Raw genomic sequence first — 50,751 nt, forward strand, 5'->3', positions numbered from 1 at the left:
GTGGAGCGGGTCATCGTCGGCGTCTCGACCTCGACGAAGTCCTGCGCGTCGAGCACCTCGCGCGCCGCCCGGCTCACCTTGCTGCGCAGCCGCATCGCGGCCGCCGGCCCGCTGCGCCGCAGGTCCAGGTAGCGGTACTTCAGGCGCACCTCTTCGCCGACGTCCACCCGGTCGTCGATCGGGAACGGCAGCGGCGCGGCCTCGGACAGGACTTCGAGCTCGGTCGCGAGGACCTCGATCTCGCCCGTGGGGATCTCGGCGTTCGCGTTGCCCTCGGGCCGCTTCGACACCTCGCCGACGATCTTCACGCAGAACTCCGACCGCAGCGCGTGCGCGCGCTCGGCCATCTCGCCCTCGCGGAACACCACCTGGGCGACCCCGCTGGCATCGCGGAGGTCGATGAAGATGACTCCGCCGTGATCGCGCCGCCGCGCCACCCAGCCGGTGAGGGTGACGGTCTGGCCGGCCTGCCCGGCACGCAGGGTGCCGGCTTGATGAGTGCGGAGCACTGCGACTGCTCTCCTTAGCCCACGGGTTCACGGGTTCGTCGGCGGGTTTTCGCCGAACACAGAGGCTAACGAATGGCAGGGAAGAGGCGGCGACCAGGCTTGAGTCGGTGTTGTCCCTACCGCGTGAGGCACGCGGAGGTGTCGGTCCTCGGCGTCGGCGCGATCAGGGCCGGCCTTTGCTGCCGGAGACGTCTTGCTGCCCCCAAGGGTTCAGAGCGCTCCACGTGCCACCGGCCACTTCGAAGACCAAGCTCGAGCCTTCGAAGACCTCCTCGGCGTTCTCCGGGTGCAGGTTTCCGAAGCGTTCGGCGCACAAGTCGACCTGCAACAGCCCATCGAAGCGGGTGAACTGCGGGGGATCGTAGAGGACCCACGTGGTGGTGACGCTCTCGTCGATGCGGAACCGTCGCACGCCGAGCAGGTCCAGGGATACGGGTTCCCAGCGGAGATCTTCGCTCATCACCATGGCGTCGATCACGAGCCTCGCGGCGCGTGGAGGTGTCGCATACCGCCCGAATTCCTGATCAAGGACCACACGGCGGAGGACGGAGTCGTGAAACGCGTAACGGTCCAGCAACGCCGCGACCCCATCCTCGGTCAACGGGCGCGGTCCAAGCCTTCGCCCCGGCACCGACGCCGGCGGTATGTAGTCCACTGTGCTCCTTCGTCACCCGACGAACCGCCGTGCCGAGGGCATACGCCGGTATTGCGGCATCGACGGCGCAACCGCTGTGTGCCGTCACGACGAAACCCGACGCAATCACACCATTCGACGGGCAGCGGCGACCGCGCAGGGACACTGTCTCGCCGAGGAGGGGTAGCCCGGCCGTTCGGGGCGTGCCGGCCGGGCCGCCGTTTCGGCCACACCTGGTCGGGGCAGGCCGGCTGGTGAGCCGGACGAGGTGTGTCAGAGCAGGCGGAGCTGTTCGGCGGGTGGTGGGTTTCCACAACTCGCGGCGGGTGCGGGCACCTCGGCTCGAGTCGGTCGTACGCGGAGCGTTGACGAGGCCGCAGGAGCAGCGACGGGTGCGGGCGCGAGTGAGGGCGGCGGGCAGGAGTTCGACCGCAGGCACGAGTGCGGGTCCGAGCGCAGGCACGAGTGGGGCAGCGAGCCTCGGCACGAGCGCGAGCACTGGGCGGGCACAAGCGCGAGGAGGCGGGCACAAGCGCGAGCCTGGGCACGAACGCGAGCACGGGAGCGGGCACAAGCGCGAGGGGGCGGCCACGAGTTCGACGCGGCGGGCACGAGTGCGGGTGCAGGCCTGGGCTCGGGCGCGATGACGGGACAAGACTGCGAGCGCGAGGGCCGAGGCGCGACTTCAACCGCAAGCCCCACCACCGAACGGAAGGGACGGTGACCCGGCCGTTCGGGGGGCCTGGCGGCCGGGTCACCGCTGCTGAGCGCGCCGGTCGGGGAAGGCCGGGTGGCGCGGTCAGAGCAGGCGGAGCTGTTCGGCGGGTGGTGGGGTTTCCGCGCGGGGCTCCGGGACTTCGGGTTCGGCGGCGGTGCGGGGGTTGTAGCCCGTTTTGGGGGCCAGGCCGTGGCGGCGGAGCAGGGGGCCGACGCGTTCGCCGAGTTGTTGGCGGTAGGCGCGGTCGACGTAGCTGCCGCGGGAGTAGAGGCGTTTGTAGCGCGGCACCAGCGTGGGGTGGTGGCGGCCGAGCCACGAGGCGAACCACTCGCGGGCGCCGGGGCGGAGGTGGAGGGGGATGACGGTGACGCTGTCGGCGCCGGCGTCGGCGAGTTCGGTGAAGAGGGCGTCGAGGGCTTCGACGGAGTCCGTCAGGTACGGCAGCACCGGGGCGACGAGCACGGAACACGGCAGGCCGGCCGTGCGGGCCTTGCGGACGAGGTCGAGGCGGGCCTGCGGGCTGGGGGTGCCGGGTTCGAGGCGGCGTTGCAGCTCGCGGTCGAGCAGGGCGATCGAGACGGCGAGGCTCACCGGCACGTCTTTGGCGACCGATTCCAGCAGCGGGAGGTCGCGGGTGAGGACCGTGCCCTTCGACAGGATCGACAGTGGCGTGCCCGAGTCGGCCAGGGCGCGGATGATGCCGGGCATCAGGCGATAGCGGCCCTCGGCGCGTTGGTACGGGTCGGTGTTGGTGCCCATGGCCACGTGCTCGCGCTGCCAGCTGGGCCGTTTCAGTTGCGCGGCAAGGACTTCCGGGGCGTTGACCTTCACCACGACCTGGGTGTCGAAGTCGTGGCCCGCGTCGAAGTCGAGGTAGGTGTGGGTGTTGCGGGCGAAACAGTTGTGGGACACCATGCCGTCGGCCACGAAGTCGCCGGTGCCGGTGGTGATGTCGAACAGCGGCAGCTCCAGGCCGAGCGACTCGACGGACGTGACGACCCGCCGCACGGACCCGATCGTCGTGCCGTCGAGAGAGCGCTTCCACGCGACCGCCGGATCGGTCACGTGCAGGAACCGCAACACTTCCCCGGCGCCGCCGGTCAGCCGCGCCTGGCGCCGGCCGGCGTACTCGCGGTGGCCGACGGTCTCGTACTCGAACGAAAACCGGTCCAGCGCCGCGAACATCGCCTCGACCACATCGGTCTCGTCGTGCGCGATCGACAGCACCCCGCGCCGATACGCGCCCGCCAGGTCGAACAGTCCGGCGAGGAACCCGCGCGCCCAGTGCGCGTCGGGCTTCGGTGGCAGGCTCATGAACCCCACGGACGCACCGAAATCGGGCAGGTACCGCAACGCCCGCGCCGCCGCGTCCTTCTCCGCCGCGAAGCCGCCGGAACGCAACATGCCGCACAGGTAGCCCGCGCGGTAGCCGAGCGTGTCGTCGGGTGTGCGCACGAACTTGCCGCCGCCGACGAGTTCCGTGCCCTCGACCAGGTGCGGCCGCTGTGCCGCGCCGAGCTTGCTGCCGGTGACGTACTTCCAGCCACGCGCGCTGAGGAACCGGTGGTCGGGCCCGGTGACGAGGGCGGTGCCGTCGTCGAGTGTCACGCGGTACGCCTCGCGCACCGTCGTCCAGTGCGCCAGCACCTCCGTGGGCACCAGCCGCCGCGCGACGCCGTGGCCGCGGGTGCCGAGGATCCGCTCCCCCACCTGCAGGTCGGCGATCGGCTTCACGCGCCCGTCGGCCATCAGCACGGGTGTGCCGCCTTCGAGGCAATACGTGCACACCTACTGGCGTTGACTACCACCATTCAGAGCGATGCCCCGGCACGACTGGGGTGTGCCGGGGCATCCTGTGTTTCGGGTCAGTCGCGCGTGAAGTTCGTGATCAACGCCCGCCACGCTGGTCCGGGAACAGACAGCTGTCCGCCCTCCCGGTCCTTGGTGTCGCGCACACCGACGACGGTCGGGTCCAACGCGACCTCCACGCAGTTGTTGCCGTTCTGGCTCCGACGCGGCTTTCGCCATTTGTCGGGGCCACTAGGTACCCTCATCCTGTCCTCATTCCCTTGATGACATCGGCGATGAGCTCGGCCGAAGCCTCCGGGCTCATCGCCACCTCCAGCACGACGCCGACCGCTTCGCGGTACGCCGTCACGTCGGCCTCCTGGTGCAGGATCAGCCCGCTTCGCCGGTTCTCCAGAAACACGATGGGGAAACCGTCGTCTCGCGGGTCGATCAGCGTGAACGGTCCCTCGAGCGCCGGGTGCCAGCCGCTGGTGAACGGCATCACGCGGAGATCGACGTGATCCCACGCGGCGACCCGCAGCAGGTACTCGAGCTGCTCGACCATCACCTCCGCGCTGCCGATCTCCTGCCTGAGCGCAGCCTCACCGATCAGTGCGACGAGGTTCGCCGGGTCCGGCCTGTCGGCGCTCACCACATCACGGCGACCGAGCCGCGTGGCGACTCGGGTGTTGATCTCGTCGGCCGGGACGGTGCCGCCGGACATGATCGCGCGGGCGTAGCCGCGGGTCTGCACCAACCCGGGGATCAGTAGCGGCGCGACCTCGGTGATGGTGTTCGCGGTCGCCTCGAAGTCCAGCAGCGCCGAGTTCTGCTGCCGCTGCTCGGGTAGCGAGATCGCGAGCCACTGTGTCGCGTCGACGCCGTCGAGCATCCCCATGATCTCGTCGTAGCGGCTGTTGTCGATGCCGAGATGGCCGAGGATCCGGGCGATATCGGCCGGCGGCGGCACCCGTTTCCCGGCCTCCCATCGGGACAGCGTGCGCGGGTCGATGCCGAGGTCCTTGGCCACGGAGCGCAGAGACACACCGCGCTCTTCTCGCGCTTTACGAAGAGCGGCGCCGAGCGCTCTGCCCTTCGTGGTCGCCGTGTTGTCAGCCATGCAACACAGCATAGGGCACGCGGGGCCGCAAATTGACATCACCCAAATAGGCCATTGCGCGTCCGCGTTGCCAGCGTTGACACTATTGCTCACGTCACGGCAACACCTGGCAACACCCTGGCAACGCAAGATCACCCTAACGCTCGGGGGCAAGCAGATGACACGAGGATGGCGCAACGAACGCACCGTCCGGACGGTGGACACCACCGGCCGCGCGATCGACGTCACCACCGGAATCACCACCGACGAGCGCGGCGTCGAAGTCGTCGCCCTCAGCGTCGACGACGGGCCCAGCGCAGTCATCGCCGACCCCGATTCCTTCGAGACTGCCGCGGCCGTGACCGTGAACCTGCAGCAAGCCCAGCTCGACCTCATCCGCCGCGCGCAGCGAGGAGAGCAGGCATGACCACCATGGCCCAGCCCCGCCATGCCGTCGTCTGGCCGGACGAATTCGCGATCCACTTCTGGGCCGGCGACACCCGCAACCACCGGTACCTGCGGTCGCACATCGACGACCTCGCGCGGCACACGCTCAGCCCGAACTGCACGCTGAGCAGCTTCGTCATCCCCAACCGGTGGGCGTTCCGCTCCGAGCTGTCCCAGGAGCTCGGCCCCGACCGCGACACGTCGCGCGACTGCCGCACCTGCTTCCGGGAAGCGCGCCGATGAGCGTGTGGATCCGCCACGACGGCACCGAGGTCAGCGAGACCGCAGACGGTGTCACGGTCGACACCGCCGTGGAACCCGACGAGACCGACGACACCCCCTGATTTCCCGGGCCGCGCGCCGTGCCCCGACACCGGCGCGCGGCCCGGGTTCCAGCAGGGACCGGCGGAACCCCCAATCCGCGCCGCCGGCCCCTCATACCCGGCCGGTGCGGTTGGTTCCCCCGTCACCGCGCCGGCCGGGTTCCCAAAGCTGTACCCGTGAAGCACTGGGGCGGGTACAGGGCCCACGCCCCGATGATCGTTGTCGGGGCGTGGTGTCCCCAACCGTGAAATCACAGATAGGATTCCCATCGTGACTCAGCGCCTGCGCAACCTGGTCCGCCGTGTGCTCGGCTTCGACCACCCCTGCCAGCACGCCAAGAGGGCGCAGTTCTGCGTCATCTGCGGAGAATGCCACTGCGGGCAGTAGTGGCGACCACCCACCGAAGCACGAAGGAGACGCCCGAGGAACGTCGGGCACACCTCTACGCGCCCACCGAGAAAACCGGCTGGTTCACGCCCACGTGCACTCACGGCACCACGGCGTGGGAAGGCGAGATGCCGCACTGCGGCGAGCGCCCGTGCCTCTGGCGCTGGTGGCTGCGCTGGGGCATCCCGTCACTGGGGCTGCTCGTGGGGTTCATCATCTACTGCTGCATCCACTACCACGTGCCGGACTGCCCGCCTGGCTGGCGATCACTCGGCCTCCAGACCTGCGTACGCGACTGAGCGCAGCCTCCTGCCGACGCCCCGACTCCCCGATGTCGGGGCGTGGTGCTTGTAACGGGTTGCTTGATCAACGCGAGTCACCAAGGCAGAGCCCAACTCACCCAGGAGATTCGATGTCCGAGACGATCAACCGCAGCCGGCAGTCGGCCCCGATGTTCGTCATCGTGCTCCGCCTGGTGATCACCCTGGCCGCCGCGCTCACGTACTGGGCGTTCCACGCCAGCTGGTACCGCGACGGGCAGGGCGACGGCGCCGGCACCATCTTGTGGGTCGTGTTCGACATGGTGGCCACCACCGCCGCGGCCGCGTTCGTCGTTGTCACGCTCATCGCCCTCTACCGCCGGATCGTGGGATAGCCCTCAGAGTTCCCCTCAGGCACGAAAAGAGGCCCCCGCGCCGTAGCGCGGGGGCCCTCGTTGTGCAGGTGGGGCGTTCGTCAGCCGAGGTCGGCGTAGAACCTGACGATCTCGTAGGACGCGGGCGGGAATGTCTGGGGCCGAGCGCCGGGCCACATGGCCTCGGCCTCGATCCGCATCTCGCCGAGCGCGGACGTCTCCCCCGTCTCCCACGCCCGGGTGAGCGTGACGCGCGACGGGTTGGTCGGGTCGACCACGGCGGAGTCCGGTGGCCCGTCGACGACGAGCTCGCCGGCGAGCTTGCCGAGGATTCGCCAGGACACCACCTGCGACAGGTCCGCCTCCCCCGCCGCGTCCTCGGCGATCAGCACGAGCGCGGGCTCGAGGTCGTGCTGTTTCATCTGCATGCTGGTCATTCGGTTCCCCCCTGGTCGATGGTCAGCGTCGCCGTGCTTCCTCGGATCGCGAGGGTGGCGAGGTTCGGCTGCACAGTCAGGCGCGGCTCGGCGGCGACGTGGATGGTGCCGCCGCCGCTGCCGTGCGCGACCGCGGCCGGTGCGACCGCGGCGCCGTGCCCGATGATGACGACGGCGCCGAGCCCCGCGGCGCGCGCGGCGGGCGCGACCGCGGTGCCGTCGCCGGTGATGGGCTCGACGAGACCGCCGGTGCCGGCTGCTACCGCAGCGGGTGCGACCGCCGTGCCCGCGCCGCTGACGAGCACGGCGCCGAGCCCGACCGCGGTGGACGGTAGCGCGGTCGCCGCCCCAGACGCGCCAACGAGAGCCGAGCCGGCGCCCGCGGCGGTGGCCCGTGGAGCGGCCGCGGTTCCAGTTACCGAGACGAGCGCGGCGCCGTTTCCGCTCGCGGTTGCCGAGGCGGCGGCCGCGGCACCGTTGGCGGACACGACAACCGCCCCGGCGCCCACGGCGCGCGCGGATGGTGCGACCGCCGCGCCGTTGCCGGTGATGGCGCCCGACAGCGGCGGGTCGGTGTCCGCAGCGAGGGCGGTGCTGCCCGCGGTGAGCGGGCGGCTGTTGCCGGAGGCGTCGGCGAGGGAGGCCGCGGCGAGTGGCCAGTTCGCCCACAGCCCGGACGTGCGCACCGGGGTTGTCGACGCCGACTCGGCAGCGAGCTCAGCGTCGGAGAGCACGGCGGTCCACATCCGGACGTAGGCCATCGAGCCTTCGAGCCATTCCGACCCGTCGCTGGGCGAGCGGCTGAACAGGGTGATGGTGTCCGGTGTGCCCGCGGTGTTCACGGTCCCGGTCGTCTTCGTCAGGGACCCCGGCGTGGTGCCGGCGAACACCTGCGCGGGGCCGCTGTTCATGGTGAATGCGAGGAACACCCACGTGGACAGCGCCTGCTCGGCGGTCGAGATGCCCGTGGTGCTCGACGACGAGTACAACGTAGGGGTGCGTCCGTTGGTACCGCGGAAGGAGTAGATCGCGGCGGTGCCGCCACCGGCTTCGACCCTGATCATCGGGTGGAACAGGTTGCCCGCGTGCACGGCGTTGACGCGGGCCCAGCAGCAGAAGGTAACGCTGGCCAGCGACGGCGCCGTGGTGCGGCTGACGCGGTCGGTGGCGGCGTCGCTGGTGGCCGCCATCGGATCAGGTCCCGGGCTGCGTGTACGTCAGCGAGTTGATGTTGACGGTCTGGCCGACGGCGATGCTGGTGTTGTCGAGCACGAGCTCGCCGCTGCCGACCGCGCCGTCGTAGACCGTCGCCCCACCGCCGGACACAACGCGGTACCAGCCCGCCGTGCCCGCCGCGACGCCTGTGCCGCTGCGCGGGGTCGACGCCAGGCTCGCCGTGCCCGCGCTGCTGGCCGACCCGAACGCGGTGGCGGCGAGCGCGATGCTGACGAGCAGCGTGCCCGACGGCGCGGTGTCGGCGTCGGCGGGCTGGGTGCCGCTGTAGATCTTCAACGAGCCGGCGCCGCCGGCGTCGGTGCGGTCGACGACGGCGTCGGCCGCCGCCTGCTGGGAGAGGTCGGGGAGACGGGTGGCCATGGCCTACTCCTTCGGGGGGACCGGGGTGATCGGGGTGCGGTTGACGTCTTCGGCGATCAGCGGGTCGACCGCGGGCGCCGGGCGGGTGTTGTCGTTGGGCTTCGCGGCGGCGACGGCGCCGGTGCCGAGCACCGCCGAGCCGATGCCGATCACGAGCAGCGCGGTGTCGGCGTCCATGTCCCAGCCCGCGAGGTGGGCGATCAGCACCACCACGGGCACGGTGAGGTAGCCCCACAGGCCCGCGAGCGCCTTGCGGTAGCGACCGGGCGCCGTACGCGCCCACGCGGCGAGCTTCCGCCAGCGGTTGGCCGGGGGTTCGGGGGCGGTCATCAGAACACCAGCTGCACGGACGCGCCGTGGTCCGGACCGACGAGCTCCCACCACAGGGAGCACGAGAGCGCCCCCGCGGGAACAGGGACCACCCACGGGTAGTGGTCGGTGACCACGCCGTTCGAGGGAGCCACTTCCTTCAGCAGGTTGTTGTCCCCTGCCTTGCCGTACGCGCCGAAAAAGACGCACTGGTGGATCTTCAGCGAGTCGTACGCGACGCTGATCACCAGTTCCTTGGCGCCCTTGCACGAGATTGACGTGGACTTGTTTCCGGGTTCGAGCTGCACGGGGTTGTCCTCCTGGTCTGCCGGCGCGGGGGTCCCACCGCCGGTGCTTCCTCCGGCCGCGCCGAACAGCGCGGCCAGCTCGGCGTCGGTGCCGTTGAACGCGAGGCAGTCGAGATTCACGTTCGGGTAGGCCGCGTCCCGGCCGCTGCTGGTGAACTGGAGTACGGCCACCGTGTTTCCGCCGTAGCCCTCCCACGCCGAGCTCGTGCGGGCGGCGTAGGCGGCGGCCACCGAGCGCGTCACGTAGTCGGGGTACCGGCTGCTGCACAGCGGCGGCAGGCCGGCCAGCGAGCCGCCCCCGCCGTCCCCGGTGAGGTACCACTTGGGCGCGTAGGTCAGGAACACGTGGTAGCCAGCCGCCTGGAACGCGTCCACGCACGCGCGCAGGAACGCGACGTTCCCCGAGCCCTTCTCCCAGTCGAGCATCACGGGGATGGTGCGGTCCGGCTCCACGCTGGCGTGCAGCGCCGCGTTGGCCGCCGGCGTGATGCCGTTGCCGAGGTAGACGTAGGCGCCGAACAGCTTGCCGCCCTTGCGCGCGTTCGCTTTGTGCGTCGCGTACGTGCTGGCCTTGCTCGTGCCGTACTCACTCCCGGCGCCCTGGCAGGACTTCGCGATGATGAAGCGAGCCGCCAGCCGGGACACGTCGATGCCCTTCTGGTAGTCGCTCACGTCGTGGCCGAAAATGGGCATTGGTCAGCCTCCGGTCGTGGGTTCGGGCTGGCTCGGCGGCACCGACGAGTTCGGGTCCACACAGGCCTTGCCCTGGTAGGTGGTCATGTCTGGTGCCGTGATCACCGCGTCGCGCAGCTCGTAGCCGTCCGGGCATGCCGGGCCCGGCTCGCCAGTCGCGCCCGCGGGTCCGGTGTCGCCGGTGTCGCCCTTCGCGCCGGCCTGCCCGCGGCACGGGTCGTTGTCCTGCCCGCAGTACGCGGCGACCGCGCCAGCCACGTCCGGGGTGGGTGCGTCCTTTCCGGGTGCCCCGTCCTTGGGGATGGGGATCCGGGCGAGCACTGCGTTGGTGAGCGCGTCGAAGTCGGGCGTCATGCCGTCCGGCCCGCGGCACTGGTCGCGCGTCGAGCAGTAGTCGTCGACGGCCGAGCGCGCGGCGGCGCGCAGCTGATCCGGGTCGACCGCAGCGGCCGCTGGCGAGGGTGCCTGCACGACGGGGGTGGCGCCGAGGCTCTTCACCTGTTGCGCGAGCTTCCCCACGTCGACCGCGCGGCTGTCGCTGGTCTGCTGCAGCTGGGTGATCTGCCCGTGCTGCGCGAAGAACGACACCGCCAGGAACGCCATCGGGGCGAGTAGCAGCGCGAGGCCGAGCCACAGCTGCCAGTGCGCCCGGCTGTCGCGGCCGGCGTCGGCGGCCGGCTGGACGATGGTGCGGTCGATCTCACCCGTCATGAGTCACCTTCTCGACGCTTGAGCAGTTCCTCGAGAAGCTCGGCGACCGCCGCGCTTCGGTCGTCGTCTTCGTCGTCCTCGTCGTCGCCGAGCACCCGGTCGATGACCTTCTCTGCGGTGCGCCGACGTTCCCGCTTCGATCCGCGCCTGATGGCGTAGGCGCCGAGCCAGACGCCGCCGATCGCGCTGATGATGGATGCGATGCCGGGGAGCAGCGACGCCAGATCACTCACGCCCACCCCTTTCGTTCACAGTGGACGGTCACAGTCCGTTGTCGATGTTGTACTGGGCCATCGAGATTCCGTAGCCCCGCTGGTGGCCGTAGAAGAACCCTTGCGCGCCGCCGGTGTTGGTGACGAGCAGGCTCATGGTGATCTGGTGGGCCATGGCGCTGGCCGGGAGCAGCAGCGACGCCGAGCAGAACTGCCCGCTCGTCACGCCGATCACCGGGTCGGAGAAGACGGTGCCTCCTCCGAAGTAGTCGATCTTCCACCTGTAGTTCCAGGTGGTTGTTGTTGTCGGACGCACCAGCGCGGTCACCCGGACCGCGGGGTTGTAGGCGAAGTTGACGCCCTGTCCGATCGTCGTCTCGACACCGTTGGCGAGCAGGTCGTTGCCGAACCCCGAGAATGCGGGCCCGGTCGCCAGGGTCATCGACGGGTGCGACAGGCCGTACCCGGCGAGCTCGTCGTGCGCCCACATCTGCACGCCCTGCAGGTCGACCATCCGCGCGGCCTTGCCGCCGTAGACCGTCGAGTAGAAGGTCTCGAGAACCACTCCGCCGGCGCCGTTGCCGATCACGACCCTCGCGTTGTCATCTGGGTCGTTCGGGTCCGGGACGACGGCGAAGTCCTGCTCGCCGTCGTGGCCGATGACGAACGGGTACTTCGACTGCCGGCTCAGCGCGTCGATCTGCCGCTGCAGGTCGTTGATCCGGTTGATCAGCGGGTCGGGCGTTTGGGGGCGTTCGACCGGCTGCTGAGCGACCATCGGCCACCTCCGTTCCTAGGCTGCGCGGATGGCCTGCAGCTGGTGGTCGACGCGATCGCGCGGCGTGCTCGAGGACTTGGACATGCCGACCATCCGCCACCGGTACTCGCCGTCGGGAAGCCAGTGGTGCCCGCGCACGGAGTAAGTCGCGAAGTGGCCTGGGCTGTACGTGCCGAAGGGCGGGTCGGCGTCGGCGAGCACGGTGGCCTGCCACTGCTCGGGGAGCTTGCTGTAGAGGTCGACGTCGGCCTGTGCCCAGCTGTCCAGGGTGGACTGCGCGGTGGCGTCGGTGTGGTTGGTGTCGACGTAGTCGACCAGCGGCCAGCCGGCGGCGATGAGGTCGTCCGCAGTGGCGGTGCCGTACAGCTGGCCGGCCTCGTTGCCGGATCCCTTCACAAACGTGCGGCTCGCGCTCGCCGTGGTCCCGCCGGCAACGGACATCTTCGTGAGGGTTCGGTTGTAGAAGAACCGCATGTCCACGCCGGGTTGGGTGAGGTAGGGGTCGCCGATCAGCAACCGGTGACGGATGAACCGCTCGCCGTCGACGACGGTGAGGTACGGCTGGAACAGCACGTCCGGGCCGCTGTCGACTTGCGTGAGCTCCCGCAGCCGCTGCCCGAACGGCGCCATGTCGTAGCCGTGGTAGTTCCGTACGTTGTCGCCGCCGGCCGGGTCGAGCGCGGGAAGGTCGATCGGGAGGTTCGACCCGGAGATGAACTGCATGTTGATCGCGTGGTTCACCAGCTCGCGCGCGAGGTTCGGCAGCGAGTTCGTGAGGTTGATGTCCGAGGACGGGTCGGTGAGCCGCTGTCCGGCGGCGGGGTTCCACGCGGCGTTGTGCAGCACACGCCGGTCGAGGATGTCCCAGATCCCCTTGAACGCCACCGACAGCACCGGGTTCTCGTCGTCGGGCTGGTACGGAGTGATCGGCCCGGCCTGCGCCACCTCGACGCCGCGCAGCACGGCAATAGAGAACTTGTCCGGCACGGCCCACTCACGCGCCCGTACGGTGCGCGGTCCGCCGTCGAGCGGGACGCTGATCTTCCCGTCGCCGGTGTCGTTGATCTGGGCCGACCATTCCGGCTCGGCGACGAGGTCGAGGTCGTAGAGCACGCGCCCAGTGACGGTGTCGTAGGCGAGGGCCGTGTATTCGCGTTCGGTCGTCACGAGCTGGCCTGGCTCCATGCCCAGTTCGCTTCGGGCGGGATCGCTTGGTAGTTCGTGGCGAAGTCGGCGGCGGTCACCACGAACCCGGTGGCAACCCAGTCTCCGACGGGCACGGTGTAGGACCCGACGACGCCGCCGTCCATAGTGAGCGTCCCGTCCTCGGCGACCTGGTGGTTGCTGAACGCGGAGTTCGGCATGGTCTGGATCTCGTGCAGGTTGGACCCTGTCCACTGCACGTAGTTCTCGCCGCGCGGGCGGCTGATGAACAGCGGCATGATGGCTCCCTTCTAGATCCCGATGTCTTCGACGATCAGCTTCGGCAGATGCCCGGTCGCGTTGTACGCCTGGGTGACGTTGCCCGCCGCGGAGGTCGCGGCGCAGATCGTCGCCGAGACCGTGTACTGCCCGCTGCTGGGCGCGACAAAGTCGCCGAAGAGGTCGGCCGGCACGTTGTAGCCGTTGGACAACCCCGACAGGTCCCGCGCCTCGAAAAGGGTGCCGTCGACGGCGGTCGAGCTGGTGCCTGCCTTGTACCGCAGCCTGATCAACGCGGGGTTGACGTTGGTGAGGTTGTTGGTGTTCGAGTTGGACGAGGACAGGTCACCGTTCCACGTGGCCTTGTATCGACGCCCCGACACCAACGTGGCGGTCACGAAGCACGCGACTTTCTCGGTGGTGCCTGATGAGCTCACCGCCGCGGTAGGCCGGTGCACACCGAGCACACCGAGCGGGGTCGTGGTCCGCCACACGGGGTTCCACTTCGTGCCGTCCCAGATGTCGAGCCCGTTAAACCAGCGCATGTCGCTGGGCATGAACGACGGATCCGACAGGCTGTCGCCGGGCAGCAGCACCCGCACGCCGCCGAGTAAACCCGTGGAGCGACGCAGGTCGGTGATGGTCACCGTGCCCGACGTCGACACCTGCGCACGGGCCAGCGGGATCCCCACGCCGCCGCCGGCGCCCGGGAACGACGTGATCAGGCCAAGGCTGTCCCAGGAGACCGGATCAACCGGGACCGCGCCGGGCGTGCCGGTGATGATCTCGTGCCGCAGCGGGATCACGCCGCCGCCCTGGATAACATCCGACAGCGTGGTGTCGTAGGCCCGCGCAACCACGATGTCGTTACGCGGGTTGGTCGCTGGCGGGGTGTCGCAGGTGACCGTCTTCGCCGGCGGCAGCGTCCACGCGAGGTAGCCGCCCTGCCCCGAGCGGCCGATCACCGCAGCGACCGGGTTCACGTTCAAGGTCCGGCCAGACTGGACCGTGACGCGCCCGTCGTAAGCGAACGTCCCGTCCGACACGGTCGGGATCACCCCCGACCGCACCGCGGCCAGCGGGGTCGTGGTTGTGCCGCCAAGGAACAGGCTCTGGACCAGAGCACGGCCCTGGCGAGCGTTGTTGACCCGCGACCCGTTCGGCATCGCGGACCAGAAACCGTCACCGTCAGCATTGACGACCGCCATCGGAGCCCCTCTCTGTCAGTTGTAGGCGTCGTGCCAGGTCGCGACGACGGTGGCGTCCCCCACGCCGCTGAACTGCACGGACCTGGTGGCGCCCGGTGGGATTTCGATGAAGTCGGCCGAGGTGAGTGCCCCGGTCCGGTCGATGCCGTCCAGCGCGGCCGGCGAAGTGGTGAACGGGGAGCAGTCGATGCGCAGCGTCTGCCCGGCCACGATCGACCCCGTGTAGCCCAGGACACGACCGGTGGCCAGGTCGGTGAACGCGAGATCCGACGCGGCTGATGCCGTGGTGATCGTGAGCACCGGCCACTCCGGCGCGGTGCCGGTGTTGGTCATCGACAGCACGTTGTTCACGGCGCTCGCGCCCCAGTCCAGACCGCCGTTGGCCCAATCCAGACCGCCGTTGCCCCAGTCGAGACCGTCGGCCGCCGCGTTCGACAGCGACGCCTGCGCCGTGCGCTCCACGAGGGACAGGAACCGCGGGTCCTCGGCGTAGAAGTCGAGTCCCCAGTCGGCGCCGGCGTTGGCGTCCCACACCTCCCACTTCGGCGCGCCCTCGTCGCGGCCGATCGTGAGCTGCCGGGGCGAAACCCCGTCGTCGACGACCAGCAATCCGGACCCACCATCGGCAAGCACGCTCACCAGCCGATCCCGCGCGGCCACGAGCAGCGGCCACGAGGGATCGGCCATCGGCATGCACCAGCCCTGCAGGGTGAACGAGCGCCCCGCCGCGTAGGAGCGGGACCGGTAGCCGCCGATCCCGAACGGCCGCTCGTTGGCGTGTGTCTTCTGGGCCGTGCCGTAGAACAACGTGTTGGTCAGCACCGACCAGCGGCACCCGAACTCGTCGGTGCCGCCGGCCGCCCACCCACCGATCGTGAACGTCACCTGCATCGGATCGGTCAGCACCACGAGATGTCTCCCCTCACCGAAGCTGCCACGCGAGCGCGCTCACCATCGCCGCGGCGAGCCGGTTGGGATCGGTCTGCGCGGTGTTGATCGTGACGTTCGCTCCCTCGGGACGCCCGCTTTTTGCGACGGCTGGCGGGGCCTGGATGACGATGCGTGGGGTGATCTGCTGCACGGATGCGGCACCGCCGAGGATCTGCTGCTGCACGCCGCCGCCGAGCCACGCGCCGTTCGGCGAGAGCAGTCCTTCGTGGATCGCGCCCTGCGTGAGCAGGCCCGCGGTCCGGGCCGACCCGTTGAGCGGCGCGAAGATCTCGTCGACCTTCGCGTCGCCCGCCCACTTCAGCGTTCCGGGCCGCGCGACCTCCCCCCTGTTGCTGAGTCGGTTCGCCGAGGTTGGCACGAGCCCACCGTCGGCCATGCCGATGTTCGCCCGGTACAGCGCGCCGTCGGCGTTCATCCGCGACGTGCGGATCTGCACGCCGCCGATCGCCGACGGCCCCGAGGCACGGTAGGTGATCTGCACCGTCCGCGGCGTGGTGAGCTGGTTGAGGATGGCGAATGCCGGGCCGGCGTTCGCGTTCACGTTCACCGTCGCCCACGTGCCGTCGGTGTTGCGCTTCCACCGCTGCACTTCGCCCGTCGCCGGGTTGGTCGTGGAGAACGTGGTGGTGACCGCGCCGGTCTTGTCCGTCGTGGACTCCCACTGGCGCACCTGCCCGGTGGCTGGGCTGATGTCCGTCGTCACCGTCGTCTTGCCGATGGTGCGAGTCGTCTCCGTCTTCCAGTTCGCGACCGCCCCGGTGGCTGGGTCGGCGTCGCCGTAGACGGTGACCGTGCCCTTGGTCTGGTTGATGTTCGTGCGCAGCACGTCCGCCGCGTGCTGGCCCGCGGTTGTGTCGGCGAAGACCTGGAACTTGCCGTTCGGGAGCGCGACCACCTGATATCCGAGGGTGGTGAGCGCGCTCTCGGCTTCCTTCGTCAACGCGGTGACTTCGACGCCCTTGTTGTCCGGCACGGACCCGAGGTCCTTGATGATTCCCGAGATCTTCTCGTGCGTCTCGGTGTCACCTTCGAGGCCGAGCTGGGTGACGATGTCCTTTGGGATCAGGCCGTAGTGCTGCATGATCTGCTGGACCTGCTTGTCGTTCAGCCCGAGATCGGTCAGCTGCTTCGCGAACGCGTTGCGCATCGGGCCGAGCTTCGCGGTGATCTCGTCGGCTGACGCGCCACCGTCCTTCAGGGACTGCGCGTAGGTGGCGAGGTCGGTCGCGCCCTGCTCGACGGTGTCCTGCAGCTTCGATCCCGCTTCAGACGTGGTGTTGATCGCCCCGGCGGCGTCGACAAGGTCCTTGCTGTGGCCCTTGAGGTTGAGTTTCTTGAACGCGTCCCCGATGCCGCGCAGGTCGTCGTTCCAGTGCTGCAGTGCTTCCTCGATTGACGGCGTCTGCCCCGCGAGGGTGCGCATCGCGTCGATGATCGCCTGTCCCGCTGAGGCCACGTCGACGCCGGTCTTGTCCAGGGTCGTCCACGCGGCAGCGAGACTGCCCGCCGCGACTTCGGCGGCGTACATCGCCGGCGTGGTCCCGCGCGCGATCGCCGACTCGACCTGCTTCTGGGCGTCGGCCAGGGCTTGCGCCTTCTTCGCCGCGTCGTCGTTGGCGCGAGCTTCCGCGTTGGTGGCGGTGATCCCGTCCAGCGTGCGGACCAGCTGTTCCTTCTGGGCGTCCGTCAGGTTCAGGCTGTGCAGCCGCACCGCGGAGAGGTTGTTCACCAGATCCGCGGCGTTGCCGCCCTGCTTGGCGAACGCGTCAGCGGCCTGCAGGATCTCGGGCGTCATCTGCCGGTTGGCACGGCTACCTGACAGAAGCTGAACGATGTAGTTCTTCGCCTTATCGTTGTACGCGTCGAGCGCGGCGCCGCCGCCGAGCGCGGCCGCAGACGTCTGCTGCAGGGATGACCCGAACAGCAGGCTGTTGGTGAACGCGTTCTTGTCCGACAGCGCCTTCTGCGTGGCAGCGCGCACGTTCGCGCCGATCGCGTTGTTGTCCTCGAGGTAAGCCTGGGTGAGGTCGGCCACGGACTGGCGCTGCTCGGCAGCGCGCGTGGCTGCGTCCTGCGCGCTCTTGCCCCACGCGTCGAGCAGCGCGCCGCCGGCGATCAGCGCGATCCCCAGCGGGTTGAAGCCGCCCGAAGCGAGGGAGGAGATGCCAGCCTTGAACTTGCTGGTTCCGGCCGAGTCTGCCGCGGACATGGCCTGCTTGAACGCCGTGGTTCGGTTGCCGTTCTCGTCGAGCAGCGGCGTCAACGCCTTCAGCCCGAACCCCGTCTCGGACAGTGAGGTGCCGAACAGTTTCGCGATCGAGTTGGTGGCCAGCATCGACCCGCCGGCCTGTGCGAGCGGCGCAGCCCAGGACCCGAGCAGTCCGACGAAGGTCTGCACGACCGCCAGGCCACCCGACACGGTGCCGAGGAACCCGCCGGTGGCGCCCTGCAGCGCCGGCATCCCGGTTGAGCTGACCGTGAGCAGCATCGCTTCGAGCTGGTTGAGGGTGCCGCGGAACTGCGTCAGCGGCCCGTTGCCGCCCTGCGCGAGGTTCGCCAGGAACGTTCCCAGGAACCCCTCGAGGTCGCGGACGATGTGGCCCAGGGTCTCGAGGTCCTGCCCCGCCGCCTGCGAGCCGTCCGACAGCCCGATGAGGAAGTCCGACAGGCCGGCGCCCGTGTCGCCGAGCAGCGAGCGCAGGCCGATGAGGACTGGCTGGGACCGTGTCACGGACGCCACGACACCCGGCATCGCATTCTCGGCGAAGTCGGTCGCAGCCCCAGTGAGCTGTTCGACCGCCGGGACGCTGCCGGCGAACACGTCCTCGATCTCCGGGCGGATCTTCTCGTAGGAGGCGCGCAGCCGGTCGGCCGAGTCGACGAGCGGGCCGTCGAGGACGGCGGCCATGCGCGAAGCGTCGTTCTGCACGTCGTCGGCGAGGTTCCCGAACGAGTTGGTGACCTGGTCGTTGAAGATGAGGAACTTCGCGCTGAGCCCGACGATTAGCGCGGGGATCAGGCCAAGTGCCGCGGTGACTCCCGCAGCGCCGAGCGCGGCCGCGGCGGGAAGGCCCACCGACAGGCCAGCGAACAGCTTGGCATCGAAGGCGGCGTTCGCGCGGGCGGCGACACGGCTGACGGTCTGCTCCATCTGTCGGCCGGAGTTGTCGACGTCGGTCGCGGCCTTCTTCTGCGCTGCCGCGTACTGCTGGGTGGCCTCTTTGGTCCGCAGCACGGCGGCCTCGGACTTGCGCAGGTTCGAGGCGTGTTCCGCCTCGGCGGCGGCCAGTTGCGCCACCGTCGATTTGGAGTTCTTGCGGACCTCGTCCAGCTTCGCCTCGGACACCTTCACCCGGTCGGCGGCGTCGGCCTCGTCGTCGAGGGCTTTCCGGAGGTCTCGGCCAGCGGACTCGAGGTCGCGCGTCAGCTTGCCGGCGTCGCGCATCTTCGCGGCGTAGTCGGCGATATCCGCGCGCAGCTTCACCGAGACGGTCCGGTCAGCCATTCCGCCTCCTCAGGTTCGCGACCCACACGACGAGCGCGCGCGGGAACGGCACGGTCTCGTCGTCTTCGTATTCCTTGCGCTGCCGCTCGATCGCGTCGCAGCGGTGGCAGCGGCCGGGCGGCTCGGCCACGTACCGACCCTCGTTCTCGACATCGGTGGTCTCGGGCAGGTAGCCGCCGCACCCGACGCAGCTGAGCTGTTCGAAGTCGAGGTAGGCGAGGACCATCGACCGGTCTGTCTCTGTCCACTCCGGAGTGCGGGTGGTGACCGACCGGATCAGCCGGCCTTCGTCGTCGTAGTGGTGCTCGGTCAGCTCTTGGGGCTCTTCGCCTTCGAAGCGCGACGGGGAGATCCCGAGCCGGGCTGCTGCCGCGAGGTGTCGCCGGAGTCGGGAATCAACTGCGACGCGGCCTGGCTGAAAACCGGGCGGTTCCGGTCTCCACGGCCGAGGGAGTACGCCGCGTTCGCGAGGTCATCCCACTGCGCCTGGGTGATGACGTCGACCAGCTTGTCGAACTGCGCTTCCGACAGTTCCGGCTCGACGATCTGCGCGCGCACCAGCGCGGGGATGAACGTGTCGACGTTGAACCCCGACTGCTGATCGCCGGGCTTGTCCATCCTCGGCGGGTGCTCAGCCACGAGCTTCGCCCACGGCTCATGCCTCAGGCCGCGCATCAGCACCGTCATCGTGTTTTCGGCGATCTCGGCCTCGAGAGCCTTGATCTTCTGCGCGAGCTCTTTCTCACCCGTCGTCGGTGCCATGGTGTTGCGGCCCGTTCGCGTGGTCATGAGCTGGTTGTTCAGGTCTTGCCACCGGTCCCGCAGGTCCGGCCGCAGGCACAGCGGAACGATTTCCTCCGGCAGTTTCGCGCCCGCGAGCATCGTGTCGATGTCCACAGTGGTCTCCTCGGCTCCTCTCGGCTCCACGCGAGGAAGGTCCGGGCCGCCCGACGGAGCCGAGTTGTCGGGCGGCCCGGAGATCAGGCGGCGACGACCCCGTCGAGCTCGGACGCCGCGGTGTTGTACAGCTGCGACATGAACTTCTCCACGCCGTTCGCTTCGGGCTTGATCGGGCGCCGCACGCCGGCCTTGACCGGGTAGACCTCGACCGGGTCGGCCGCGGCGAACGCGGTTTCGATGGAGGTGCCGCGGCGGACGACGAGGTAGCCGGTGAGGCCGCGCTGCAGCAGCGTCCAGGCGACGTCTTCGGCCGGGGTGTCCTTGCGGACACAGGTGAGCTGGATCGTGGTCTTCGACCGGCCTGGCTGCTCGGCGTCGATCGTCTCGCAGAGTTTCGGCGCGGACGTCACGGATTCGTCGGTGCTGATGTCCAGACCGTCGGACATGATCAGGCACTCCAGCGACGTGCCCGCGGTCACCTCGGCGACAGTGGGGGCGCCGATGTTCACGATCGTCGGCACGAAGCTGACCTTGATGTTGCCGTCGGAAAGCATGTCGGCCATGGGAGCTACTCCTTGTCGGTGTCGGCCGACGAGCTGTCGGCGTCTTCGGTCTCCGGCTTGTCACCGGAGGTTCGGGGGAACGCGGCCGTCTTCGGCCGTGACGGCACAGGCCCGGGGGCCTCGACCCAGCCGGGGCACATTCCGAGCGCCAGCGCGGCCTTCGGCAGCGCGGCAACGTGGCCGGTCTCTTCGCAGCGGGCACGCACGAGGTTCGACGCCATGACTCAGACCCGGACCGCGGAGTAGGTGACCGAGGTGGTCGAGGAGACCGTGAACGCGACCAGGCCGTCGGTGCCGGCCAGCGCGGCCGGGAACGGGCCGAGGACACCGATCTTCGCCGCCCCGATCGACACCGACGTCACGTCCGGTTCCGGCTGCCCGTAGGCGGTGTTGCCCGGCACCACGACGGTCGCGGTGATCGCCGACGCGCCGGCGTTGTTGATGACCAGCAGCACCCGGTCGCCCGGCTTCACCTTGTCGGGACCCGCCGTCGCGGCGGTCGTGGTGAGCACGACGCCGCCGAGCTTGGCCTGCTGGATCGGGACAGTTGCCATGGTGATCAGCCCTTCCGGGACTCGAAGACGTAGGTGTCTTTGCCGAACATGGGGTGGCGCCCGGTCGCGGTGTCCGTGACGTCCCGGTCTTCCTGGACGGGACCACCGTCGTTTTCCTTGCGGATCCGCACCACGGCCCTTCCGTCGACAGAGGGGCGGACGCCGAGCACGCGCGCTTTGGTCTCGTCGGCGACGATGAACACGGAGTCGGCGGTGAGCCCGACCGAGGTGACCAGGAAACGGAACGTGGTCTCGTCCGGGTCGCCGCACAGTTTCGTGCCACGGTCGATGCCGGTGCCTATGTTCAGCAGCGCATAAGGGAACGACGGCGGGTTCGGGACCTGCCCGTCGTAGACGGTGAACGGCGGCGATCCGGCCCGCAGCATGGCGAGGATCGCGGTGTGGTGCTTGGAGATGGTGCGGTCGGGCGCGGTCACAGGATGTCCTCGGCGACGTCGGCGAGCGCGTCGGCGAACCGCGGCGTTTCTTCGTTCAGCGGCCGGTTGATGTCGAGCACACCGGCGGTGCGCGAGGTCCCGAAGTACAGGAGGTTGCCCAGCGCGCCCTGCACGAGGTTCTTGTCCGGGCCGATCTCGGCGCCCATCCCGCCGTCGGTGACGTCGTAGGAGATGGAGCCGGGAAAGTACCGGAACGTCGGGTGCCCGGTGGCGTCCTGACGCATCCCGTTCTTGATGTTCACGGCGCCCTTTTCGACGACCTTCTTCACCTTCGGCGCCGCCTTCTCCGCGATCGCCTCGAGGTCGTCGGCGAGGCGGTCGACTTGGGACATGTCCACTTCAGACACAGGAACACCTCCCTTTAGTCAGCCGGTGATCTCCTCGACGAGGAACCGCAGCGCGGTCTGAAAGGTCTTGCTGTCCCCGGTCTCGACCCGGAACAGGCGGCCGATGTTGTCGGGGTTGATGGATGCGGTGATCTCGACGACGTGGCCCGTCTTCACCTGCCCGCTGCCCACGACTGGCAGGTGCAGCCACATTGGCGAACGCGTCCACTGGTGCTCGCCGGCGTCCGGGGTGGACGGGAACGGCCGCTGGTTCTGCAGCTTGCACTTGCCGGTGTAGACCGGATCCCCGTACGCAGGCGTCACATTGCCGGTGACCGGGTCCGTGACCACGTTGGCCTGGTCGACGGGCCGGATCCTGCAGGCGTCGACCATCATCGCTTCGGCGCGGCGGCGACCGGCCACGACCAGCCGGGCCGGGTTCACCCGATCCTCACCAGACGACCGCGGGCACCGTAGGCGCGGCGCAGAGACCGGCGCAGGTTGTCCGGGATGAGCCCGGCGAGGTCCGAGGTGGACGACTGGCCGTACTGCTGGCTGTAGTCGTCGATGGTGAACCCGGTCGCGCCGGTGGGGTTATCGTTCATCTTCGCCGCGACCGCGAGCACGGCGCTGCGGGCGAGGGCGAGTTTCGCGTCCCAGTCGGGGAAGCCGTGCGTGTACACGACCTCCACGACAGCGGGCTCGTCGGCGCAGCGGGCCCAGCCGTGGCGGCGCCACAGCCGGTCCCCGAACCGCTTGTAGTCGGTGACCGGTTCGTCCTCGAGCGAGATCGAGGTGACCGTGGTGACCGGTCGCTGCGGGAGGTCGAGCCACCGGTCGGTGGTGCCCATCAGCGTGATGGTGTCGTCGACGACTTCGACGAGCAGTTGCCCGGCCGCGGCCTGCACGACACCGGTCGCGAGTTCGAGCAGGCGGGTCGCGTCGTCGTCGCTGAGGGAACCGGCGTCCTCTTTGAGGAGGCCGCGGAGGCCCTCGACGTCAGCGAGCAGAGACATGAGGGCCTCCCCGTTCCGCTCAGGCGTTGCGGTGGTCGCGGATCGCGTCGGCGAGCTTGTCGGCGCCGAGCCGCTTGTCGACGGTCACGCCTTCCGCCTCGGCGACCGCGAGGAGCTGGTCCTTGTCGAGGCCGGACAGGTCGTCGCCCTCGTCGTAGTCCTCGACCTCGGGCGCGGGGGCGGGGGCGTCGATCTCCTTGAGGTGTTCGTCGCCGCCGGCTGCGATCGCGGCACGCAGCCGCGACACCGTGTCCTCGTCGTCGGTCTCGAGGACACCGACCTTGATGGTGTGCTCTCCGAACTCGCGCGCCTCCGGGGTGAAGACTGCGTACGGGCGCACGTCGTCGCTGCCCTGCAGGCTCAGCGCCGGGTAACGGTGGTGCTCGAACTTCGCCATGGTGGAGCTCCTTCACGAGAGGGGGCCCGGCCGGTGGCGCACCGGCCGGGCCCGACGATCAGCTGAGGTCCGCGATCACCGCGTGGTAGGTCTCCGGCCCGTACTCCAGGCCGACCTCGCCGTACAGCTGCCACTTCTCCGAGGAGCCCGTCTTGCCCAGCGGCTCGACGAACAGCAGGCCCTTGCCGGGGATCGACAGGAACCGCGGCCGGCACACCGACAGGTCGAAGATGCCGATCTTCCCGGCCGGCACCCAGCGGTTGACCATGACGCCGAAGACGCCGAAGTCGGTGACGAGCGTGTCGATGGCGACGCCACCGACGTTGCGGGTCATGGTCGGCTGGTTCAGCGGCGACGCCGAGTACAGGTTCGACAGCACGACCTTCTGCGCCGGGTTGCACATGAACACCGTCGAGCCCTGCGGCAGCTTCGCGCCGTTGTTGTAGGCGGTGATCAGGGTCGCGTCGACGATCGCCTTGGACAGCGCCCGCGGGGTGCCGCCGTTGGCGTTCACGTTCGTGGTGACGGCGGTGAAGATGCCGCGCGTGGTGCGCGCCGACGCGTTCGTGCCCGGGTTCGCGAAGGCGCCCGTGAGGAACGACTTCTCGATGTCCACGGCCATCGACTCGAGCTCGGCGTTGATCTGGAACGACAGCTCGTCGAGGACGGGGTTGTCGTCCGGGCCGATGTTCGCGCCGGAGTAGTCCGACGTGGTGCCCAGCTTGGTGTAGGAGATGTCGATCGCCGAGTGGTGGATCTCGACGACGTTCGTCACCGCGGAGCGGGACTGCTCACCCGCGGTCGGCGCGGCCGCGCCCTCCAGCTTCGTGTTGCCGGCCGAGGAGGTGCGGCGGTCGACGGTCTGCCATTCGAACAGCTTCGACTTCACCGGCACGGCGCCGGCCAGGCCGCCGATCGCGGACAGGAACGGCGTCTCGGTCGGGGTGACGTTGAACAGTTCGCCGTGGTAGTTGGGCAGGTTGAACGTGGTTCCCTGCCCCGAAACGGTAGCCATGGTGGCGTTCCCTCCAGGGGGTCAGGGGCAGGGGATTCCTGCCCTACTTCTTCAGCAGCTGCTGCGACTTCAGAGCCAGAGAGGCCTTGACGTCGCCGTTCTTCTCGGCCTCGGCGATCCGCGCGTCCATCCCGACCGGGCCGCGGGCACCCTGGCTCGGGTCCGGCTTCGGCACCGACGGGCCGGCGGGGGTCTGGCGGGCGGAGAACCGCTGCGCCTGGCGGCGCATCGTTTCTTCGTCCTGGCCGGTGAGGAACAGGTCGGCGTCGCTGACGCCTTCGTCGTCGGGCGCGGTCGAGATCCCGAACTCGGCGGCCACGCGGAACCGGAGCGCTTCCGCCTTCGCGGCGTCGCGTTCGGCCTCGGCGCTCTTCCACGCCTCGGTGGCCTTGTCCAGTTCGGACTTGTCGCGGTCCTCGAACTCCTTGAGCCGGGCCGCGAGGTCGCTCTTTTCCTTCTCGGCGGCCTTGCGGGCCTTGCGTTCCTCGGCCAGCGCACGCTTCCCCGCGTCTCCGAGGTCGGTCGACGGCTCGCCCGTCGTGGCTTCTGGCTTCGGGTCCTCGGTCGGCTGCGGTTCCGGGTTCTCCGGTGCCGTGGTCGGTTCGGTCATGTGGTGGTTCCTCCATCGCAGAGGGGTTGCCCGGGCCGCATCGCGCGGTCGGGAGTCAGATGATGTAGCCGTGCGCGCGCAGCAGCTGCACGGCTTCGTCGCGCGAGGTGGCCTCGCGGTAGATCTGCTCCGGCATCAGCCGGACCTGCCCGCGGAGACGCGCGCCCGCGAAACCCTGGCGCGTGATGCCCTCACGGGTCCGCTTCTGCCCGCCGGCGGTGTACACGCCGCGGTGCGCGTTCACGACCTGGCCGATGTCGGCGCCGTCGCGGATGGCCTTCTCGTCTGCCTTGGACAGTCCCCGGACGCGTCCTTCGCGGAACGCGAGCTGCGGGTCGGTGGCGAGGTCCCCGGCGACGTCCTCGACGGTTGGGATGCTCGTACAGTCGCAATTCGGGTGGCGTTCGAATCCAGCGTTGTACCGGTAGAACCGGCCGGCCAGGATCGCGCAGCGAGGGCACGAGTCCCCGACGAGCATCCGCACGTACCCGGTGCGGGGCCGCGCGGCGACCGCGACCCCGTCGGCGACGCGCCCGGCGTCGGCGATCTGGGTGCGCAGGGTCATCTCCAGCGTGGTCTGCCCGGTAGCGAGCGCCGAGTCCAGCCTGATCCGTCCTTCGGTCGCCAGCTGCTGGCTGATCATCTTTTTCGTTGCGATGACCGGGTTCAGCAGCAGCGACGCCAGTTCCCGCCCGTCGGAGGCGATCCCCGCCAGCGACTGGGCCACCACCTCGCCGGCGGGTTCCGACTCGAGTCCCTGCGCGGCCAGCGTGCCGGCCACGTAGTCGTTCGCCGCGCGGGCCGCCGCCAGCTGGGCGCCGGTCACGACCACCAGCAGCCGGGCCAGCAGCGGTATCCACGACCTGCTCAGGTCTGCGGGGTCGACCTGATTCCACAGCCGCCGTCCCGCAGCCGCGGTGGAGCGCACGAGCCGCTGCCGCGCGGTGTAGTGCCGGAGCGCGAGCTCACGCGCCGACGGCACCGGCGGGCTCCGGCGGCTGAGGCGGTGTGAGCGCGTCGGCGACCACGCTGATCGGGTCGAGCGCGGCCGCGCGCTGGTCTTCTTCCGCCTGCTCGGCTTCCATGCGGCGGATCGACGCGTCGGTCTCCCCGAGACGTTCCCGCACACGGCGCAGCGTGAGAATCGGCTTCTGCCCGGGCGGCGCCACGTACAGCTTCTGCGCGGCGTCGGCCATCTGCGAGACCGTCGGCGTCGACGGATCCCGCCAGATCGTCTCCAGCTGCTTCAGCCGCGGGTCCCACTCGCCGGTCTGGAAGCGGCGCACGATGCGGCACATCCGCTCGTACGCCCCGCCCCACGGGCGCTGCTTGCGCTCGCAGCGCTTCACCAGCCGCGACTCCGCCGAGCGGATCGCATCCGCCGAGGCGGGGTTGTCCGTGGTGAAGCCGAGGTAGTGCGGCGGCAGGCCGGCCAGCGACGCGACGATCTGCGCCAACTGGTTGATCGACTCGTGGAAGCCACCCAGGTTAACGCCTGGGAAGGAGAATTCCTTCGCGCCCTCGTCGTAGCCGGTGGGGATCGTGAGGAACCGCTTCAGCAGCGCCTGCATCGCGGTGAGCTTGTTGCCCTGCTGGTCCTCGAGGTCCTCCGGGCCGATGCCGAAGAACCCGTGCACCGGAAGGGCCAGGAACTCGGCGGCGAGCATCATGTCCGTCGCGATCTTGTTCGCCGCGTCGGAGATCGGGATCACCGGTGCCAGCTCCGAGGAACCCAGCTGCCGGAGCTGGAAGGTGCGACGGTCCGCGCGGTTCGTGCTGAGCCGCGCGCGGTTCACGATCGCCGCGACCGGCAGCTCGCCGAGGTTGTGGTTGTCGCGTTCCTTCTCTTTCCAGCCGTTGGCCCAGTCGTACCAGATGGTCGTGTTCGGCAGGTACAGCGTCGCCGACCGGTCGCCGATCTTCGCGAACGTGTCCTCGACGGCCACACGACGAAGCGCCGCGCGCAGCGTGCGCGTGCGCGGGTCGACGTCGGCGTACATCTCCAGCGGCGACTCGGCTGCCAGGATCGGCGTGGTCTGGTCCTTCTCGTTGGTGCCGACCGTGACGTAGGAACGCTTCATCACCAGCGCGTCGACGTGCGCGAGCTGCGACTGCTCGTCCATGTCGTTGGCCTGCCAGATCCGCCACAGGTCCTCGTCGTCGGCGTCCTCGGTCGGAACCCGGAACCCTTCGACGTCAAGGCGTTCCTCGACCGCGTCCACAACCAGCTGAGGCCAGCCGATCACGACCGGACGGATCCGGTCCTCGATCTCCCGCTCGACCTCCGGGTGCATGTACGAGAGCTTCTGCGTGCCCTCGTAGTACCCGTTGAGCCGCTCGAGCTCTTCCATTTCCTGGTCGTGACGAACTGCCAGGTAGGTCACCCAGTCTTCGTCGGAGGTCGGCTGCGTCACCCCGCACCTCCTTCACATCGCGACGATCTTGCGTCGCTTCTTCCGGGCCAGACCGGCGGCGATCACGTCGCCGGCGGCCTCGTGCGCGAGCACCGAGGTCACACAGGCGTCGATCTTCTGGTTGGCGCTGGCCTTCACCAGCACGTAGCGATTGCTCGGCCGCGCCGCGGCGCGGGTGTTGCGGACGTGGTCCTCGGTGATCAGGCACCCGTCGTGCGTGAACTTCACCTCGGCCTCGGCGTCGGCCTTGACGATGTCGCCCTTCAGGCGTTCGCACGCGTCGTGCATCTGCACCGGGCGCCGCGTGTACCAGCGGATGACCCGCTTCTCCCCGAACGCCTCGGCCCACTCGTCGACCTCGGTGTCCCAGTACGGCGGATCCGCGTACAGGCGCACCACGTCGAACCGGGCGAACAGCTCCGCCATCGCGGCCTTCACCTCGAGCCGCGGCACCTGCCCGCCGTGGTCGGCGGGGTTCCAGATCGTCGGCGACCGGTTCGGCCCGTACGTCGGCGTGAACTGGTAGCCCCACTCCGGCACCTCGGCCCGCACCGCAGTCCAGTCGTCCACATCGGACCCATCGAAGCCGAGCACGATCCGCGTACCGTCCGGCACCTCGCGAAGCGCGGCGCGGCCGGCCCACTTCGCCGGCTCCAGCCACGCATCCGACCCGGACACCATGCGGTTGCCGAAAAACCTCTCCGCCTGTGACGGATCCTTCTCCATCAACTCGGCGGCCTCGGCCTCGATCGCGTCAAGGTCGACGTGATCCGAACCGGCGTAGACGATGCGATGGATGCGGCGCCGCTCGGCCTTGTTCTTGTACGACAGCGTCGCCGGCGCCTGCGGGAAGTGCTTGAAGATGTCCGGGCGCTGGCTGTCCATCGTGCGCTTCGCCGTCGAGTCCTCCGACGGGTCCGGCGGGTTCGTGGTCTCCATCGACCGGCCACCCATGCCGGCCAAACCGCGGCGCTGCGTCTCCGCAACGCGGATCATCTTGTTGGTAGCGGTGTACAGGCCCGTCTCGTCCTGCAGCGCGAACGTGATCGGGTTACCCAGCCGGGACTGTGCGCTCGACGTCACGACGTCGACGCGGCCGCGCGCCCCGACCCGGATGAACGACTCGCCGACCCGCATCAGGTCGCCGAGCGGGCCCAGGCGGATCATCGCCTGCAGCGGCCGATACACGTTGTCGACCTGGTCTTCCGAGGTGGCGAGCAGCTGAATCAGCGGCGTCGGCCACGGCATCCCCATCGGCTCGCCCGGCTCGTACGGGTACTCCCACCCGCAGCTGCAGCCGTGATCCATGCAGGCGTAGCCGTCGTCTTTCCCCGCCCACCCCGCGAACACCGCAGGCCCGGCCGCCTCGTTCGACACGACCGTCGCCGACCACGGGCCCTTGCCGGTCTTCTGCGGGGCCACCACCTGCGACCGCCGGTTGTAGAACGCGGTCGACTTCTGCCCCACCTCGGCGTCCGGCCGGATCCGGTAGTGGTTGACCGTGCACCACAGCTGCCAGCGGTAGAGCTCCATCGGAGCGCCCTGGTGGAACCCATCCGGGATCGGGCAATGTGCCTCGATCCAATCCGGGACCACCCACAGGGTCGGGAAGTCGACGACGAACTGCTGCTCAGGCCCCTTCACCGTCGACGACCGTCAGCCGCGACCGCGACGAGCGGCGCGCCGGCGCCTTCGCGGCCCGCTTCTCCGCCGGGGCATCAGCTGCGGGGGCGATCTTCCACCGGTTCCGCAACATCCCCTGCACGGACAGACCCAAGCTGTCGAGGTACTGCCGCACAACCTTCTGCAGCTCGACGCTCGCCTTCGGCAACTCGGCCTCGCCGAGCTTCCGCACGAACATCGCCACCTCGATGCCCTGATCGAGACGCTCCCACATCACCGCCTGCGGACGGGCCCACAACTCCTCCCAGAGCTGCATCTCCCGATCCGTCGGCATCACCAACGGCCACTCCGGCGGCTCGCCCTCGCGCCGCGCCGGCAACGTCGTCCACCCCGCCGCATCCGAAGCCCGATCACGCCGCAACGCGTTCGGGTCCGGCGGCGGCCCGGAAACAGTCCGAGCACCACCACTTGGCATGTTGATCACTCCTCAGCCGCATCGCGCGGCATCGAGAGACGGCCGACCGCATCGCGCGGTGAGCCCTTTTGAACCTGGCGGACCTGGCAGACGCCTCCCCAGCGGTCCTGGTGTGGATCATCCGGGGGGTCACCCCCCACCCCATGATCAAGTCAAGGGTTTGAGCAAGATTCTTTGAAGATTTTTCTTGCTCTGCTTGGGTTCGCGGTCAGCGGTTCGCCCAGCCTCCAGGCTGAGCCTCAGCTGTCTCCTTGCTGTGACAGCTGTGACACAAGCCGCGTCCGTGCTTCGGGTCGTTCGGATCCTCACCGCGCAGCACGAGCGTTCGCCTGTCCACTGGGTGATGGTCTGCGTGCTTGGACCAGTCCTTGCCGCACAGCTGGCAGATCGGATGCTTGGCCAGTACCCCGGGGCGGAACCGGGTGGCGTGTGCCCGGTCGTACCCGCGGTCGCGTGCGCTGCCTCGTGCGTGATCAGCCTCGCGTGCGCAGTCGTCGCACCGGCCCGTGCCGGTGGGTACCAGCTCGGGGCATCCAGGCGTGCTGCACACCTTCATGGCCCGTGGCATGGCGTTCTGCCTGTGCCTGGGCTAGGTGGTGACGGTGATGGCGCCGAAGGAGACCAGCGCGGCGAGGATGGCTGCTGTGATGGCGAGGGCCGAGCACAGGCCGGGTACCCACGTGGGTAGGTCGGGGTGGAAGCCACCCACGGCCAGGCACGCCACTGCTAGGGCCAGTAGTCCGAGGGCCATGGGGTGCCGCCTTTCAGTTGCCGCCGGTCTCGCTGCCGCCGCCCATGCGCTGTGCCCCTTGATCGTTCTTACCCGCTGGTGTTGCGAGTAGATGCCTCGCGGGCGGCGATCGCTTCGGCCTTCTCGGCACGCGACAGTGCGAGGTTCTCCTGGCGCTCGGCTTCGGCGAGCTGCTCGGGCGTGTACTCGTCGGCCACGGTCGCTCCCTGGGCATGCGAAACGCCCCCGAGGCCGGGTGGCTCATCGGGGGCGTTCGGTAGGTCTGTGGGGGTGGGCATGGCTCACGCCCGGGTAGAGCGTGACACACCTGTTGACCTTGGGCAATCACCGGGGGTCCATTGTGGCGCGTGTCGCCAGCGAGGGCATTGGGGATGGTGGGCTTCTCCACGGCGTTGCCGCTGCTCCAGAGTCGTCCGGGTCCCGCCGGCTCGACTACCCACCTGCTGGTCTCTACGCGTGGACGCCGGGGCTCGGATCTCCCGGGTGCGCGGCCTGACCGCTCACGTCCTTGCTGTCAGTTGTCCTGGTCGGCGCGCAGGGCTTCGGCCTTGGCGTCGCCGAGGGCCTGCTGGGCCATCTCGTGCGCCTGGTCGGGGCCGTAGCCGTCGACGAGTTCGCCGTAGACCTGCTTGGCTGCTTCGCTGACCTTCGCCATGTGGTGCTCCTTGGTCTGTTCCATTGGGTGTACGTACACCTTATCGAGGTGTACGTACACCTGTCACTACTCCAACGGGGTGTACGTACACCCGTGGTAGATTCAGCCATGGCCAACCAGCCCAAGACCCAGCACCGCTCCGTGCGCGTCGACGACGACCTATGGGAACGCGCCCGCGAAGCCACCGCTGCCAACGGAACGGACCGCGGCACCATCATCCGCGGGTTCCTGCGCTGGTACGTCGGCGATGACGACGCCGAGCTACCCACGCCCGGCGCTGCGCGCTAGCTGCCGAGCCGAACAGTCTCAATCCTCGACTTGCAGCTCGGACAGAGGATGCCGCCGGGGCCGGCTGGCGCGGTGCCGCACTTCGAACAGGTGGGTGTCTCGTCGCTCATGCCGGGGATTCTGTCACCTCGGCAGGCGGCCACGGGGCGCGCTGGTCGACGGTGACGAACTTGCGCTTCACGTCGTCGCCCATGACTACGAGGTGGCCGTCCGCGTCGCGCTCGCAGACCTCGAAGGTGACCTTGCCGTCGTCGACGGTCACAAAGGACGGTGCGGGCACGTCGTTGACGTCGATGCCGTGCGCATCGAGAAACGCGGTCATCGTCTTGAGCGAGTGCTCGGTGCTGACGACGAGCCGCATGTCGGTGGCGCCGCGCTTATGGTCGACGCGGTAGTGCGTCATCGGTTCTCCCGGTGATCGATGTAGGTGAGGATCTCGGCGAGGTCGTAGCCGCCGGATCCTCGGGTGATGTGGCGGCGCTGGACCCACTTGCGGAGCGTGGCCGTGCCGATGCGGAGCCGCTTCGCGCCCGCCAGGTCGCCGGCCTGCTCGCGCTTGGCGGCCTCCTGGTGGAGAAGCAGCACGACGTCGGACGCTCGGACGCGGGTCACGGTGAGCTGTCCGGGTCGTCGATCGCGTAGGCATCGGAAACCGCAGCAAGGTGCTCATGTAGGCGGTTGACTCCGTCCTGCATTGAGCGCAGCTGCCGGTCGTAGTCGTGGGGCCGGATGCCACTGTCGAACTGCGATAGTTCCTGGTTGAGCCGCTGCACCGTCTTCAGCCAGTCGACCACGTCGTGCGTCTCCAGGTGTTCGCGCAGCATCCCGTCGAGGTGCTTGGCGTCTGCCACGATGGCCTGGCCTATGTCGAGTTGGGGCGCACCAGCGGCATCAAGCGTGACCTTGGCGCGCAACGGCGGGCGGTTCCGCTCGTAGTCGAGCTGGCTGAGCGTCCAGTCGCAGCCGTCGACCGGGCACTCCCAGACGGTGTCGCGGATGTTCACGGCTTCCATTCCTCTCGGTAGTCCGGGTGATCGGCGTACCGCAGAGCCAGCAGCTTCAGCACGTGCCGCAACGTCTCGCGGGTCACGACCTGGTTGGCGTCCGGCGCGGTGACCGCGGCGTAGTCGCCAGCGACCGCGACGATCGTGGCCTTGGCGGTGACATCTTCGAGCACGCGGTCGGGGGTGTGGCGCCAGACGTGCTCGATGGCGTCGGTCAGGTAGCCGACTCCGGGCGCCTGGTTCTGCTCTAGGCGGATCACCTCGTGAAAGAACGGGCCGTCGGCGACGACTCGTGCCATCCACCCACGGTCCGGGATGTCCCACGGCGTCGGGTACACGGCCTTCATCGCGTTGGCGATCCGCTCGTCGTCGTCGAGGCGGGCGCGGAGGAACGCGATCAGGTCATCCACGATCGGTCTCCGGGATCCACTCGATGCTAACGGTGAGCTCCTCGGCCGCGATGATCGTCGCGGGCGCCCACGGCGTGTCGGCGAACGTCGTCTCTTCGTTCACCTCGACGGTGCGGACCTGCTTCGGGTCTGCTGCGCGGAGCTGTGCGGCCATCTTCTCGAGGTACTCCGCGGTGCCGTCGAGCTGCTCGCGGGTGACCGGGGTGAGCTGGGGCATGGCGGTCATCCTTCCGAGGCCGTGACAGTCAGCTTCGCACGGCAGCGGCTGCACACGAACCCACCCGGCAGGCTCGACAGCATGGGGATGCTGATGGCGTCCCAGTCGTGGCCGTGGGTGCTGCATTCGTGCTCGGCGACGATGCGGCGCGCGGTCGCGAGGTCCATCGCCGGTGGCTTGTGGCCTTGATCGCGTCGCGCGAAGGCGGCCATGCGGTCAGCGTCCGAGCCCTGGTCCACCGCCACGCAGAGGTCGGCGATCCAGGTGAGGTCGCGGCCGTCCTGCTGGACGATGTGGACCGTGGGGCGTTCGGTGTAGCCGGTGACGTAGCCGACGGCATGCGTGCCGAGGCCGGGCCTGGCGTAGCGGGCATCGACGCGCTGCGCGTTGCGCACCCACTCGTGGTAGTCGGTCATGCTGCTGTCTCCGATGCTGCTTCGAGGCGGACAAGATCGAGGCCGTCGTACGTGCGTTTACAGGCGTCGCACTGCGCCGGGCGGCCAACCCCGCCCCAGTACACCTTGCCGCCGCACGTGACGTTCAGACATTCGCCGAGGGAACGCTGCGGGGTGTCGCCTGAGAGGGCGCGGGCCATGTGGTGGATCTCGGCCATGTCGCCGTAAGCGTCGTCGATCCACGGCTGTCCGCCGAGCCACCAGGCGTTGCGGGTGATGTAGCCGGCGTCGGCGTCGATGGTGCCGCCGGGGCGGGCCTCGTCGCGTTCAGCGGCGATGGCGTCGGCGATACCGGCCAAGCGTCCGGGTATGGACGCGATCCAGGTGCGGGCATCGTCGGGGCGCCGCGTGATGGCGTCGCCGTGCTCGTCGACGTCGCCCGGGAGTGAGCGCAGGTCGAGGGCGGCGATCACGTCGTCGCGCGCCGGCGAGCGCGGGCCGAACCCCGGCGACATGCGGCCCGTCATGCCGCGGCCGGGCTCGACCATGAACGGCAGGATGAGCGTCGCGTACACCACGAGCTCGCCGACCAACTTGATCAGGTGGTTGACGCACTCGTTGCAGGCGTAGGCGACGCTGGTGGTCTCCTGCTTCACGCACACCCGGCATTTGCCGACGGCGATCTCGGTCACTGGTCGCCCTCCTTCGTGGGGAATCCGATGTGGACGCGGGCTCCGATGGCGTCGCAGTAGCGGATGACGGTGGAGATCCGCATGTCGCGCTGGCCCTGTTCGATCATGTTGACGTGGCCGGAGCTGCACTGCATGAGCTTCGCAACGGCCACCTGTGTGAGGCCGAGCTGCTCGCGCAGGCCGCGAAGGTGGCGGCCGAGGGCAACCGCCGGCGTGGTCACGACGCCTCCCGGGTGGCGAGGTAGTCCGAGGCCCACACCCCAGCAGCGGGGGTGTCGGGGCGTTGACCGTCGCGGATCAGGCCGCCGAACTGGACGCGGTCTCCCTGCCGGGTGTGGCGCAGACAGGTGTCGACGCCGGCGAGCGGGGTGTACGGGCACGGGCCGTCCTCGGTGGAGGAACAGGTGGGATGGATCATGGTGTGCCTCCTCAGAACGGCGGTTCGTCGAGCGGGTGGTTGGCGCGGCGGCGAAGACGCATCCGCGCGGCGGCGAGGCGGTGACCGACGTGGAGCCACCACCAGCGCTGCCAGGGGGTCGGGCGGCACCAGCGGCAGCCGTAGTCCTGGCACTCCATGCAGTCGGGCTCTTCCTTCGGAGGTCCGAGTAGCTCGTCGTCGTACCAGCCGTCGTCGAACACGTCGTCGTCGCTCACTGGTCGGCCTCCTCGCCCGTCTCCTTGGCCACAGCCCGGACGCGTTCGATCCATGCGCGGTCCGCGTCGGTGACGGTCTTCGGGTCGGTGTGGAGGTCGTGGCAGCAGCAGCCGCACACGTACGTGTCGTAGCCGCCGGAGAAGCCATCGCAGACGTTGTGGTGGCTGGCGCCGCACGTGTGCGGGTTGACGTGGTGGCCGTGAGTGCTGGGGTGGCCCAGTCGCCTTGCCATCTACTCCCCCTCCTTGGCCACAGGGGCGGCCCGGAGTACGGCGACGATGCGTCCAAGATGGTCCGCACGCAACGGCCACGGTCCGTCGTTGATCATGGCGAGCGCGGTGTCGATGCGGGCACGGACGTTCACCAGTTCCCGGTGCGTCTCGGCGTGCTTCTGCTGGTGGTGGCGCGCCGTCTCGGCGTACTGGCGCAGCTGATCCCGCTCGGCGGCGAGTCCCTTGACGGCCTCGTCGCAGGCGCCATGGTTGTCGCGGTGCCATGCCCCGTTCGCCATGGCCTCGTCCCGCTGCGCACGGGCCTCGTCTCGTTCGGCAGTGAGCTTCTCGATCTCGCGCGCCCAGTCGTCCATGACGCGCGTGCCGATCGCCGCGAGCGCGTCGTCTTCGCCGTCCTGTGCCGGCTGGTGCTCCACCACGGACTCGTGGGTCACCGCGATGCAGTCACTAGCGGTCGGGCGCTTGCAGATGCCGCCAGCGACGCAGGACTTGCAGGGGTCCTGCTGGTGCTCCACTACGTGGCCGTGAGCGACCTGCCCGTGGCCACAGCCGCGACGGGGGCTGCTCTCCGGGAGGCGGCCGTCACCGCAAACCTCGGGAACGAACGGGTTCGGCGTGAACGATCCGTCAGCGCAGCACCGGCAGCGCGGCGCGCCCGCCCTGGGTGGCGTGAGCGCGGCCAGCTCCTCGGCAGCAATGGCCGACGGCGAACCCTCCTCGTCGACCGGGTTCCGCTCGTTCAACGCCTCGTGGTCGTCGTCGAAGGCATCCGACTCCCCGAACTCGCGCGCAATGCGGTCCCGGTAGCTCTCAGGCTCCCCGTGTGGCACTGCTCGCCCCGCGGCGTAGTCCAGAGCGTTGCTCCACGGGTTGTTCGTGCTGGAGTGCTCGCCGAGCACATCGGATGGCGCGAGGGCAGCGGCTAGCTTGTCGGCCCACTCCTCGGCTTCGTCCCGACGGTCGATCTCCTCCATCACCACGCGCTCGTGCTCGGCGTACCCCACTGGCGCCGGCTCCTCGCGGGGTGTCTCGCGCTCCACGATTGCGCGGATGTCGGCAAGGGCGGCCACCGGGTCATGCGGCCCCGGCGCCCGGTACTCGTCCAGCACGGCGAGGACCTCGCCGGCCAGGTCCCGACGTCCGGAGCAGTAACCCGCGTCTTGACGGGGGTCTCCGATGGGGATCATGCCTGCTCTCCGTTCACGATGGCGCGGATGCGACCGAGCTTTCCTTCGAGGAACTGGGCGTACGGTCGAATCTCCTGCCAGTCCTTGTCCAGCACGGCACGGATGTCCGCGCGCAGGGCGTCACGCTCCCGGGCGGCGGCCGTAATGGCCTGGTCGGCCGTGTTGCAGAGATTCCAGTAGTCCGCGCGCAGGGCGTCACGCTCGCGGATCGCCTCGACACCCTGTTGCATCTCCCTGTCGTGGAGCTTGCGTTGTGCTTCGAGCTGCCGGCGCAGGGGCCCGACGTCTCCGAGCTTCACGGCGTCGGCGGGCAGGCTCGTCCACTCGATCGCGGTCTCGAACGGCTCGACGTTGTGGTCCACGAGCTGGTAGATCGTTCCGTCCGGGTCGACGCGGAACAGCCCGTGGTTGTGAAGCCAGCGGAAGTCTCGCGCGCGCGGGGTGTCGGCTTCCTGGCGGGGGTTCTCGATGCTCACTGGACGGCCTCCGGGTTGACGATCTTGCGCAGTTCGGCGAGGACCTCGTAGGTGGTCTGGGCGACCTCGCACTCGCACTCGGTGTTGTGGTTCTTGTCCCACTCGCGGGTGCTGGCTTCCTTGGCAGTGGCCCAGTCGCGGATATCGGCCAGCTTCGCCAGGGCCTCGTCACGCTCGCGCTTCCACGCGACCACGTCATGCTGGTAGGCGGTCAGCAGGCGGTTCGTCTCGGCGAGGTTCGCCTCCGCAGAATCGGCGCGGGCGGCAGCGTTTGTCGCGCGCGTCTCCCAGAACTTGGCGTTGCCCTCGGCAACGTCGGCGCGGGCCTTCCACTTGGCCGCCTTGCCCGTGAGCACGATCCAATCCCACCGGGCTCGGCGCTCCGCCCGGCTCAGCTTCTTCGCTGCCTCCCACCACGATGCGGCACGCTGCTCGGCAACCTCGGCACGTTCGACCCAGTAGTCGTGACTCGCCAAAGGCGCCGTTTCGCCCAGCTGGTTTGGCCGCTCGCTGGCGTTCCCGTCCTCCGCGGGCATCGGGACGGTCGAGGTGGTTTCGTCACCGTTTTCGTCAGCTGCAGAGGACAGCGTCTCGAAGCTGTGCCAGCCGGTCAGCCACTCCGGCGCGACACCGTGGTCGGACCAGGTACAGCTGCGCTGCCCGATCTCGTAGCCGTGCCGCGCCCACGAGCGGGCTTCCTGCAGCGGGTCGGTGTCGGAGTCAGCAGCGCTGGGGTTCGCCATCCACGGCGGCACGTTGGTCTTCTCAGGCATCGGTTGTCCCTTCGGGGTTTCGGGGCTCCTGGCGGAGCTGGTCGGCGTCGAGCGTGGAACGGCGCAACAACGCCGGCGCGAGATGCGGCTTACAGATCAGGCATGGGACGGCGGGATCGGCGTCGCGGTCGAGCCATCCGTTGCGGCACCGCTCGTCGTGCTCGGGTGCCTCGTCGTCAGGCTCGCCGTAGCGGTCGGGGCTCACGACGCCACCACCATCGGCCGGTGGTCGCAGCGATCGCGGGTCGGGCCGCGATGCCGGCCCACCGGGTCCCAGCGGAACCCTTCGCCGTCGCACATCTGGCAGCGGCGGACCGCGGCGCGCGCGTCGACAGCGTGCTCGGTCTCCCACGCCTCGGCGGCGCGGCGGGCCTCTCCGCAGCGGCGGCACGGCGGCGGCTTCGGGGTGTTTTCGTGGTCGGGGCATCGAGGGGAGGGGCGCGTGCGTGAGCTCGCGTCTCCCTTCCCTTCCTTTCCTTTCCCTTCCTTTCCTAGAGTGAGTCCTCTGTGAACACTCACTGAGTCATCACTGTCGTCCTGAGCTGCGGTTTTACCTTCGGTCGAGTTGTCCACATGGGAGCCCTCAGTGAGCCCTCCGTGTGTCATCAAGTCGTCCCAGCACACCGGGCAAAACCGGGGTTCGCCGGGCGCCGGCGTCGGCATCGGCACGGGCGGCGCCGGGAAGTTCGGGCGGCCGGGCCGGTTGATGTTCTGGTGGAAATGCCAGTTCGTCACCACCAGGAGCGGCTTGCCCTCGGCGATGTACCGCACAATGCGGCCTTCTCGCGCGAGCACCGCGAGGTCTTCCTCGACCTCCCGCAGTGAAACCGGGTCGAGCGGCCACACGCTCGCCTTGATCAGCTTCGCGTTGTCCTTGAACCGGCCGTGGTCGTCGCACTGCGTCCACAGACCCAGCCACGTCAGGCGTGCGCGGAACGGCAACGCGGCGACGTCCTCGGACGTGAAGAAGTCCGGCTTGTACGTACGGATGCGGGCCATCAGGCGGCGGTCCTGTTCTTGTAGCCCACGACCTCGCGGGCGATGTCCGGCAGGATCCCCTTGCCCAGCAGCAGCCGGTAGCCGGCATCGACGCTCATCCACTCCAGGAGCTCGGACGGACGCTGGTCGTCAGGGACCATGGCGGCGAGCAACACTGCGAGCGCCTGGCACGGGTCAACCGTGCCGCCGGTCGCGATGATCGCCTCGGCGAACGCCTCGTCCATCGCGTCGGCGTCGTTCGTGCGGACCGCGCCGATCAGCTGCTGCGCCACCGGGATCAGCGCGTCCAGGGTGGGGATTCCAGTGAGCGAATCCATGCTCACCTCCTCGAGAATCGTTGGGATGCTGGGGCCGGTGCCCCTCGGACCGGCCCCAGCAGGATCAGGCGGCCTTCTGCTTCTCGCGCTGGCCCGGCGGGACGAACAGCGGCGAATCGGTCACCACGTCGTCGCCGAGGCGCATCGGCATGATCAGCGCGCGGTAGCGGTCGCCGACGAACACACCAGCCGGCTTCGCCTTGCCGTGCGCCTCGAATCGGATGGCCTCCCGGCGACGCTTCGCCACAGCCACGATCGCCTCGAGGTTCGGCCCGCTGACGGCGATCCGCTCCTGCGACTGCGCCTTCTCCAGCGACGCGAACAACTTCGAGTACTCGATGAAGCCGCCGTTGCCGAGGTCGTAGTGCTCCAAGGTCGCCGACGCGCCGCGAGCGGAGAAAACCACGTCACCGACGTCGTTACTGCTGATCTCCAGCAGCGTCGAGTCCTTCGGCAGCGCCTTCAGCACGGCCAGCAGCCGCTTCACCTCGGCCACCCTGACGAACACCTCGCCGAGTGGCGTGCCGGTGGCGTCAATGTGGGCGTGCGCCAGCTTGAATCGATCGGTGGCGGTGGCCACGAGCACCGGGTGGCCCTCGTGCTCGTCGCCGTGAAGCAAGACACCGTTGATCATGGGGAGGCACGGATCGGTGTCCGCGCAGCGCAAGACGTCGGTGAGCAGCCCGTGGCACTGGGCCACGTCGACGGTGCACGTCGCAGGAACGGTGGTCTTCTTCGTCATCGGGGCTGTCCTTCCTGGACGGTGGGGGTGAGGTGCTCGTAGGCGGCCTGATACGCCGCGATCGTGGGGCGCATCGAGTCGGAGATCTGCTGCACGCGCGCGAGGACGGCGTCAAAGTCCCGTTCGACGAGCTCGTCGTAGTCGCCCCAGTCGATCCGCCCGAACTCGACAGCGAGATCGAGCTGGCGGGTGAGAGCGTGCCGGGCGACCTGGTCGATCGCGGCCTTTCGGGTTTCGGCGTCCACGAGGGTCTCCAGGGGTAGAGGGATCTGGTTGGGGTCGACCGGGTGCGGGTCGTCGTGAAGCCAGCCGAGTCCGTGCACGCGCACGACGACTCGGGGCAGGCGCGGCGGCGGCTCGCCGAACTTGCGGCGGTAGCAGACCGGCCCGTACCCGCGGCCGCGGCTCTGTGTGCCCTTCAGCGGCCGGCTGCAGGAGCCGCACACGGTGGCGGTCACGACGCCCCGGCGGGGAGCCCGACGACGTTGTGCCGCACGTACTGCTCCACCTCGGCCACCAACACCGAGCCGTGGAGGCCGGCGCGCCGCATGCGTTCGCTGTCGCTCGTCACGTACACGTGCAGCAGGTGCCCAGACATCATGTGGCCGGCGGCGTGGAGGATCCCGAACGTGCGGGCGTAGCTCGCCGACGCGGTGATCAGCACACCGTCCAGGCGGCGCGCCCACTCGACGAACAGGCCGACGTCGTGGTCCGGCAGGGTCAGGTTCGCCATGGTCGCGGACACGTCGAACTGCTTGAGCTGGTCACCGATCCGCCAGCGCTTCGCGTGCTCGACGACGTGCTGCAGCATGTCGAGGTTCGTGTTCATGCCGCCTCGCCTTTCAGGTGGTAGTCGCCGGCGTCGTCGAGCACGACGGATCCCCATTGCCAGTGCAGGAACGGGATCTCGTCGGGGGCACGCAGGTCCCATGTGCGGATCAGCCAGCCGTGGTCGTAGTACTCGGTGCGGGTGTTGGTGACGCGGCCGTGGCATCCGGTGGTGCCGTCGCCGCACAGGTGGACGATGTTCGACGGGGTCCACTTCCCGAAGCGGCGCGTGAGCCGGTGGTGCATCGTGGCGGCGCGCGCGGTACCGCAGATCTCGCAGACACCGTCCGAGCGCTGGGCCACGATGTCGCGGCAGTCCTTCTCGTTCACGCCGGCCTCTGGATGTGCTCGAGGTACTCGGCGAGCACCGCGGGCGAGGCCTGCCCGATCTCTTTGCCGTGGGACCACTCGTAGAAGTCGGCGGCGACCTGGTCGACCGACTTGCTGGCGCGCTTGCCGACGGTGGCGATCGCCTTTCGGAGCTCGGTTGCGCGCTGCTCGGGGGTGAGCGGCGCGGCCGGCTTCTCCTCGCGCTGCTCGGGCGCCGCCTCGGGGGCTTCCTTCTTCCACAGATCCAGCGCCACGCCGAAGCGCATGGCGGCGTTGCGGATCGCGTCGCCGATGGCTTCCTTGACCGCGTTCCCGCCGCGCTTGCCGGGGGCGTCACCGAACCCGATCATCGTTTTGCCGCCGATGGTCAGCTTGATCCACAGGCCGTACCCGTCGTCGAGGAACGGCAGACCGTTGCTGCTGTAGGACAGCGGCTCCCACGACCAGTCCGGGTCGACGTCGAGCAGACGTTCGGTGACGTGCGCGTGGCCCACGTAGTCCAGGTGGATGTGCTGGGTCGAGATGTAGGCCTTGCAGACCCGGCACGTCTTCCTCTGGTGCTTGTTGCACTGCCGGTCCTTGGCGGAGCAGTCACCACAGTTGACCTTCGGGAGCTTCCCGATCGCGTCACCCTGGAACGGGGCGCGCAGCTTCGCCAACGTCTCCGAGTTCACGCCTCACCCCCGGCGATTTCTCTGGGGGCCAGCGACTCCAGCGACAGACTGCCGTCACGGAACAGCTGGATCACGTGGCCGAGCGCGTCGTCGTCCGGCCGGCACGACACCACGCCGTCCGGGTGCTCGACCTCGATGCCGGGCACATCGGCCTCGCCGCCCGGCCCGGTCGGCACGCCGAGCCGCGCGGAGTTGGTGAGCGTCAGCTTCAGCACGGCGTCCGCCGACTGGACCGGGCGCAGCAGCTCGGGCGCGTGCTCGAACAGCACGTCCACGATTTCCTTCGCCGAGCCTGCGATCTCGTAGCCGCGAGTCATCTTCTCCGGGTAGGTCTCGGCCGCCCACCGCTCGAACGCGGCCTTGTCGACCACCTTCGCCTTCGCGTCGGGGTCGGACTTCGACACCGCCGCCAGCTTCACGCCGTCGGCGCGCACGATCCGCCGGTCGCCCTTCGTGAGGTGGCCATCCATCTCGGCGCGCGCGATGTCGTAGCAGGTCTTCGTGTAGTCCGAGACCACCTTGAGCGCCGCGACGCGCAGGCCGGCTTCGTCGAGCTCGCTCACAGCGCACCACCAGCGATCAGCGGCAGCACGGTGCCACGGAACCATTCGTCCGCGCCGGTCGACTCGTGCGCACCCACGAGCTCGGCGAGACCGTCGTACCCGTCGAACCACTCGCCGGTGTACTCGTTCTGCCACTTCCACGGGAGGCCCTTGGCGTCGAGCCACTTCCCCAACTGCGCGACCAGACGCGCGTGCAGCTGCGAGCACGACTCACCGTCCGGACCCCGATAGCCGTAGGCGGTGTCGAACGTGACCTCCATCGCCGCCCAGCCGTTCTTGGTGGGCGTCCGCGCGATGTACTCGACTTCGTCCTCGTCGCTGGGGTCGTCCGGGGTTTCGACCATCGGGCCGTCCGCGCCGTAGTAGATCCACAGCCACGCAGGCAGTCCGATGCCGCACGGGTTGAAGATCTGCTTGACGCCCTTGCGCCACGAGGAGTGCTCCTCCGAGAACGGAGTCCCTTCAGGCGTGTTCAGGAGCTCACGGCAGAAGTCGAAGACCTGCCGAACCGGGTAGGGCTTGCCGATCGCGATGCTCGTGTTCAGCGTCACGCGGTCACCGCCGTGTTGTCCTCGTCGACCGGGAAGAGGCGGTCGAGCAGCGCGCCGGTGTCGAGGTCGGAGTCGATGCGCCTGAAGTTCTTCGCGTCGCTGGCGATGGCCTTCAGCGGCGTCAAGCCACGTTCGTCCTTCGGGGCTTTCCAGTCGTAGTCGAATTGGAACTCGACCTCGCGATCACCGAGCTTCATTCCTTCGAGCTCAAGGTCGTCTGCCCAGCCATCGTTCGGGCGGAGGTCGCCCTGCTCGAACCCTTCACGAACCTCCGTGTAGGCCTGCCTCGCACTGTCGGCCTCGACATCGAACTGCAGGTGCCGGGTGTACTGCAGCGTCACGGTGAACTTCTCGCTCACAGGGTTCCTCCAGGGTTGTCGGTGCCCGCCAACATCGGCGGGTGGGTGAACAGGAACGGCACGGTCGGGGCATCGCCCGGGTCCTGGCGGCGATGCCGGCCGGGTCGGGCCGGGAACGCGCCGCGCGGCCACTGCGCCCGCACCGGGAACGGCGAAGGCGGAACATCCGCCGCCGTCGGCCACACGGCCTCTTCGTCGGTGGTCATCGCACGCCCTCCCGCGCCCACTCGGCGATCTGCTCGCTCGTCGGCTCCATCCAGAACGCGGTGCCATGCGGGCACACGAAGGGATCCGTCGTGTACGGGTTCACGATGACCGGCGGCGCGGTCGTGACCGTCACCTCGGTGTGTCGTTTGGCCATCTCGTCGATGAGGACCTGACGGCAGTCCTCGTGGTTCAGGGGCTCGCTCACCTGGTTGCCTCCGTGCAGTTGCCGTACTGCGGGCGGCAGACGGTCATGGTGGGATCCGGGTTGGGGGCCGTGTTGGACACGGCGTAGAGGGCACCGAACGCGATCGCGAGGATGGAAACGATCACGGCGAGCGCGCCGAGGACGACGAGGAGCACGTCCTTCTGCTTGTCCGAGAGGGCCATCACGGAACCTCCCGCGCAGTCACGCGCTCGATCCACGCACGGTCCTCGTCAGTGACGGTGTCCGCCTTGAAGTCCAGGTCGTGGCAGCAGCACCCGCAGAGGTACGTGTCGTAGCAGCCAGAGAAGCCGCTGCAGTTCCGGTGGTAGCCGCCGCCGCACGTCTGCGGGTTGACGTGGTGTCCGTGCGTACTGGGATGTCCGGGGCGCGCCGCCATCACGCCACCTCCCAGCGGGGGAAGGGCACGCTGTCGATGTCCTTGAGCCAAGCGGTGAACATCGCGTCGAGCTTGTCGGCCGGCGTCTGCGGTGCGCGGGCCGGTTCCGGCGGCCCGGAGGGCAGCACACCGTCGGCGCACCCCGCGAGTGCGGAAAGCGCTGTCACGACGAACAGACCGAGGAAACCGATCCGCTCACCCAGGCGCTGCAGCTTCGACTTCCGCCCGTCCTTCGCCGGCTTCGGCTTCGGCGCGGGCTTCGGCCCCACCTCTTCCTCGACAACTCGGTCGACCCACTTCGACGTGTCCCGCAACTTCCGGATGATGCCCATCAGATCCACCTCTCGAAGTGCGCCCATCGGCCGTCGCGGTCGCAGTGCTCAACCTCGATCGGCCGGTCATCGACGGATTCACGCTCGGCGCGGTCCAGCAGTCCGCGCGGCCCCCAGATGCAGCAGAAGCAGGCCGACACCAACTCGTCGAGCACGCCCTCCGCCGGGTTCTCCCCCGGGTGCGGGTACACGTGCCAACGCACGGTGTGCCCTTCGTGCTGGCACCAACGGCACTGCTCCGGCTGCTGCGCCGCCAACGACGCGGCCGCCCACTCGGCGCGCCCCGCCACGGTCTCCACCAACGGCAGCAGCACCGGGTCACCACCGAGCACCACATGCTCGCGCTCCACCACGGCGGTCACAGCTGCACTCCGAGGGCGCGCGCGAACTCGGTGGCGACGAGCTTCCGGTTCGTGGAGCCCAGCGACGACATGCCCAGCTCGTCACCGGCGAGGAACAGCGCGAACCGCAACACCGCCATCTCGCCCGACGAGCCGTACACCTTGCCGTCGTCGATCGCGTTCTCCAGCTGCCACCACGAGATGTAGGTGGCGTTGTCGAACTCGTCCTCGTGCACACACGCCTCGACGAACAGGCTGTTCCCCAGCCAGTGCCCCTGTTCGGCGAGCACGTTCACTGCGGCGCGTACCGGTGCGTCCTGGGTCGCCGCCCAACGCTGCAATCGGGTAGCGATACCCTTGGTGTCGATCATTGAGGGTCCTTTCCTCAGTGGTCATGGCCCGTTCCGCGTTCCCGCGCGGGGCGGGCCCCTTTGTTGATTGGTCAGGCGATCGGCGCGGGAAGCTTCAGCAGCTTCCGGATCCAGTCCAGGCCGGACGGACGCACGAACGTCGTGTACTTCACGTGCGCCTTCTCGCCGTCGTCGTAGGTACTCGTCGCGACGCGGAAGTGCTTCACGTACTGCTGGAGCGGGGTGTTGTGCCGCTTCCCGCCGGCGATCAGGACGTGCTCATCACGCAGACGCGCGAACAGGGTGTTCTGACCGAGGCCGAGGATCTGCGCCGCGACCGCCATCGGGTAGTCGCCCTCAGCGGACATCAGCTCGTCGAACGCCTCGGCCTTCGGGCCGGCGATCTCCAGGCGCTCCAGCGCGGCCACGTACTTCTGGGCCATCTCCAGCTCGCTCATCGGACGTTGCCCGGTATCCACGGCCCCGGTCTCGCGTAGCTGACGGAGGATCGCCTTCACCTGTGCCTTGAGCGTCTTCGCGGACGGCAGCGTCGAGCGGAAGATCAGCTCCCAGATCCCGTCTTCGAGGATCACGCCCACGCGCTGCACACCGCCAGGGGTCACGACGTCGGCGTAACCCCTCTCCGACAGCTCCAGCTGGTCGGTGGCGTTCTGCGTCTTCGCGTAGCCAAGAGCCTTCGCGAACTTGCTGGCGATGACGTACGGCGTGCCGTCCTCCATCAGCCCGAAGTGCGACAGGTCCAGGCCTTCGCCTGCAGCGGTGAAGATGTCGAGCTCAGACACTGGGACTCCCCTGCGGTGTTCGATGTGGACAGACTGGTCTGGAGAAGAAGCCGAGACCGGCGTCCTCGTACGCGCAGGCGGCGTAGCGAACCGGCGCGGCCGGCCGGTTCCCGCGGAGGGCCCAGCGCACCTGCGCGGCCACCGTCTCCGGGTCTATGTCGGTGGCGTTGATGACGAGGCGGATCTGCGGTCCGGCCTCACGGTCGTCACGCGGACCGGCTTCGCGGTCGTCACGGCCGAGCAGGCGGTTGATCAGTCGAGCGAGCATGGGGTACCTCCGGGAGAAGTGGTGGTGGAGTTCAGGCGGCGCGGCCTACGGGGAAGAGGAGCGCGAGGAGCGCGGCTTCCTGGGTTGGCGTCAGCGGCGGTGCGGCATCCGCGATTCGGTGGGATGCCTCGACGTCGCGCGGGTCCATCAGGGCAGCCAACTCGGCGAGGGTCGGGCCTCTACGTGGCGAGCTCGCCGCGGCCGCCGCACTGGATGCAGGTCTGCTCGCCCTGCCGCGGGTCGCGCGGGTTGATGGGTACGGTGCCCCGGCCGCCGCACCTGCCGCAGTCGTAGCGACGGGGCGGCTTCGGGCCGGGCTTGCCAGGGCCGGCGAGGTTCCGCATTCACGCCGCCCGGTCATCGGGAACCACCAGCAGCTGTTCCGGCTTGGCCTTGAGGACACGGCACAGGGCTTTGAAGTTCGGTGCGTCCGGCTGGAAACGGCCGGCTTCCCAGTGGGCGACCGCAGATCGGTCCACGTGGAGCTTCTGGGCAAGTCGCTCCTGGGTAAGCCCGGCCATCTCGCGGGCGACCTTCAGCTTGGCGCCGTCTACGAGGAGAGTTGAGGATCTCACGGGACTCACATTAACTCGCATAACCTCACTTGTCCACGCGAAAAGCGAGCGCTAAGCGACTACTTGCTAGTAGATAAGAGTCCTGTAACGCCGAGAGCTGCAAGAACGACGTCTCATCACAGCTAGACAACTCACGTTTACTCACGTCATCATGGCGATGTGAGCAAACGTGGCTATGACCGTGGAACCGCAGGCTGGTGGATGGACGACCGCCGCGGCGAACTCGGCATGACCTGGGACGAAGTAGCCGAGCACGCTGGGATATCCGTCGGGAACCTCTACCGGATCGCCGGCGACCCAGAGGCCGCGCGACGGATGCGCGCCACGACCAAGAAGGGCCTCGAGCGCGCTCTCCAGTGGAAGCGCGGCAGTATCGACAGCATTGCATCAGGTGGCGAACCGACAGCCCTCCCCGACGAGCGAGCCAGTGAGATCCTCCCCGACCCGCCGCACGAGTGGTCAGCTGAGGAGCGCGCCAAGATCCTCGCCATGACCTTCGAGGACATCATCGACTTTGGGCGGATGCTCCGTCGCACCTCTGGTGACCATGCCGCGCTGCTGTGGCTCAAGGAAGCCACCCGGCTGAAGACAGAGCAGGGTTCATTAGACTCCGAGCGGACCTGAGTCAAGCTCGTGACGCATCTGCAACGCATTCCGTCACTCTGAAAGAGCAACTTTCCGCGATCTTTTTAACGCTTTGCACTTCCTGGGCGAAAATACCCATGCGAATGGCCGAACGTAGGTCAGTCGATCAAGGGAAGGAGCACATCAAAATGATGACGCAGCGAACGGGAAACCCGTACATCCCGGCAGCTGATGTACAAGCCGTAGCGTTGTTCTACGCGGCGGCAGGACTGACGTTGATCTGTGCGGGGCTAGCGATCGCCTCAGCGGCGGCGGGATCTAATGCTTCCGCCGGACGACGCCGTTGCCGCCATGCGGAGATGGACCGCAGCATCAACGACATCGAACAGATGCTGTCGGAGCGCTGACTCCAGTGCGCCAGGGTAGGCCGCTTCCCCCGGCCGGACCTTCGCCGTAAAACTGCGGGGGGGGGGCGTCATCAGCGCTTTTCCCCTAGGCCTCGAAACGCTATGGCAGATTCGTGAAATCGATTCGCATTGTCTCGGAGATCGGCGCCCATCGGCCCCGCGTATTCGGCAACACCGTTACCGTGCACATACGCTCGAGCGTTCCCCGCTGCACCGAAAGATCAGCGTCGAGAAATGCCTGCCCCGGGTCCTCCGCAGATACGATCTCCGCCAGCTGGTCGCCGCGACCGACCGCTGCGAGCTGGGTGTCGATTTCTGCGAGCCGCGCCTCCAGCCGCTGCGTCGCCACACGAACCTGAGCCGCAGTCAGATCACCCTCGGCATAGTCAACGCCGAGCTGTACGAGCCGAGCCCTTACACCTGCTGCCTCCGTGCGGAGGGCGGGAACGTCGACGCCGGGGTGTTTCTGGCCAAGCAGCCGCACCACGTCGATCTTCCCGAGCCGGGCGGCGACGGTATGGAGCACGTAGTGGTCGATCTTCTCAGCCGACCGGTTGTTGTGCATCCCCGTCCGGCACCGGTAACCGCGCTCGCCCTTCCACCGGCGGCTCGACGCCATGTCCGACTCGTTGCACAGCCCGCACAGGTACAGGCCACCGCCGAGCCACTTGCGCGCCGACCCCGGCGAGGTGCGTCGCGCGGGATCGTCGAGCAACGACTTCGCCGCCAGCCATGTCTCCTCGGACACGATCGCCGGCCAGTTCCCCAACCCGACGCGTTCCCCATGCAGGTACCGCACACCGGCGTTGCGAGGGTTCAGCAGCATCGCCCGCACCTCGGAGCGGGTCCACAGGTTGCCGCGGGTGGTACGGTGCCCCGCCTCGTTAAGCTCGTCCGCCATCCGCCCAGGAGACTTCCCCGCGAACAGCCCTTCGTAGCAACCGCGGACCGCGTCCGCCTCGGCGGCGACCTGCTCCGCCGGTGGTTGGTACCGCTCGCCGTCACGCCGGTGCCAGCGCGCGTGCCCGAACGCGCCGCGCGACGGCGGCGCACCCTGCTGCGCGGCCTGGACGGCTGCGTCCTTCTGACGGCGCCCCTTGCGCTCGACCTCACCGCGCGCGACCGACGCGAGGATCCGGCCTACGAGCCGGCCCATGTCCGTCGAGAGGTCGATGTCGCCGGCGACGGTCATGATCCGCACGCCGTGCTTTTCGCACAGCGCGATCAGGTGCTCCATCTCGACGAGCGAGCGCAGCAGCCGGTCCGGGTGGTAGGCGACGATCGCGTCCAGCTGGCCGGCTTCGACGAGGGAGAGCAACCGCTCGTATCCCTCGCGTGTTTTGCCCGTGCTGGCCGAGACGTCGTTGTCGATGATCGGGTCCAGGCACGGCCCGAGATCGCGGGACTCGGCGAGCTTCCGCGCGAGCTCTACTTGCCGTTCGACGGCGAGGCCCTTGCCGGTGTTGTCCCTGGACTGGCGCGCGTAGATCGCGGTTCTCGGGGTCACGCACTACATGGTAGCCAACGTCAGTACGTGCACGCGTGGGAACACCCGCGGTACGGGTTCACGGTCCACCGGAACGGCACCTGCGACCCGTCGGGCACCCGGTTCAGCACCGACTTGGCGTGCACCTCGTGAAAGGTGACGCCGTCGAACTCCGGTGACCGCACGGACCGCAGCAACCCGTCCAGACCAGGCAGGATCGGCTCGCCTTCCCCCGCTCGTTGTCGTTCCCATCGCACCCGCCCAGTCGAACACATGTTCTATCGGGTGTCAAACAGGTGTTCGAACGGTCACTCCGATGACGCGGCCGACCGATGTGGCCAGGCGAATCGGCCCCGGCAGCACAGCGCCGCCGGAGTGAGCCCCGGCGGCGCGTGTCCAGCGAAGAGCCTCAGATCGGGAACCGGTCCAGAGCCCGGATCTTGTTCGTCGCGTCCAGGGCCGCGACCTTGTACGCCTCCGAGAGGGTCGGGTAGTTGAACACCGCGTCCACCAGGTAGTCGACGGTGCCGCCGCAGCCCATGACGGCCTGGCCGATGTGGACGAGGTCCGTGGCGCCCGTGCCGAAGACGTGGACGCCCAGCAGTTTGCGGTCCACTGTGGACACCAAGAGCTTCAGCATGCCGTAGCTGTCGCCCGTGATCTGGCCGCGCGCGAGCTCGCGGTAGCGGGAGATGCCGACTTCGTACGGCACCGCGGAGGACGTCAGCTGGGCCTCGGTGGCGCCGACGTAGCAGATCTCCGGGATCGTGTAGATGCCGATGGGCTGCAGGGCGCCGAGGCCGTTCGCGGGTTCGCCGAACGCGTGGTACGCGGCGAGCCGGCCCTGGTCCATCGAGGTGGCGGCGAGCGCGGGGAAGCCGATGACGTCGCCGACGGCGTAGATGTGCTCCACCTCGGTGCGGTAGTGCTCGTCGACCGCCAGGCGGCCACGTTCGTCGGCCAGGAGGCCGGCGTTCTCCAGGGCGAGCTCGTGGGTCATGCCCTGACGGCCGGCGGAGTACATGACGCCGTCGGCCGGGATGCGCTTGCCGCTGACGAGCGTGGTCACGGTGGTCTCGTCGGAGACCGCGACGTTCGCCACCTTCTCCCCGAACCGGAACGTGACCCCGAGGTCGCGCAGCTGGAACTTCAGCGACTCCACGATCTCCGGGTCGCAGAAGTCGAGCATCTGGTCGCGCTGCTCCACCACCGTCACGCGCGAGCCGAGCGCGGCGAACATCGACGCGTACTCGATCCCGATCACCCCGGCCCCCACCACGACGAGCGACGACGGGATCGCCTCCAGCCGCAGGATCTCGTCCGAGTCGAGCACCCGCGCGGCGTCGAAGTCCACGTGCGCCGGGCGCGCGGGCCGCGTGCCGGTGGCGATCACGATGTGGTCGCCCGACACCGTGCGCCGGTCACCGACGTGCCGCCCCTCGACCAGCACCGTGTGCGGATCGGCGAACGACCCCGTGCCCGGCACGAGGTCGATGTGGTTGCGCAGCAACTGGGCCCGGACCACCTGGACCTCGCGCCCCACCACGTGCTGGGTGCGCGCCATGAGGTCGGCGATGGTGATGTCCTGCTTCACGCGGTAGCTGGCGCCGTAGAGCTCGCGCTGGTTCATCCCCGTCAGGTAGAGGACCGCCTCGCGCAGCGTCTTGGACGGGATCGTGCCCGTGTTGACGCACACGCCGCCCACCATGTCGTGGCGATCGACGACCGCCACCTTCTTCCCCAGCTTCGCGGCCGCGATGGCGGCCTTCTGCCCACCCGGGCCCGAGCCGATGACGATCAGGTCGTAGTCACGTTCGCTCACGGTGTGAGCCTGCGCACTCACCCCCCGCGCCGCAAGCCCTGGCCCGCCCCCGCCACGCCACCTTAACGCCGTGTTCGCCTGCGGCGCCGGAGCCGAGCGCCGGAAACAGCGGTGCCCCAGCATCGTCGGGAAGCTGGGGCACCACTGCCGGTGACATCTAGCGGACGGACTTCAGGAACCCGCGCCAACCGGCGGGCGAGAGCGCGAAGTGGCCCCCTTCGGGATCCTTGGAGTCCCGGACAGCCACCTCATCCAGCGGACCCGCCGCAGGGAACCCGACCTCCACGCATTCCTGCTGCGGGTTCCCCGAGAACGACGACTTCCGCCAGTGGAAGTCACTTGTCATCTCTTTTCTCCACCTCCTCGATCAACTCGCCGATCAGCCTGAGCGAATCGTCAGGACTCATCGCCTCACGGCGGAGCTGTTCCGCCGCTTCCTTGTACCCGCGGATGTACTGCTCCGCAGTCAATGTGGAACTACTCGCGTACTGCTCCAGGTAAACCACATCGGCGCCCGGTTCGGCACCCTCGATCAACACGAACCCGCCGTCGCGAAGCGGCGTGTACAGCGCGGCCATCGGAACGATCTGGATCGTGATCTGGGGCAACTGCGCGACTTCGACCAGGAACCGCAGCTGCTCGGTCCACGCCGCGTCGTCGCTCTCGGGGTAGCGCAGCGCATACTCGCCGATGACGAAGGTGGCTTCGACCTTCGATGCGAGCACCTTCTCCCGCCGGCCCATGCGAAAGTCCGCGCCGGACTTGATGTCCTCCTCGGCAGCACCCGTTGCGCGCATCAAAGTTTCCGCGTAGGTGCGAGCTTGAAGCAAGCCCGGAATCCGCTGCGCCTGGG

The 50,751-nt window shown here is 68.9% G+C and carries 83 protein-coding genes (2 of these 83 running past the window's edge); 7 read left to right on the forward strand and 76 right to left on the reverse strand.

From position 1 onward, the window contains the following. From aspS to ACFY1H_RS46700, 5 genes are all read right to left on the reverse strand, one after another. Positions 1 to 509: the 5' portion of an aspartate--tRNA ligase gene (aspS, locus tag ACFY1H_RS46680; protein ID WP_366583211.1), read on the reverse strand. Its footprint begins 1,318 nt before the window's first position; 509 of the gene's 1,827 nt are visible here — the first part of the coding sequence; its start codon is at positions 507 to 509; its stop codon lies off the left edge, out of view. Positions 510 to 672: 163 nt separating this feature from the next. Beyond that, complete coding sequence (locus ACFY1H_RS46685) at positions 673 to 1,086, reverse strand: hypothetical protein (protein ID WP_386956384.1); 414 nt, start codon at positions 1,084 to 1,086, stop codon at positions 673 to 675. Between the two features lie 856 nt (positions 1,087 to 1,942). Then, positions 1,943 to 3,649 (reverse strand): intein-containing Rv2578c family radical SAM protein, encoded by a 1,707-nt coding sequence (locus ACFY1H_RS46690; protein ID WP_386956385.1) that lies wholly within the window; start codon positions 3,647 to 3,649, stop codon positions 1,943 to 1,945. A gap of 77 nt (positions 3,650 to 3,726) precedes the next feature. Beyond that, positions 3,727 to 3,915, reverse strand: a complete 189-nt coding sequence (locus ACFY1H_RS46695) for a DUF397 domain-containing protein (RefSeq protein WP_386956386.1) — start codon at positions 3,913 to 3,915, stop codon at positions 3,727 to 3,729. Continuing rightward, positions 3,912 to 4,769: a helix-turn-helix domain-containing protein gene (locus tag ACFY1H_RS46700; protein ID WP_386956387.1), complete on the reverse strand. Its 858-nt coding sequence runs from the start codon at positions 4,767 to 4,769 to the stop codon at positions 3,912 to 3,914. The genes ACFY1H_RS46695 and ACFY1H_RS46700 overlap by 4 nt, the downstream gene beginning before the upstream one ends. A 157-nt stretch (positions 4,770 to 4,926) precedes the next feature. Here ACFY1H_RS46700 and ACFY1H_RS46705 point away from each other — a divergent pair, with 157 nt between their 5' ends. From ACFY1H_RS46705 to ACFY1H_RS46720, 4 genes are all read left to right on the forward strand, one after another. Then, a complete protein-coding gene (locus tag ACFY1H_RS46705; protein WP_386956388.1) occupies positions 4,927 to 5,175 on the forward strand; it encodes a hypothetical protein in 249 nt (82 codons plus the stop codon). Beyond that, positions 5,172 to 5,438, forward strand: coding sequence for a hypothetical protein (locus ACFY1H_RS46710; RefSeq protein ID WP_386956389.1), 267 nt, complete (start codon positions 5,172 to 5,174; stop codon positions 5,436 to 5,438). The genes ACFY1H_RS46705 and ACFY1H_RS46710 overlap by 4 nt, the downstream gene beginning before the upstream one ends. Positions 5,439 to 5,887: 449 nt before the next feature. Further along, a complete protein-coding gene (locus ACFY1H_RS46715) occupies positions 5,888 to 6,205 on the forward strand; it encodes a hypothetical protein (protein WP_386956390.1) in 318 nt (105 codons plus the stop codon). A 113-nt stretch (positions 6,206 to 6,318) separates the two neighbouring features. Further along, on the forward strand, positions 6,319 to 6,561 hold the full coding sequence (locus tag ACFY1H_RS46720; RefSeq protein WP_386956391.1) for a hypothetical protein: 243 nt from the start codon (positions 6,319 to 6,321) through the stop codon (positions 6,559 to 6,561). Positions 6,562 to 6,641: 80 nt separating this feature from the next. On the opposite strand, the gene ACFY1H_RS46725 is transcribed toward ACFY1H_RS46720, so the two are convergent. From ACFY1H_RS46725 to ACFY1H_RS46880, 32 genes are all read right to left on the reverse strand, one after another. Beyond that, positions 6,642 to 6,977 carry a hypothetical protein gene (locus tag ACFY1H_RS46725; protein ID WP_386956392.1) on the reverse strand — a complete coding sequence of 112 codons (336 nt, stop codon included), beginning with the start codon at positions 6,975 to 6,977 and terminating at the stop codon, positions 6,642 to 6,644. Then, positions 6,974 to 8,167, reverse strand: coding sequence for a LamG-like jellyroll fold domain-containing protein (locus ACFY1H_RS46730; RefSeq protein ID WP_386956393.1), 1,194 nt, complete (start codon positions 8,165 to 8,167; stop codon positions 6,974 to 6,976). Before ACFY1H_RS46730 ends, ACFY1H_RS46725 begins: the two co-directional genes overlap by 4 nt. Positions 8,168 to 8,171: 4 nt before the next feature. Next, the gene (locus ACFY1H_RS46735) at positions 8,172 to 8,573 is read right to left on the reverse strand and encodes a hypothetical protein (RefSeq protein WP_386956394.1); all 402 of its coding nucleotides are present in this window, start codon (positions 8,571 to 8,573) and stop codon (positions 8,172 to 8,174) included. Between the two features lie 3 nt (positions 8,574 to 8,576). Then, on the reverse strand, positions 8,577 to 8,903 hold the full coding sequence (locus ACFY1H_RS46740; protein ID WP_386956395.1) for a hypothetical protein: 327 nt from the start codon (positions 8,901 to 8,903) through the stop codon (positions 8,577 to 8,579). Further along, positions 8,903 to 9,883, reverse strand: coding sequence for a lysozyme (locus ACFY1H_RS46745; protein ID WP_386956396.1), 981 nt, complete (start codon positions 9,881 to 9,883; stop codon positions 8,903 to 8,905). Before ACFY1H_RS46745 ends, ACFY1H_RS46740 begins: the two co-directional genes overlap by 1 nt. A gap of 3 nt (positions 9,884 to 9,886) precedes the next feature. Next, the gene (locus tag ACFY1H_RS46750) at positions 9,887 to 10,594 is read right to left on the reverse strand and encodes a hypothetical protein (RefSeq protein WP_386956397.1); all 708 of its coding nucleotides are present in this window, start codon (positions 10,592 to 10,594) and stop codon (positions 9,887 to 9,889) included. Further along, the gene (locus ACFY1H_RS46755) at positions 10,591 to 10,827 is read right to left on the reverse strand and encodes a hypothetical protein (protein WP_386956398.1); all 237 of its coding nucleotides are present in this window, start codon (positions 10,825 to 10,827) and stop codon (positions 10,591 to 10,593) included. The genes ACFY1H_RS46750 and ACFY1H_RS46755 overlap by 4 nt, the downstream gene beginning before the upstream one ends. A gap of 28 nt (positions 10,828 to 10,855) precedes the next feature. Next, positions 10,856 to 11,584 carry a hypothetical protein gene (locus ACFY1H_RS46760; protein WP_386956399.1) on the reverse strand — a complete coding sequence of 243 codons (729 nt, stop codon included), beginning with the start codon at positions 11,582 to 11,584 and terminating at the stop codon, positions 10,856 to 10,858. Positions 11,585 to 11,599: 15 nt separating this feature from the next. After that, entirely contained in the window at positions 11,600 to 12,751 is a 1,152-nt protein-coding gene (locus ACFY1H_RS46765) for a hypothetical protein (RefSeq protein WP_386956400.1), read from the reverse strand. Next, complete coding sequence (locus ACFY1H_RS46770) at positions 12,748 to 13,026, reverse strand: hypothetical protein (protein ID WP_386956401.1); 279 nt, start codon at positions 13,024 to 13,026, stop codon at positions 12,748 to 12,750. Before ACFY1H_RS46770 ends, ACFY1H_RS46765 begins: the two co-directional genes overlap by 4 nt. A gap of 12 nt (positions 13,027 to 13,038) precedes the next feature. Then, a complete protein-coding gene (locus ACFY1H_RS46775) occupies positions 13,039 to 14,214 on the reverse strand; it encodes a hypothetical protein (RefSeq protein ID WP_386956403.1) in 1,176 nt (391 codons plus the stop codon). Positions 14,215 to 14,229: 15 nt separating this feature from the next. After that, positions 14,230 to 15,123 (reverse strand): phage distal tail protein, encoded by an 894-nt coding sequence (locus ACFY1H_RS46780; protein WP_386956404.1) that lies wholly within the window; start codon positions 15,121 to 15,123, stop codon positions 14,230 to 14,232. A 13-nt stretch (positions 15,124 to 15,136) separates the two neighbouring features. Continuing rightward, positions 15,137 to 18,670 (reverse strand): hypothetical protein, encoded by a 3,534-nt coding sequence (locus ACFY1H_RS46785; RefSeq protein ID WP_386956405.1) that lies wholly within the window; start codon positions 18,668 to 18,670, stop codon positions 15,137 to 15,139. Further along, complete coding sequence (locus tag ACFY1H_RS46790) at positions 18,663 to 18,896, reverse strand: hypothetical protein (protein ID WP_386956406.1); 234 nt, start codon at positions 18,894 to 18,896, stop codon at positions 18,663 to 18,665. Before ACFY1H_RS46790 ends, ACFY1H_RS46785 begins: the two co-directional genes overlap by 8 nt. Before the next feature lie 83 nt (positions 18,897 to 18,979). Then, positions 18,980 to 19,597 (reverse strand): hypothetical protein, encoded by a 618-nt coding sequence (locus ACFY1H_RS46795; protein WP_386956407.1) that lies wholly within the window; start codon positions 19,595 to 19,597, stop codon positions 18,980 to 18,982. A gap of 53 nt (positions 19,598 to 19,650) precedes the next feature. Next, positions 19,651 to 20,133 (reverse strand): hypothetical protein, encoded by a 483-nt coding sequence (locus tag ACFY1H_RS46800; protein ID WP_386956408.1) that lies wholly within the window; start codon positions 20,131 to 20,133, stop codon positions 19,651 to 19,653. A 5-nt stretch (positions 20,134 to 20,138) separates the two neighbouring features. Beyond that, complete coding sequence (locus ACFY1H_RS46805; RefSeq protein WP_386956409.1) at positions 20,139 to 20,354, reverse strand: hypothetical protein; 216 nt, start codon at positions 20,352 to 20,354, stop codon at positions 20,139 to 20,141. Positions 20,355 to 20,357: 3 nt separating this feature from the next. Further along, positions 20,358 to 20,687, reverse strand: a complete 330-nt coding sequence (locus tag ACFY1H_RS46810; RefSeq protein ID WP_386956410.1) for a hypothetical protein — start codon at positions 20,685 to 20,687, stop codon at positions 20,358 to 20,360. Between the two features lie 5 nt (positions 20,688 to 20,692). After that, complete coding sequence (locus ACFY1H_RS46815) at positions 20,693 to 21,124, reverse strand: hypothetical protein (protein ID WP_386956411.1); 432 nt, start codon at positions 21,122 to 21,124, stop codon at positions 20,693 to 20,695. After that, positions 21,121 to 21,492 (reverse strand): hypothetical protein, encoded by a 372-nt coding sequence (locus ACFY1H_RS46820; RefSeq protein WP_386956412.1) that lies wholly within the window; start codon positions 21,490 to 21,492, stop codon positions 21,121 to 21,123. The genes ACFY1H_RS46815 and ACFY1H_RS46820 overlap by 4 nt, the downstream gene beginning before the upstream one ends. A gap of 18 nt (positions 21,493 to 21,510) precedes the next feature. Next, positions 21,511 to 21,915 carry a DUF6093 family protein gene (locus tag ACFY1H_RS46825; RefSeq protein WP_386956413.1) on the reverse strand — a complete coding sequence of 135 codons (405 nt, stop codon included), beginning with the start codon at positions 21,913 to 21,915 and terminating at the stop codon, positions 21,511 to 21,513. Further along, the gene (locus ACFY1H_RS46830) at positions 21,912 to 22,487 is read right to left on the reverse strand and encodes a hypothetical protein (RefSeq protein ID WP_386956414.1); all 576 of its coding nucleotides are present in this window, start codon (positions 22,485 to 22,487) and stop codon (positions 21,912 to 21,914) included. Before ACFY1H_RS46830 ends, ACFY1H_RS46825 begins: the two co-directional genes overlap by 4 nt. Before the next feature lie 19 nt (positions 22,488 to 22,506). Then, a complete protein-coding gene (locus ACFY1H_RS46835) occupies positions 22,507 to 22,884 on the reverse strand; it encodes a hypothetical protein (protein WP_386956415.1) in 378 nt (125 codons plus the stop codon). Between the two features lie 58 nt (positions 22,885 to 22,942). Beyond that, the gene (locus tag ACFY1H_RS46840; protein ID WP_386956416.1) at positions 22,943 to 23,899 is read right to left on the reverse strand and encodes a DUF5309 family protein; all 957 of its coding nucleotides are present in this window, start codon (positions 23,897 to 23,899) and stop codon (positions 22,943 to 22,945) included. 43 nt (positions 23,900 to 23,942) lie between these two features. After that, the gene (locus ACFY1H_RS46845; RefSeq protein WP_386956417.1) at positions 23,943 to 24,509 is read right to left on the reverse strand and encodes a hypothetical protein; all 567 of its coding nucleotides are present in this window, start codon (positions 24,507 to 24,509) and stop codon (positions 23,943 to 23,945) included. A gap of 55 nt (positions 24,510 to 24,564) precedes the next feature. Beyond that, positions 24,565 to 25,491 (reverse strand): hypothetical protein, encoded by a 927-nt coding sequence (locus ACFY1H_RS46850; protein WP_386956418.1) that lies wholly within the window; start codon positions 25,489 to 25,491, stop codon positions 24,565 to 24,567. After that, entirely contained in the window at positions 25,475 to 26,923 is a 1,449-nt protein-coding gene (locus ACFY1H_RS46855) for a phage portal protein (protein ID WP_386956419.1), read from the reverse strand. Before ACFY1H_RS46855 ends, ACFY1H_RS46850 begins: the two co-directional genes overlap by 17 nt. A 12-nt stretch (positions 26,924 to 26,935) precedes the next feature. Then, a complete protein-coding gene (locus ACFY1H_RS46860; RefSeq protein ID WP_386956420.1) occupies positions 26,936 to 28,567 on the reverse strand; it encodes a hypothetical protein in 1,632 nt (543 codons plus the stop codon). Continuing rightward, a complete protein-coding gene (locus tag ACFY1H_RS46865) occupies positions 28,554 to 28,925 on the reverse strand; it encodes a hypothetical protein (protein WP_386956421.1) in 372 nt (123 codons plus the stop codon). Before ACFY1H_RS46865 ends, ACFY1H_RS46860 begins: the two co-directional genes overlap by 14 nt. A gap of 685 nt (positions 28,926 to 29,610) precedes the next feature. Continuing rightward, positions 29,611 to 29,772 (reverse strand): hypothetical protein, encoded by a 162-nt coding sequence (locus ACFY1H_RS46870; RefSeq protein ID WP_386956422.1) that lies wholly within the window; start codon positions 29,770 to 29,772, stop codon positions 29,611 to 29,613. Positions 29,773 to 29,840: 68 nt separating this feature from the next. Beyond that, a complete protein-coding gene (locus ACFY1H_RS46875; protein WP_386956424.1) occupies positions 29,841 to 29,969 on the reverse strand; it encodes a hypothetical protein in 129 nt (42 codons plus the stop codon). 317 nt (positions 29,970 to 30,286) lie between these two features. Continuing rightward, complete coding sequence (locus ACFY1H_RS46880) at positions 30,287 to 30,451, reverse strand: hypothetical protein (RefSeq protein ID WP_386956425.1); 165 nt, start codon at positions 30,449 to 30,451, stop codon at positions 30,287 to 30,289. An 84-nt stretch (positions 30,452 to 30,535) separates the two neighbouring features. Between ACFY1H_RS46880 and ACFY1H_RS46885 the strand changes: the two genes are divergently transcribed. Continuing rightward, complete coding sequence (locus ACFY1H_RS46885; protein ID WP_386956426.1) at positions 30,536 to 30,715, forward strand: hypothetical protein; 180 nt, start codon at positions 30,536 to 30,538, stop codon at positions 30,713 to 30,715. 106 nt (positions 30,716 to 30,821) lie between these two features. Here the strand turns inward: ACFY1H_RS46885 and ACFY1H_RS46890 are convergent, their stop codons facing one another. The 34 genes from ACFY1H_RS46890 to ACFY1H_RS47055 form a co-directional block, all read right to left on the reverse strand. Further along, a complete protein-coding gene (locus ACFY1H_RS46890) occupies positions 30,822 to 31,118 on the reverse strand; it encodes a hypothetical protein (protein WP_386956427.1) in 297 nt (98 codons plus the stop codon). Beyond that, positions 31,115 to 31,327, reverse strand: a complete 213-nt coding sequence (locus tag ACFY1H_RS46895) for a hypothetical protein (RefSeq protein WP_386956428.1) — start codon at positions 31,325 to 31,327, stop codon at positions 31,115 to 31,117. The genes ACFY1H_RS46890 and ACFY1H_RS46895 overlap by 4 nt, the downstream gene beginning before the upstream one ends. Beyond that, on the reverse strand, positions 31,324 to 31,719 hold the full coding sequence (locus ACFY1H_RS46900; RefSeq protein ID WP_386956429.1) for a hypothetical protein: 396 nt from the start codon (positions 31,717 to 31,719) through the stop codon (positions 31,324 to 31,326). The genes ACFY1H_RS46895 and ACFY1H_RS46900 overlap by 4 nt, the downstream gene beginning before the upstream one ends. Next, complete coding sequence (locus ACFY1H_RS46905) at positions 31,716 to 32,129, reverse strand: DUF6221 family protein (protein ID WP_386956430.1); 414 nt, start codon at positions 32,127 to 32,129, stop codon at positions 31,716 to 31,718. Before ACFY1H_RS46905 ends, ACFY1H_RS46900 begins: the two co-directional genes overlap by 4 nt. Continuing rightward, a complete protein-coding gene (locus tag ACFY1H_RS46910) occupies positions 32,122 to 32,346 on the reverse strand; it encodes a hypothetical protein (protein WP_386956431.1) in 225 nt (74 codons plus the stop codon). Before ACFY1H_RS46910 ends, ACFY1H_RS46905 begins: the two co-directional genes overlap by 8 nt. A 5-nt stretch (positions 32,347 to 32,351) precedes the next feature. Beyond that, positions 32,352 to 32,762, reverse strand: coding sequence for a hypothetical protein (locus ACFY1H_RS46915; RefSeq protein WP_386956432.1), 411 nt, complete (start codon positions 32,760 to 32,762; stop codon positions 32,352 to 32,354). After that, positions 32,759 to 33,433 carry a hypothetical protein gene (locus ACFY1H_RS46920; RefSeq protein WP_386956433.1) on the reverse strand — a complete coding sequence of 225 codons (675 nt, stop codon included), beginning with the start codon at positions 33,431 to 33,433 and terminating at the stop codon, positions 32,759 to 32,761. Before ACFY1H_RS46920 ends, ACFY1H_RS46915 begins: the two co-directional genes overlap by 4 nt. Next, positions 33,430 to 33,654, reverse strand: a complete 225-nt coding sequence (locus ACFY1H_RS46925) for a helix-turn-helix domain-containing protein (RefSeq protein WP_386956434.1) — start codon at positions 33,652 to 33,654, stop codon at positions 33,430 to 33,432. The genes ACFY1H_RS46920 and ACFY1H_RS46925 overlap by 4 nt, the downstream gene beginning before the upstream one ends. After that, the gene (locus tag ACFY1H_RS46930) at positions 33,651 to 33,851 is read right to left on the reverse strand and encodes a hypothetical protein (RefSeq protein ID WP_386956435.1); all 201 of its coding nucleotides are present in this window, start codon (positions 33,849 to 33,851) and stop codon (positions 33,651 to 33,653) included. Before ACFY1H_RS46930 ends, ACFY1H_RS46925 begins: the two co-directional genes overlap by 4 nt. An 11-nt stretch (positions 33,852 to 33,862) precedes the next feature. Further along, a complete protein-coding gene (locus ACFY1H_RS46935) occupies positions 33,863 to 34,087 on the reverse strand; it encodes a hypothetical protein (RefSeq protein ID WP_386956436.1) in 225 nt (74 codons plus the stop codon). Then, positions 34,084 to 34,320 carry a hypothetical protein gene (locus ACFY1H_RS46940; protein ID WP_386956437.1) on the reverse strand — a complete coding sequence of 79 codons (237 nt, stop codon included), beginning with the start codon at positions 34,318 to 34,320 and terminating at the stop codon, positions 34,084 to 34,086. Before ACFY1H_RS46940 ends, ACFY1H_RS46935 begins: the two co-directional genes overlap by 4 nt. Next, positions 34,321 to 35,508: a hypothetical protein gene (locus ACFY1H_RS46945; protein WP_386956438.1), complete on the reverse strand. Its 1,188-nt coding sequence runs from the start codon at positions 35,506 to 35,508 to the stop codon at positions 34,321 to 34,323. Beyond that, positions 35,505 to 35,984 carry a hypothetical protein gene (locus tag ACFY1H_RS46950; protein WP_386956439.1) on the reverse strand — a complete coding sequence of 160 codons (480 nt, stop codon included), beginning with the start codon at positions 35,982 to 35,984 and terminating at the stop codon, positions 35,505 to 35,507. Before ACFY1H_RS46950 ends, ACFY1H_RS46945 begins: the two co-directional genes overlap by 4 nt. Continuing rightward, positions 35,981 to 36,757 carry a hypothetical protein gene (locus ACFY1H_RS46955; RefSeq protein WP_386956440.1) on the reverse strand — a complete coding sequence of 259 codons (777 nt, stop codon included), beginning with the start codon at positions 36,755 to 36,757 and terminating at the stop codon, positions 35,981 to 35,983. The genes ACFY1H_RS46950 and ACFY1H_RS46955 overlap by 4 nt, the downstream gene beginning before the upstream one ends. After that, positions 36,750 to 36,962 carry a hypothetical protein gene (locus ACFY1H_RS46960; RefSeq protein WP_386956441.1) on the reverse strand — a complete coding sequence of 71 codons (213 nt, stop codon included), beginning with the start codon at positions 36,960 to 36,962 and terminating at the stop codon, positions 36,750 to 36,752. Before ACFY1H_RS46960 ends, ACFY1H_RS46955 begins: the two co-directional genes overlap by 8 nt. After that, positions 36,959 to 37,699, reverse strand: coding sequence for a hypothetical protein (locus tag ACFY1H_RS46965; RefSeq protein WP_386956442.1), 741 nt, complete (start codon positions 37,697 to 37,699; stop codon positions 36,959 to 36,961). The genes ACFY1H_RS46960 and ACFY1H_RS46965 overlap by 4 nt, the downstream gene beginning before the upstream one ends. 56 nt (positions 37,700 to 37,755) lie before the next feature. Further along, positions 37,756 to 38,073 (reverse strand): hypothetical protein, encoded by a 318-nt coding sequence (locus ACFY1H_RS46970; RefSeq protein WP_386956443.1) that lies wholly within the window; start codon positions 38,071 to 38,073, stop codon positions 37,756 to 37,758. A gap of 64 nt (positions 38,074 to 38,137) precedes the next feature. Further along, positions 38,138 to 38,815: a hypothetical protein gene (locus ACFY1H_RS46975; RefSeq protein ID WP_386956444.1), complete on the reverse strand. Its 678-nt coding sequence runs from the start codon at positions 38,813 to 38,815 to the stop codon at positions 38,138 to 38,140. Further along, on the reverse strand, positions 38,812 to 39,273 hold the full coding sequence (locus ACFY1H_RS46980) for a DUF6011 domain-containing protein (RefSeq protein ID WP_386956445.1): 462 nt from the start codon (positions 39,271 to 39,273) through the stop codon (positions 38,812 to 38,814). The genes ACFY1H_RS46975 and ACFY1H_RS46980 overlap by 4 nt, the downstream gene beginning before the upstream one ends. Beyond that, a complete protein-coding gene (locus ACFY1H_RS46985; RefSeq protein WP_386956446.1) occupies positions 39,270 to 39,644 on the reverse strand; it encodes a hypothetical protein in 375 nt (124 codons plus the stop codon). The genes ACFY1H_RS46980 and ACFY1H_RS46985 overlap by 4 nt, the downstream gene beginning before the upstream one ends. Continuing rightward, positions 39,641 to 39,973 (reverse strand): hypothetical protein, encoded by a 333-nt coding sequence (locus ACFY1H_RS46990; RefSeq protein ID WP_386956447.1) that lies wholly within the window; start codon positions 39,971 to 39,973, stop codon positions 39,641 to 39,643. Before ACFY1H_RS46990 ends, ACFY1H_RS46985 begins: the two co-directional genes overlap by 4 nt. Beyond that, positions 39,970 to 40,647, reverse strand: a complete 678-nt coding sequence (locus ACFY1H_RS46995; RefSeq protein WP_386956448.1) for a hypothetical protein — start codon at positions 40,645 to 40,647, stop codon at positions 39,970 to 39,972. Before ACFY1H_RS46995 ends, ACFY1H_RS46990 begins: the two co-directional genes overlap by 4 nt. After that, positions 40,644 to 41,210: a hypothetical protein gene (locus tag ACFY1H_RS47000; protein WP_386956449.1), complete on the reverse strand. Its 567-nt coding sequence runs from the start codon at positions 41,208 to 41,210 to the stop codon at positions 40,644 to 40,646. The genes ACFY1H_RS46995 and ACFY1H_RS47000 overlap by 4 nt, the downstream gene beginning before the upstream one ends. Continuing rightward, on the reverse strand, positions 41,207 to 41,761 hold the full coding sequence (locus tag ACFY1H_RS47005; protein ID WP_386956450.1) for a hypothetical protein: 555 nt from the start codon (positions 41,759 to 41,761) through the stop codon (positions 41,207 to 41,209). The genes ACFY1H_RS47000 and ACFY1H_RS47005 overlap by 4 nt, the downstream gene beginning before the upstream one ends. Continuing rightward, positions 41,758 to 42,102, reverse strand: a complete 345-nt coding sequence (locus ACFY1H_RS47010) for a hypothetical protein (RefSeq protein ID WP_386956451.1) — start codon at positions 42,100 to 42,102, stop codon at positions 41,758 to 41,760. The genes ACFY1H_RS47005 and ACFY1H_RS47010 overlap by 4 nt, the downstream gene beginning before the upstream one ends. Before the next feature lie 14 nt (positions 42,103 to 42,116). Next, positions 42,117 to 42,326: a hypothetical protein gene (locus tag ACFY1H_RS47015; protein WP_386956453.1), complete on the reverse strand. Its 210-nt coding sequence runs from the start codon at positions 42,324 to 42,326 to the stop codon at positions 42,117 to 42,119. Then, complete coding sequence (locus ACFY1H_RS47020; RefSeq protein WP_386956454.1) at positions 42,323 to 42,532, reverse strand: hypothetical protein; 210 nt, start codon at positions 42,530 to 42,532, stop codon at positions 42,323 to 42,325. The genes ACFY1H_RS47015 and ACFY1H_RS47020 overlap by 4 nt, the downstream gene beginning before the upstream one ends. Further along, a complete protein-coding gene (locus tag ACFY1H_RS47025; protein ID WP_386956455.1) occupies positions 42,529 to 42,714 on the reverse strand; it encodes a hypothetical protein in 186 nt (61 codons plus the stop codon). The genes ACFY1H_RS47020 and ACFY1H_RS47025 overlap by 4 nt, the downstream gene beginning before the upstream one ends. A gap of 214 nt (positions 42,715 to 42,928) precedes the next feature. Further along, a complete protein-coding gene (locus ACFY1H_RS47030; RefSeq protein WP_386956456.1) occupies positions 42,929 to 43,261 on the reverse strand; it encodes a hypothetical protein in 333 nt (110 codons plus the stop codon). Beyond that, positions 43,261 to 43,623, reverse strand: coding sequence for a hypothetical protein (locus ACFY1H_RS47035; protein WP_386956457.1), 363 nt, complete (start codon positions 43,621 to 43,623; stop codon positions 43,261 to 43,263). Before ACFY1H_RS47035 ends, ACFY1H_RS47030 begins: the two co-directional genes overlap by 1 nt. Continuing rightward, on the reverse strand, positions 43,620 to 43,973 hold the full coding sequence (locus ACFY1H_RS47040) for a hypothetical protein (protein WP_386956458.1): 354 nt from the start codon (positions 43,971 to 43,973) through the stop codon (positions 43,620 to 43,622). Before ACFY1H_RS47040 ends, ACFY1H_RS47035 begins: the two co-directional genes overlap by 4 nt. Before the next feature lie 71 nt (positions 43,974 to 44,044). After that, a complete protein-coding gene (locus tag ACFY1H_RS47045; protein WP_386956459.1) occupies positions 44,045 to 44,755 on the reverse strand; it encodes a phage antirepressor in 711 nt (236 codons plus the stop codon). Continuing rightward, positions 44,748 to 45,023: a hypothetical protein gene (locus ACFY1H_RS47050; RefSeq protein ID WP_386956460.1), complete on the reverse strand. Its 276-nt coding sequence runs from the start codon at positions 45,021 to 45,023 to the stop codon at positions 44,748 to 44,750. The genes ACFY1H_RS47045 and ACFY1H_RS47050 overlap by 8 nt, the downstream gene beginning before the upstream one ends. A 344-nt stretch (positions 45,024 to 45,367) precedes the next feature. Beyond that, complete coding sequence (locus ACFY1H_RS47055) at positions 45,368 to 45,598, reverse strand: helix-turn-helix transcriptional regulator (protein WP_386956461.1); 231 nt, start codon at positions 45,596 to 45,598, stop codon at positions 45,368 to 45,370. A 159-nt stretch (positions 45,599 to 45,757) separates the two neighbouring features. Between ACFY1H_RS47055 and ACFY1H_RS47060 the strand changes: the two genes are divergently transcribed. Next, positions 45,758 to 46,222 (forward strand): hypothetical protein, encoded by a 465-nt coding sequence (locus ACFY1H_RS47060; RefSeq protein WP_386956462.1) that lies wholly within the window; start codon positions 45,758 to 45,760, stop codon positions 46,220 to 46,222. Between the two features lie 149 nt (positions 46,223 to 46,371). Next, positions 46,372 to 46,590 (forward strand): hypothetical protein, encoded by a 219-nt coding sequence (locus ACFY1H_RS47065; RefSeq protein WP_386956463.1) that lies wholly within the window; start codon positions 46,372 to 46,374, stop codon positions 46,588 to 46,590. A 100-nt stretch (positions 46,591 to 46,690) separates the two neighbouring features. Here ACFY1H_RS47065 and ACFY1H_RS47070 read toward each other — a convergent pair whose 3' ends face one another. From ACFY1H_RS47070 to ACFY1H_RS47090, 5 genes are all read right to left on the reverse strand, one after another. Further along, positions 46,691 to 48,097 carry a recombinase family protein gene (locus ACFY1H_RS47070; protein WP_386956464.1) on the reverse strand — a complete coding sequence of 469 codons (1,407 nt, stop codon included), beginning with the start codon at positions 48,095 to 48,097 and terminating at the stop codon, positions 46,691 to 46,693. Positions 48,098 to 48,117: 20 nt separating this feature from the next. Beyond that, positions 48,118 to 48,333, reverse strand: coding sequence for a hypothetical protein (locus tag ACFY1H_RS47075; protein ID WP_386956465.1), 216 nt, complete (start codon positions 48,331 to 48,333; stop codon positions 48,118 to 48,120). A gap of 152 nt (positions 48,334 to 48,485) precedes the next feature. Further along, positions 48,486 to 49,898, reverse strand: coding sequence for a Si-specific NAD(P)(+) transhydrogenase (gene sthA, locus ACFY1H_RS47080; protein WP_386956466.1), 1,413 nt, complete (start codon positions 49,896 to 49,898; stop codon positions 48,486 to 48,488). 157 nt (positions 49,899 to 50,055) lie between these two features. Then, positions 50,056 to 50,244, reverse strand: coding sequence for a DUF397 domain-containing protein (locus ACFY1H_RS47085; RefSeq protein ID WP_386956467.1), 189 nt, complete (start codon positions 50,242 to 50,244; stop codon positions 50,056 to 50,058). Then, a protein-coding gene (locus ACFY1H_RS47090; protein WP_386956468.1) for a Scr1 family TA system antitoxin-like transcriptional regulator crosses the window boundary here: on the reverse strand, positions 50,234 to 50,751 show its 3' portion. The gene runs 328 nt beyond the window's last position; 518 of the gene's 846 nt are visible here — the last part of the coding sequence; the start codon falls outside the window, past its right edge — the gene reads right to left on this strand; the stop codon is at positions 50,234 to 50,236. The genes ACFY1H_RS47085 and ACFY1H_RS47090 overlap by 11 nt, the downstream gene beginning before the upstream one ends.

Origin of the sequence: Amycolatopsis sp. NPDC001319, from assembly GCF_042896185.1 — a bacterium.
Classification (GTDB): domain Bacteria; phylum Actinomycetota; class Actinomycetes; order Mycobacteriales; family Pseudonocardiaceae; genus Amycolatopsis.

Bases quoted from the DNA above. Each gene is read 5' to 3' on its own strand.
- ACFY1H_RS46695 (WP_386956386.1), bottom strand. From the start codon at position 3,915: ATGAGGGTACCTAGTGGCCCCGACAAATGGCGAAAGCCGCGTCGGAGC.
- ACFY1H_RS46700 (WP_386956387.1), bottom strand. From the start codon at position 4,769: ATGGCTGACAACACGGCGACCACGAAGGGCAGAGCGCTCGGCGCCGCT.
- ACFY1H_RS46705 (WP_386956388.1), top strand. From the start codon at position 4,927: ATGACACGAGGATGGCGCAACGAACGCACCGTCCGGACGGTGGACACC.
- ACFY1H_RS46710 (WP_386956389.1), top strand. From the start codon at position 5,172: ATGACCACCATGGCCCAGCCCCGCCATGCCGTCGTCTGGCCGGACGAA.
- ACFY1H_RS46715 (WP_386956390.1), top strand. From the start codon at position 5,888: ATGCCACTGCGGGCAGTAGTGGCGACCACCCACCGAAGCACGAAGGAG.
- ACFY1H_RS46720 (WP_386956391.1), top strand. From the start codon at position 6,319: ATGTCCGAGACGATCAACCGCAGCCGGCAGTCGGCCCCGATGTTCGTC.
- ACFY1H_RS46725 (WP_386956392.1), bottom strand. From the start codon at position 6,977: ATGACCAGCATGCAGATGAAACAGCACGACCTCGAGCCCGCGCTCGTG.
- ACFY1H_RS46730 (WP_386956393.1), bottom strand. From the start codon at position 8,167: ATGGCGGCCACCAGCGACGCCGCCACCGACCGCGTCAGCCGCACCACG.
- ACFY1H_RS46735 (WP_386956394.1), bottom strand. From the start codon at position 8,573: ATGGCCACCCGTCTCCCCGACCTCTCCCAGCAGGCGGCGGCCGACGCC.
- ACFY1H_RS46740 (WP_386956395.1), bottom strand. From the start codon at position 8,903: ATGACCGCCCCCGAACCCCCGGCCAACCGCTGGCGGAAGCTCGCCGCG.
- ACFY1H_RS46745 (WP_386956396.1), bottom strand. From the start codon at position 9,883: ATGCCCATTTTCGGCCACGACGTGAGCGACTACCAGAAGGGCATCGAC.
- ACFY1H_RS46750 (WP_386956397.1), bottom strand. From the start codon at position 10,594: ATGACGGGTGAGATCGACCGCACCATCGTCCAGCCGGCCGCCGACGCC.
- ACFY1H_RS46760 (WP_386956399.1), bottom strand. From the start codon at position 11,584: ATGGTCGCTCAGCAGCCGGTCGAACGCCCCCAAACGCCCGACCCGCTG.
- ACFY1H_RS46770 (WP_386956401.1), bottom strand. From the start codon at position 13,026: ATGCCGCTGTTCATCAGCCGCCCGCGCGGCGAGAACTACGTGCAGTGG.
- ACFY1H_RS46775 (WP_386956403.1), bottom strand. From the start codon at position 14,214: ATGGCGGTCGTCAATGCTGACGGTGACGGTTTCTGGTCCGCGATGCCG.
- ACFY1H_RS46785 (WP_386956405.1), bottom strand. From the start codon at position 18,670: ATGGCTGACCGGACCGTCTCGGTGAAGCTGCGCGCGGATATCGCCGAC.
- ACFY1H_RS46790 (WP_386956406.1), bottom strand. From the start codon at position 18,896: ATGGTCCTCGCCTACCTCGACTTCGAACAGCTCAGCTGCGTCGGGTGC.
- ACFY1H_RS46800 (WP_386956408.1), bottom strand. From the start codon at position 20,133: ATGGCCGACATGCTTTCCGACGGCAACATCAAGGTCAGCTTCGTGCCG.
- ACFY1H_RS46805 (WP_386956409.1), bottom strand. From the start codon at position 20,354: ATGGCGTCGAACCTCGTGCGTGCCCGCTGCGAAGAGACCGGCCACGTT.
- ACFY1H_RS46810 (WP_386956410.1), bottom strand. From the start codon at position 20,687: ATGGCAACTGTCCCGATCCAGCAGGCCAAGCTCGGCGGCGTCGTGCTC.
- ACFY1H_RS46830 (WP_386956414.1), bottom strand. From the start codon at position 22,487: ATGTCTCTGCTCGCTGACGTCGAGGGCCTCCGCGGCCTCCTCAAAGAG.
- ACFY1H_RS46835 (WP_386956415.1), bottom strand. From the start codon at position 22,884: ATGGCGAAGTTCGAGCACCACCGTTACCCGGCGCTGAGCCTGCAGGGC.
- ACFY1H_RS46840 (WP_386956416.1), bottom strand. From the start codon at position 23,899: ATGGCTACCGTTTCGGGGCAGGGAACCACGTTCAACCTGCCCAACTAC.
- ACFY1H_RS46845 (WP_386956417.1), bottom strand. From the start codon at position 24,509: ATGACCGAACCGACCACGGCACCGGAGAACCCGGAACCGCAGCCGACC.
- ACFY1H_RS46870 (WP_386956422.1), bottom strand. From the start codon at position 29,772: ATGGCCCTCGGACTACTGGCCCTAGCAGTGGCGTGCCTGGCCGTGGGT.
- ACFY1H_RS46880 (WP_386956425.1), bottom strand. From the start codon at position 30,451: ATGGAACAGACCAAGGAGCACCACATGGCGAAGGTCAGCGAAGCAGCC.
- ACFY1H_RS46885 (WP_386956426.1), top strand. From the start codon at position 30,536: ATGGCCAACCAGCCCAAGACCCAGCACCGCTCCGTGCGCGTCGACGAC.
- ACFY1H_RS46890 (WP_386956427.1), bottom strand. From the start codon at position 31,118: ATGACGCACTACCGCGTCGACCATAAGCGCGGCGCCACCGACATGCGG.
- ACFY1H_RS46910 (WP_386956431.1), bottom strand. From the start codon at position 32,346: ATGCCCCAGCTCACCCCGGTCACCCGCGAGCAGCTCGACGGCACCGCG.
- ACFY1H_RS46915 (WP_386956432.1), bottom strand. From the start codon at position 32,762: ATGACCGACTACCACGAGTGGGTGCGCAACGCGCAGCGCGTCGATGCC.
- ACFY1H_RS46930 (WP_386956435.1), bottom strand. From the start codon at position 33,851: ATGATCCATCCCACCTGTTCCTCCACCGAGGACGGCCCGTGCCCGTAC.
- ACFY1H_RS46940 (WP_386956437.1), bottom strand. From the start codon at position 34,320: ATGGCAAGGCGACTGGGCCACCCCAGCACTCACGGCCACCACGTCAAC.
- ACFY1H_RS46945 (WP_386956438.1), bottom strand. From the start codon at position 35,508: ATGATCCCCATCGGAGACCCCCGTCAAGACGCGGGTTACTGCTCCGGA.
- ACFY1H_RS46955 (WP_386956440.1), bottom strand. From the start codon at position 36,757: ATGCCTGAGAAGACCAACGTGCCGCCGTGGATGGCGAACCCCAGCGCT.
- ACFY1H_RS46970 (WP_386956443.1), bottom strand. From the start codon at position 38,073: ATGGATTCGCTCACTGGAATCCCCACCCTGGACGCGCTGATCCCGGTG.
- ACFY1H_RS46975 (WP_386956444.1), bottom strand. From the start codon at position 38,815: ATGACGAAGAAGACCACCGTTCCTGCGACGTGCACCGTCGACGTGGCC.
- ACFY1H_RS46985 (WP_386956446.1), bottom strand. From the start codon at position 39,644: ATGAACACGAACCTCGACATGCTGCAGCACGTCGTCGAGCACGCGAAG.
- ACFY1H_RS47015 (WP_386956453.1), bottom strand. From the start codon at position 42,326: ATGACCACCGACGAAGAGGCCGTGTGGCCGACGGCGGCGGATGTTCCG.
- ACFY1H_RS47025 (WP_386956455.1), bottom strand. From the start codon at position 42,714: ATGGCCCTCTCGGACAAGCAGAAGGACGTGCTCCTCGTCGTCCTCGGC.
- ACFY1H_RS47030 (WP_386956456.1), bottom strand. From the start codon at position 43,261: ATGGGCATCATCCGGAAGTTGCGGGACACGTCGAAGTGGGTCGACCGA.
- ACFY1H_RS47040 (WP_386956458.1), bottom strand. From the start codon at position 43,973: ATGATCGACACCAAGGGTATCGCTACCCGATTGCAGCGTTGGGCGGCG.
- ACFY1H_RS47050 (WP_386956460.1), bottom strand. From the start codon at position 45,023: ATGCTCGCTCGACTGATCAACCGCCTGCTCGGCCGTGACGACCGCGAA.
- ACFY1H_RS47065 (WP_386956463.1), top strand. From the start codon at position 46,372: ATGATGACGCAGCGAACGGGAAACCCGTACATCCCGGCAGCTGATGTA.
- ACFY1H_RS47085 (WP_386956467.1), bottom strand. From the start codon at position 50,244: ATGACAAGTGACTTCCACTGGCGGAAGTCGTCGTTCTCGGGGAACCCG.